The sequence below is a fragment of the Anoxybacillus sp. CHMUD genome, from assembly GCF_013096965.1.
In the GTDB taxonomy this organism is placed as follows: Bacteria; Bacillota; Bacilli; order Bacillales; family Anoxybacillaceae; genus Anoxybacillus; species Anoxybacillus kestanbolensis_A.
Map to the genome: position 1 here is coordinate 113,195 of NZ_SDLG01000004.1, position 57,671 is coordinate 170,865.

Sequence of the window (57,671 nt, forward strand, 5' to 3'; positions counted from 1 at the left end):
AAAAATGAAATGAAAAAAGGCAAACGAAATGCAAGCAGCGAGATCAGAGCACTAAATAAACCGATATTCCATGATACAAACCATCGCCATATTGTTCGAATGAATCGTTTCATCGTTTTCCGTTACAGAAAACTTACAAGACTTTATAAGAAACTTATAAAAGTCTATGTTTCCTTCCTTGTTCATCACGCCCGATTTCGCGAAACGCTACTCTCGTTTCTTTGGCGCTCCGAAGTCAAGTTTCTTGATGTTTTCCGTTTTTCTGTAACGGTATTCACCTCCCTCTGTTTCAACTTTATTCTTTTCGTACTTCCGCAACAGTCCTCGTCTTTTGCTTATTGTTGGGCAGAAGCATGACTTTGTACGTGCGAATCATCTTCTCCCAGCCCCTTTTTGACTTTTTTCACATAAAATGATCATCAGATTTTTATAAAATTTTTATAAATATTTATACATTTATCATGAACAGTCGAAAGCCTCCAATCGTCTATGTTCCTTTATTTTACTATGATTTTTTATGAAATGAAAATGATGACTATATTACGTACGAACGAGAAGATATGTTTCGACTTTGACAAAAAAAGACGCAACATGTCGTTGCATCTTTTAGTTCGAATCGAAACGAACGATACGAATCCGCTCTCCTCCAAAGAGCGATATTTGCTTCGTTTGTTCTCGTTCATCTGTCACCATTTTCACTTCATATAGGCCTGGAACATACTCTCCTACTTTCACTAACGATGCATTCGTTTCACCGACGTATGTGTCGTTAATCAAAATACGAGCCCCTTGCTCGTTCGTTTGCACATATACATGATACAGCGTCGGTTCAAATTTGTACGTTCCTTGCGACAATTTCATTAAAAAAATCGGCGGAGTTGACGTTAATCCTTTTATGTAAACTCGATCATCTTTTTGTTGCGCTAACTCTTTCCTTATTTGGTCATAACCCTCTGGATGTTTACGTAAATACGCAAAAAGTGGTAAAAGTGACGCCTTTTCTTCTAATGGAGCATCAATGAACTGTTTCAACGTATTCATATCTTCTTGACGTAACGCGGTGATGAATTGCTCAATTACTTTCTGTTCACTCGTCTCTTGTTTCGCCACTCCCCATGCACCGACGACACACGCGCTTACAACGAATAATAAACATACAAAAACAAATCGTTGTTTTCGTTTTCGTCGTTCGCTTCGTGTCATCGCTTCTTTTTGTAATCCCCCTTTTTCATTCACACGTATTTCCCCTCTTTTCTCATATTTACATCATCATATGTATGAGAAGAAAAGGGAAAATATGAGAAAGAGAAGGGGCTACACACCATATATGTACATCACGGTGTGCGCCTTGTCAACGATAACGTCACAACTTCCCAATATGCCTACTTTTTCTTGCTTGTGTACCATTTTACAAACAGGCTTTCCATGCCGAATGAGAATAATCATGCACGCTTTCCTTCCATCATTTGAAACATAACAGCATACAACCATGCGCTACATACGGCAAGTAACATTAAAATAAAAAACGTCCAATGATACGCAAAAGGAAGCGTCAAAGCGAGTGGAGCCATCATGCGCCCAAGCGTAAAACGTAGGCTCGCTGCAGCAAAATATTGTCCACGCATATGCTCGGGTGCCAATTTAGCAACAAACGTTTGTTGTAAACCGACTGTCATCAGTTCTGCTAGCGTAAATAAAGCAATTAAAAAGATCATCATCCATAGAGATGTGGTTTGACCAAAAAGAAAAATGGCGATTCCGTAAAAAAGTGAAGAAAAGACAAACACCCATTTTTCTTTATAGTTTTCCATCCACTTCGTCACAGCTACCGTAAATAAAGCAACAAGCAATCCGTTTTCCGCAATCAGAACACTAAACGCCTTCTCCCCGCTCAACGAAAGCGACCAATGTCCGACAGAAAATAACGTTTGTTTTGAAACGACTTCCTTTATGTAAACAGGAAGTAAAATGTCGAGTTGCATAAACGTTTGTGCCACAAGAATACCAGCAACAATAAATAAAAGAAACGTACGATCTTTTACGATGAGGCGATAATTGTTTAACTGCTCAATAAAAAACATATACCATGTTCCTGTTGTTTTTCTCCATATCGGTGCTGTTTCATCTAAATAAATAAAAAGAACAATCGCAACGATCGCACAAAACGTCCCTGCGATGAGAAGTAAGAAAAACTGGTGTTCAGGATAAAATACTCCTCCAAGGAGTGGACCGATGACAACCATGATGTTATTCATCGTATAAAATACAGCAAACACGCGACTTTGATCTTTTTCTGAAACAACATCTGCAACCATCGCCTGACTTGCAGGCCAATAAAGTGAGCCGCATACGCCTACGAGGGCAAAACAAATAAAACTCATCAACGGTGATGAGAATAACGGAGAATTGGATAGTGCAAATAAGAAAAAAGCAAGCGCTTGTCCACACGCTGCAAGCACCATCATCTTCTTTCTTCCAAATCGATCAGCAAAATACCCTCCAAGTAAATTAGCAATTACCGAAAATAATTGCGAAATAACAAGCAATACACCTGTTTTTTCTCGACCGAATATGCCAGAAAAATAAATAGCGATAAAAGGAAATATCATCCAAAAAGTAACTCCAACGAGTGATTCCCCAATTAAACGAATACGTAAGTTTCGATCCCAATCTCGTATTCGCATCGTATCCCCCCTCCCAAACAATTATTTTGTTATTATACCATTTTCGCACAAAAATTTCGCTAATAAAAAGATTGACAAAAATACAGAAAAGTAAAAAAATAAATTCAAAAGGAAGTGAGCACTGTGAAAATAGTGAAAAATGTTATCGTTTCATACGCGACGGTTGTGACCATTATTGCATTACTTCCTGCTTTTCTAGTCACAAATGATGTAAGTATTATTGATTCGTTTCTTTCCGCAATAAAAGACTAAATCTCCTGCCTAGGCAGGAGATTTTTTCAGCCATTTCCGCAATAACCCATGTTTTGGAGCGATCCATAATGAAACAAAGAAGATGACACCGGTCGATACAGCAATTGCTCCAGAAATAGAGACGTTGAATGCTGTCGCTCCCACGTAGCCGATCACCGATGCCAATACACCGATAAAAGCACTACATATAAGCATCGTGCTAAGTCGATCCGTCCATAAATAAGCTGTTGCACTCGGTACAATAAGCATCGCTACAACTAAAATGGCACCAACACTATCAAATGAGGCAACAGTCGTTAACGACAACATCCCCATTAATACGTAGTGAATCAGCACGACCGGAATTCCAAGCGTAATTGCCATTTCACTATCAAATGAGCTAATTTTTAATTCTTTGTAAGCAAAAACAATAACGAATATATTGATCGCTAAAACAAATCCAAGCAACCAAACGGCTTTCGGTCCAATACTTCGTCCGCCAACTTCCAGCACATCCCACGGCACAAATGCAATTTCACCCATCAGCGCATGTTCGACATCTAAATGAACACGATCTGCGAATAAGGAAATGAGGGCAACCCCGATCGCAAACAAGCATGTAAACACAACCCCGATGGCTGCGTCACTTTGCACCCCCTTTTGATGCAACAATTGGACGAGAAATGTTGTTAGCAATCCGACAAGCAAAGCGCCGATGAGCATAGACACCCCTTGCAGTTGATGGCTTACCATATACGCCCCCACAATTCCTAGCAATACGCTATGACTGATCGCATCAGAAAGCATCGACATTTTCCGTAATACAAGAAATGTACCGACTAATCCACAGTTAATCCCGACAAGAGTTGCAGTAAGCAAAATCCAAATCGTATAACTCATAACTGCTCCCCTCGCTCATACATTAGTTGTTTCACGCGCAATTTTTTTCTTTCTACATGTCGACGAATGATTTTGCTACATAAACCACGTTTCGGGGCGAATAAAAACGAGAAAAGAAACAGAGCCGTCGCAAAAATAATAACGAGTGGACCGGTAGGCACATAAGCAATCAAACTCACATATGCTCCAGCAACTCCAGATAAAGCACCAAATACGCCAGCTAACAATGTCATCCATCCGAGTCTTTCAGTCCAATATCTTGCAGCTAACGCCGGCGTAATGAGTAGCGCAGACATTAACACAACGCCCACAGCCTGTAAACCAATCACAACAACCGAAACGATTAAAAACATAAGCACACCATTCAACAACGACACAGGTATACCGATTCCTTGCGCAAATGCTCGATCAAATGTAATGATTTTGAACTCTTTGAAAAAAAAGAGGATCGTTATAACCATTAGTACAGCCGTTATGGTTAAAACGTTCACATCATTTCCAGTTAACGATGCTGCTTTTCCGAACAAAAAGTCATTGATCCCGCTCTGATTTCCACCTTCATGTTGATTAATCCATGTTAATAGCACAATGCCTAAACCAAAAAATACAGACAATACGATGCCAATGGCAGCATCTTCTTTAATGCGCGTATGTTTTACAATAAACTGAATAAATACTGTTGCCATATAACCTGAACAAGCAGCACCAATTAAAAAAACGAGAAGCGATTTTTGTCCATAGAAGAGAAAAGCGATACAAATGCCTGGTAACGCGGCATGTGCCATTGCATCCCCTATTAAACTTTGTTTCTTCAGCAAGGCAAACGTGCCAATCATCCCACTCGCCAATCCGAGCAAAGCCATGCTTGTAAATACCCATTGAACATTAACATCCATTTCGTTCACCCCACAATATGTGTGGTAGAGAGAAAAGTCACTTTTCCACCATACGTGTTTTGAATATGATCATACGTGAATGTGCGTTCTGTTTCACCAAACGCTATGACACATTTATTTAACAATAAAACATAATCGAAATAATCTCGCACCGTTTGCAAATCATGATGGACAACCAATACCGTTTTTCCACGCGTTTTTAGTTCATTTAACAGTTGAATGATCGCTTTTTCTGTTGCGGCATCCACTCCAACAAACGGTTCATCCATAAGATAAATAGAAGCATCTTGTGCGAGTGCACGCGCTAAAAACACACGCTGCTGCTGTCCACCAGATAGTTGGCTAATTTGCCGTTTCGCATAAGGCAACATGCCGACTTTATCTAAACATTGCATTGCAATCTCTACGTCTTCTTTTCGTGGTCGTTTCCATAGTCCGATATGACCATATCTCCCCATTAATACAACATCAAGCGCATTCGTTGGAAAATCCCAATCAACAGAATTTCGTTGCGGAACGTATCCGACAAGATGTCTTTGCTTCTCATACGGTTGACCATATACGAAAACATTCCCGTGCATACGCGGAATAAAATTTAACATCGCCTTCATTAATGTTGATTTTCCTGCTCCGTTTGGACCGATAATCCCTACTAACTTTCCTTCTGGAACAGAAAATGATACATCTTCTAATACAAGTTGCCGATCATACGCAACTGTCATTTGGTCAACAACTAGCGGATTCATCGTCCTTCCCCCTTCAATGCTTGTGCAATCGTTTTAACATTGTAACGATACATACCAATGAACGTCCCTTCTTCAGTCCCCTTTTTTCCGAGCGCATCTGAAAATAGTTCTCCACCAATCGAAACGTGATGGCCACGCTGTTTTGCTCCTTCAACAACCGCTTCAATTGCCTTTTTCGATACACTGCTTTCCACAAATACAGCTTGAATATTTCGGTCAACAATCATATCAACAAGTTCTTGAATATCTTTCAATCCGTATTCTGCATCTGTACTTAACCCTTGTAGGCCAACTACTTCGATATCATACGCACGACCGAAATAATGAAAAGCATCATGGGCTGTAATTAAAACACGCTGTTTTTTTAGAATGGCGTTCATCTCTTTTTTGGCTTCCTCTTTTAACTGCATGAGTTGAGATTCATATGCTTCTGCTCGTTTTTGATATATTTGTTTATGTTTCGGATCCACTACACTTAATTCGTCTCTTACCTTTTGCGTTGCATATCTCCACAAATCAAGATCAAACCATATGTGCGGATCATATACTCCGTCTATTTCAATTAACTTCTCTTTCGGAATCGTTTCACTTACTGCGACGACTTTTTTCGTTTTTGACATTTTTGTGAATATTTCTCCGAGTTTTCCTTCTAAATGAAGCCCGTTGTAAAAGATGATGTCTGCTTGACTTAACTTCTGAATGTCACCTTGTGTCGCTTTATACAAATGCGGATCTACCCCTGGCCCCATCAACGCTTCCACATGAACATACTCTCCCCCGACATGTTCAACTAAATCTGCAATTTGCCCCGTTGTAGCGACAACGTAAATAACGTCTTTTTTAGGTGCTTTCGTTTCACAACCGAACAACAATAATAAAACGGTCCATACAACCAACCATTTTTTCATATGCATCCTCCTTCAAAAGTTGTATAAGGATATAAAAGTTTCCTCAATGCAACATAAAGCCAAAAAAATTTGTTTGCCGCCCATTATATGCATGAACAAAAAACGTGTGACATGTGGAACAAGCAAACAATAATGATTAAGGTTAAAAAAGTTTCTTTAGACCAAATTTAATTTTATCTTATTCTTTTCTTTTCTCCCTGTCAATATTTTAATTTTCAAAAAAAGAAGTTTTCATTCATCTCATGCTATAATATCGATTGTCCGACACAAAAAAACAACTGTTTTTTAGAGGTGAACAACATGACGAAAACAGAATTGAAACAAAGCATCGGCTTTATTACAGCAACAGCCATCGTCGTTGGTACTGTGATAGGATCCGGTATCTTTATGAAACCCGCTGTTGTCATTGAAGCAACTGGAAATTCAACATTTGCTCTTCTCGCTTGGATTATCGGGGGAATCATTACGTTAGCTAGTGGGTTAACGATTGCAGAAGTGAGCTCAAAAATTCCTGAAACAGGTGGATTGTACGTATATATTGAAAAAGTTTACGGGAAGTTTTGGGGCTTTTTATGCGGATGGGTACAAATCATCATTTATGGGCCTGCCGTCATCGGTGCACTAGGGCTGTATTTTGGTACACTGTTTGCAGGTATTTTTTCTCTACCAAAAGAAAGCGAACTTTGGATCGGGATCATGGCAGTCTTGTTTTTGTCCGTTGTAAATATGCTTGGTTCTCAGTTTGGTGGAATCGTTCAAAGTGTGTTAACGGCAGCAAAACTATTGCCTATTTTTCTTATTATTGTCTTTGGTGTAGTGAAAGGAAATGTACCGATTTTCGGCATGGATAGCGGCTCTAGTCAAGCAATAAACTTCGGGGCGGCAGTTTTAGCAACATTGTGGGCGTACGATGGATGGATGAACGTTGGGTTTGTTGCTGGTGAGATGAAAAATCCGGCAAAGACGTTACCAAAAGCGATTATCACCGGTATTCTTATTGTCATGTTTGCCTATGTAGCTGTGAATGTAGCATTACTTCACGTGCTTCGCGCTGATGACATTGTTGCACTCGGTCCGAATGCAGCGAGTGAAGCTGCAACCATTTTATTCGGATCATTTGGTGGAAAATTGATCGCTATTGGCATTTTAATTTCTATTTTTGGTTGTTTAAATGGAAAAGTACTCACATTCCCTCGCATGCCATTGGCAATGGCAATAGATGGGCTATTTCCACTTGCTCGTTATTTTTCTCGCATCCATCCAAAGTGGCGCACACCTGTATTAGCAACGTTCATGCAAATTACTATTGCAATTATCATGATGTTACTTGGTAATGCAGATCGCTTAACGGATATTGCTATTTTTAGTGTCTTTTTATTTTACGGCTTTGCTTTTTATGCGGTATTTTTATTACGAAAATCATTACCATCTAACGAACAATTATATCGAGTGCCATTTTATCCTTTCACCCCGATTGTTGCTATTGTTGGCACAGCATATATTATTATAAGTACGGCACTCCATGCACCGCTCGATACATTTTTATCGATTGTTGTGACGATATCTGGCATTCCGGTGTATTATATCGTTACAAAAAAGCGACAAGGATAACCCTTTGTCGCTTCTTTTAATAATCTCTTCCTTTTCCTGAATCCGTCACGTCAAGTAACGGTTCTGGATAAGGTTGAAAATATCGTTGTTTCAACAAATATTCGTTTTGATAGCGAATGGCCCATGAACGAATGACGGCTGTTACACTACTTAGCGGCAGCTTGCCTGCCCGATATTTTTCTAACAGCTCATGGACATACCGTTTTTCCTCACCACTCAACTCATGTTTAAAATAACCGATCATATGTTGACAAACATTAATGTTCGAATTTCGACGGGATCGTCGTGCAGACAACTCATATAATGTTTGTTCATATCGCAAAAATACTTCTTCAATCGGCAAACGAACACGATTTGCAACAATATTTCCTAATTGCTTCAATTTCTGTTGATGATAAGCCATAAATAAATATTTATGCTCCGCATGAAATTCAACAAGTCGATGGTGCGAATTTGTCTGTTTTACCTCTCGAAATAAGGCAAGTGTAAATAACTTCGTCAAAAAATGCTCTCGAATAACGAAATTCGTTAATCGTCCCTCTTCTTCCACAGCTTTATGTGCAAACATTCGCAATACATGTTCTGCAAACATACCAGTTCCCTTGCCTAGCGCAGGTCCTTTTTTCTTACTGCTGTATATTTTGACGTCTTTTATCCCACATGAAGGTGACCGACTTTTTAAAATAAAGCCATCTACCTCTAATAGTTGTTTTAAAAATGAAACAGAAAACTCATTCATTTGCTCGGTGATGTCCGTTTCGGTTGATGGCTGAACAAGCCGAACATGTTCATCTTCTTTGACCAGCCGAATCGTCTCACGCGGTGTACCGAGACCGATGCGCATTTCTGGGCAAATCGGGATAAACTGCACGAACGGCGCTAGCTTATGTACGACTTCATCGTTTAGTTGATCACCGTTATAACGACACGGGGAAAAACCGAGACATTCACTTACAACAACGATTGGTTTTGCATAATGCCACACTACTCGTACCCCTTTCACACATATTTTCGCTTATCATATCGCATAAACAGAAAAAATACACGCATCAATGTGTTGAAAAAAACAAAAAATTTTGAATTTGAACGTTTATACAAAAAAATGATTGATTATATCGTCACTTTGTTTTATTATGCTTTATGTTGCCTATTTTACTATAACTTAATTATTATTTATTCGTATTTGTGTATTTGTATAATTTTATACTTTCATATTTATGCAGTCCTTATCGCTCATTTATATTTCTGAATCATTTTGCTATATTGACTATTTTCATTTTTATATTACGATAGTAGTAATGTTATGTATCCGTTTTCAAAACATAAAATGGAAGGTGGTTTTAGAAAATGAATGTCGTACAAAAAGAAAAACATACACAATCGCATCATCTCTCTGACATACTGAAATTTCTTATTCCTTCGCTTGTTGGGGTATTTTTATTTATGATCCCTGTTCCTTATAAAGGTGAGATGACGATCCCTGTAGCTATTTTAGCTAAATGGGTCGAAGGAAACTTTTCTTCAGTCATTCCGACAATTTCTGTTTTATTTATGTTTATCGCTACGGTTGGCACAATCGTTGCAAAAATTGCTTATCCTTCTTTCATCATGAACAGCTCATTTCTTCGGCGTTTATTCGATGTGAATGGTTTGTTCGTCGTTGCGCGCATCGTTGGAACAATTTTAGGAGCGATGACGTTGTGGAAAATCGGTCCGGAATGGGTATGGTCAGAAAATACAGGTGCTTTGCTGTTGTATAGTCTCATTCCCATTTTGTTTTCCGTCTTTTTATTTGCAGGCTTGTTTTTACCTTTACTATTAGATTTCGGATTACTTGAATTATGTGGCGCACTTTTAACAAAGATTATGCGTCCGGTATTTAAATTACCTGGTCGCTCGTCCATTGACTGTATTGCTTCTTGGTTAGGGGACGGAACGATCGGCGTATTGTTAACAAATAAACAATATGAAGACGGCTTTTATACGAAGCGAGAAGCAGCGGTGATTGGAACAACTTTTTCCGTTGTATCGATTACATTTAGCATCGTTGTCATCACGTATATGAAACTTGAACATATGTTTGGCGCATACTATCTTACGATCGTCGTTGCTGGTCTTGTAGCCGCGATCATTATGCCGCGTATCCCTCCATTATCAAAAAAGCCAGACACATATTATCATGAACATCACGCTCCCGTTGATGAAACAGTACCAGCTGGCTATACTCCTTTTCAATGGGGATTAAAACAGGCAACAGAAGTGGCACAGCGCAATAGCGACATGGGGAAATTATTGAAAAACGGTGTACAAACCGTGATCGATATGTGGTTAGGCGTATTACCTGTCGTTATGGCCATTGGAACGGTCGCATTAATTATCGCCGAAACAACACCGGTATTTGAATGGCTCGGTAAACCGTTTGTACCGATCTTGACGCTCCTACAAGTGCCAGAAGCGTCAGCCGCTGCACAAACGATGGTTGTCGGCTTTGCGGACATGTTTTTACCTGCCATTATCGGTAGCGGCATTGAAAGTGAATTTACTCGCTTTGTTATCGCTTGTGTTTCTGTAACACAATTGATTTACATGTCCGAAGTAGGCGGATTGCTACTTGCGTCAAAACTACCAATTACGTTTAAGGATCTCGTTGTCATTTTCCTTCTTCGCACATTTATTACGTTACCAATTATCGTTTTTATTGCACATTTCATTTTTTAACGCAAAAGGGCAGTCATCTCGCCCTTTTTTTATTTCACTTTTATTTGTCCATCCCAATGGCGCGTTTGATTCATAGTATGAAGAGGGGTGACGTATATGCTTAAACAACATATCGGAAAAACAATCGGCTTATTTGTTAGCCAACTTGTATTGTTACCAGAAATAATGGCTATGAACGGTACAATTGATTTAACACAACTCCATGGAACAGAATTATATGTTGTCATTGGTTTTTACGTGTTTCAGACGATTATCGGCATTTATTTTGGTAATCGATATGATCGAAAAGCTTGTGTAAAAGATCTAATATATCAGCTAAAAAGCAAAGACTTTGCTGCGAGTACATTCGAAAAAATCGCAGCGCTCGTTGATCGCGACCCAGATAGTCGTTTAACAATCTATTTGCTCCAAACGAAAAAAGACAGTCATCCCCAACAACAAACTGCCTTCGAACAGCTGTTAGTCGAGACAACGCGAAAAAGTGATATCGTAGCCAAATGGTCAAATGACCAGTATTTAATTATCGCTGTCGAAAATAACGCAAAACCTTCGACACTGATTGAGAGAATTAAACAAAATAGCCCGATATCTTTTCTCGTCGGCTATGCGACATATCCAATCGAAGGGGAACAATTACAACAGTTATTACAAGTGGCGAAAGAACGAATGTATGCTACACGTACGACAAAATAAGCGATTCAAACATATATATAAAAATAGTTTGTCCATTTCGACAAATTATGATAAGATGACGGCGAAGGCATTTCATCAAACTCCTCTTCATATTTCCCACTAGAAATGCCGTATACCTTTAGGATGAAAGGTAGGTGAATCAGGCGTGCAAGAACAACTTCTCCTCCAGCTCGTTAACCTCGTCCAAAACTTATCCGAAGACATGCAATGGATGAAGCAAGAAATACAAACAATGAAGCAAGAGATGCAAACAATGAAGCAAGAAATGCAAACAATGAAGCAAGAAATGCAAACAATGAAGCAAGAAATGCAAACAATGAAGCAAGAAATGCACGAATTAAAAACAAAAGTGCATAAGCAGGAAGAAGATATTCATTGGTTAAAAGAGCAAATGAAAGAAAATACAGCAATGATCAAGGCTATTCGAGACAATCAATTAGAACAACGTAGCCTTCAAGATGCTATGCGTCATGAAATTGCCCACATTCGTGAGGAAATGGCTACAAAGCAGGACATTGCCTATATCCACGAACGACTTGACTATCAGCTCGGCCGTATTGCACGCGCAGAGGAAGAGTTGCACATGCTCAAAAAAGCAAACTAAAAGCAAAGCCGTCGCTCCTCTCTTGGAACGACGGTTTGTCTTTTATTTTTGCACTTTTTCTAGAAATGCTAACATATGCTTAATATATTCCTCTTCATACATCGCAAAACTTTTCACATGTTTGGCTTTGTCCGTGAGCCAAAGTTCAAACGCTTCTGGATGTTTGTTGTACATCACCACACTTTCTTCATATGGAATAGATGGATCGGCTTTGCTATGAATAAATAAAATCGGCCGTGGAGCAATTGCATCAACCGCTTTGATCGGCACCGACTCGGCTGGATCTAAATCAGTAATCATCGGAATAAGGGTAATGATTAAATACGTAAACGGAACGTTCGGTAAATGCGTCCATACAGGCATATATGTGCGCAAATATCCTTCTAAATCGCTAAACGGGCTGTCGGCAATAACCGCTTTTACCTCTTTATCCATTCCTGCTGCTAAAATCGACGTTGCTGCTCCCATCGATACTCCATACAGAACAATCGGTTCGACATAATGTTGTTTTGCATAATCAATGACACCAAGCAAATCATGTTTTTCTTTTGCGCCAATCGTTGTCATGTCTCCTTCCGATTCGCCGCTTGCGCGAAAATCAAACATAATGACGCGATATCCTTCGTCTGTTAGTGCTTTAGCAATTGGCAAAAACGGGACGTTTGGTTCGTAGCGATTGCCGCCATATCCATGCGAAAAAATAACGGTCATTTTCGCTTGTTTCATTGGCTCAATCACCCACCCTTTCAGCTTTAGTCCGCCGTCTTTACTTGTAAATGTCACATCTTGATAAGCCATTTCATAAGCCTTCGGCGTTTCGACGACTGCTTTTCGCTCTTTATGTGTCAAATTCCAACCGACGTAAATGGAAATGGCGACACACGCAATCGCCGCAAGTAACAACACACCAATAAACGATGGTACAAGCCATTTTTTTGTCTTTCGTTGCCTTTCTACCTGTATTTGCATCGTCCTCACCTCTCTTTTTTCCATTATGTCGCGAACGAAAACAACAATGCACAAAAATGTATATCGATGTGGTACAATAAACAAAATGTCTTTCAATGAAAGGAATGAGACTATTGGCTTTTACCCATACGTTTACGAAAGAAGAAGAAATCGTGCATGCGATTACTCATGGCATCGGTGCGGTGTTTAGTATCGCGGCGCTCGTTATTTTGACGGTCATGGCTGCGATGTACGGAAATGCATGGCACGTTGTTAGTTTTACGTTGTTTGGAAGCACGATGCTTATTTTGTATTTGTCATCAACGATTGTGCACGCGTTGCCGGAAGGGCGCTGGAAGCGATTGTTTGAAATTTTCGACCATTCGGCGATTTACTTTTTTATTGCAGGCACGTATACGCCGTTTCTGTTTTTAGCGGTGAGAGGAGCGATCGGTTGGACATTGTTTGGCATCGTCTGGGGGCTTGCACTCTTCGGTACCGTATTTAAATGCTTTTTCGTCGATCGGTTTTTATATACATCGACGATTATATATATCATCATGGGCTGGTTGATTGTATTTGCATGGAAACCGCTCGTTTCCAGCCTTTCGCCAAACGGTGTGTTATATTTAGTCATCGGCGGAATTTTGTACACAGTCGGCGCTGTTTTTTACGTATGGCGCGGCTTTAAATTTCATCATGCCGTCTGGCACTTGTTTGTATTAGGCGGGTCTGTGGCTCATTTTTTGGCGGTGTTTGTTTTACTATAAGGCAAGGAACCGACTTGGTCCCTTGCCTTCTTATACTTCTACCTCTTTCGTTTCATTCATCACTAAATCAAAATGACGAACCGATAACATCTCGGCATCGAATAAATCGCATCCCCAAATATGCTGTAAGAAAAGGCGGGCGATAATTTGTTTTCGTTCGTTTTCTTCCGCTTCTTTTAACGCTATGACGCTCAAATACAAGTCGCAAAGGCGATTGGCGATTTTTTTGGCGTGATACGTTTGCACGTCTTCTGGCTGTCCGTGAAGTTGTTTTAGAGACTGTATGAGTTCATGCAACCCGCTTTCGACCGGTTTAGCAAATGCGCGTATTCCCACAGGAAGTGCAGCTAGTTGTTCGTTTATTGTTTGAATAAACGTTTCATGGACGCGATATTTACGGATGAGGCGCAACACCTCAAGTCCTAAAATGTTTGCTGTTCCTTCCCATACGGTCAATACTTGGGCATCGCGAAGCAAGCGCGGGGTGACGAAATCTTCGATGTAGCCGTTGCCGCCATGCATTTCAATCGCTTCATGGGCAAATGCAATCGCTTCTTCGGCTGTTCGCATTTTTAAAAGCGCAATTAATAAGCGATTCCACGCTTTTTCTTGCTCAGACGCTTGGTCCGGCGTGCGCATCACACGGTCAAAAAAGGAAATGAGCTCAAAACAAGCGCTCGTTTGCACTTCTTGACGCGCCGTTAAGTTGGCTAACGTTTCTTTCACCATCGGATATGATGTAAGTGTATGTCCAAACGCTTGACGATTGACTGCGTATTGCTTTGCCTCTTCTAGCGCCCGTTTCATAATGCCAATCGAAGCGACGGCGTTGCAGACGCGCGATAAATTGAGCGCTTCCATCATATAGTAAAACCCTTTTTTCGCATCGCCAATTAAATAAGCTTTTGCCCCTTCAAATACGACTTCCGCTGACGGCACAGCGCGAACACCAAGTTTATCTTTTAAACGCCGAATGTGAATGCCGTTTAATGCCCCGTCCTCATTGCGCCACGGCACTAAAAATAAACTAAGCCCTTTCGTCCCCGCCTCGCTTCCGTCGATGCGCGCAAGCACTAAAGCAACTCCGCACATGCCAGCGTTGCTCGCAAAATATTTTTCTCCGTAAATTTCATAATGATCCCCGCATAAAACAGCGCGCACTTCATTGGCACCGACGTCCGAACCGCCTTGCCGCTCGGTTAAAAACGTCGCGCCTTCATACAGCTCGACTTCGCCCGTCGAAATGACGTGCGGCAAATATTTCGCTTTAATTTTTTCGTCAGCAAAATGCTCTAATACGTACGCCGTTGCCATCGTGAGCGTCACCGGGCAATAAAACCCTGGCTCGACTTGTGATAACAAATATCCTTGCGCGTACGAATAGACGTAATTGCCAACACGACCAAGCGCAGGAATCGGTTTATGGACATAACCGACAATTCCTGTTTCATACGTTTCCTTCACTGTTTGTTTATATCCTTCGTTCACCCATATTTCAGAAACATCATTGCCAAAACGGTCATATTTGAGGAGTCGCGGCTGTCCTTCGCGGTCTGTATGTACCGCGCGCCGGTCGATATCGGTCATGCAAAGCTTCCAAAACTTCTCTAACTCTTCTTCGGCGTACGCATAAAACTCTTCGTCTAAATATTTTTTTAAATTGGCAAATAAGTTCGGATCAACTTCGCGTAGCTGTTTCATTGTGTATCCCCCTCAACACCTGTTTTAATATTTTTCCTGTTGCGTTGCGCGGTAGTTCAGGAATGGCTTCATATAGCTTTGGAATTTTATAGTCTGCAAGTTTATCCGAAAGAAAACGTTTACATTCTTCCGCAAGCTGCTCGATCGGTTCTTTTGTGACAACAAACGCTTTCACCGTTTCTCCCCATTCTGGATGCGGCACGCCAACAACCGCCACATCAACAATCGCTGGGTGCAACTTTAGCGCGTCTTCCACTTCTTTCGGGTAAACGTTCACTCCCCCAGAGATGATCATATCTTTTTTTCGATCGACAATCCAAATGTAGCCATCTTCATCACGGCGCGCTAAATCACCTGTATATAGCCAACCGTTTTTCACCGTTTCCGCTGTTTTTTTCTCGTCTTTGTAATAACCTTTCATTGTGCCTTCACCAGCTAAGATGATTTCACCAATTTCACCTGGTGGAACGTCATTGCCGCGTTCATCGACGATTTTTACTTCGCAATGAAGGGCGGCATCTTTGCCAACGCTCCCTGCCTTTGTCGCATGTTCTTCCGGTGATAAATACGTTCCGTTTGGTCCAGCTTCCGTTAGTCCGTACAAACACATGAGCCGATTCGTGCGAAACTGTTTGGCGACAAATTGCACTTCATTTGCCAATAACGGTGCTCCCCCATACGTCCAATATTGGACAGACGATAAATCGTATTCGTGAAGGCGTGGGTGTTTTGCCGTGAGTAAATAGGCGACTGGTGCTCCGAAAAAGTGGGTAATTTGATGTTTTGTGACAAGTTCTAACAATGCTTCTGGGGAAAACGTTGGTGATAACACATGGGTGGCCCCGACGTACATCCCGCCGACAAAAAATAAATGAAGCGGTGCGGAATGGCTAAGCGGCATCATATGCAACAGGCGGCTATGTTTATCCATTTTCGTCTCTAGCGCCATCATCGTTGCGACAGCGAAAATATTGCGCGCTGTAAACAATACTCCTTTTGGTTTACCAGTCGTTCCAGATGTGTATAAAATCGTCGTTTCGTCCTCTTCGCTCAGCGGACAAACAATTGGGGAAGAATCGCCGCTAGCAATGAGCTGCGATAACGAACGCCAACCTTCTATTGCTTCCCCTGTTTTCACCCAAATGACGTCAACCTTATGAACAAGCGAGGCAAGTTCTTGATAAATCCAATCATGTGCGATGACCGCTTTTGCTTCGCTATGGTCAATAATGTATTGCACTTCTTGGGCAGTTAGCCGCGCGTTAATTGGTACGATGATGGCACCAAGACGCAAGACGGCAAAATACGCATATACAAATTCTTTCACATTTGGCATATACAACACGACTTTATCGCCTCGTTTGATGCCGAGCGAAGCAAGCGAAGAAGCGAGCCGATTGACCGTATCATCTACTTCTCGATAAGAAAGCGACACGTCGCCATCAATGAGTGCTATTTTGTTCGGAAACTTTCGCGCATTGCGCGCTAACAACTCGGAAATGTTCATTCGATCCCCTCCAACTTTTGTAATCGTTCGCGAAAATCTGCTAAAATCGACTCCATCTCTTGTTTTAACTGCATTAAATCCTCAATCCGCTCCGTCACCTCCTTTAATTTTTGTTCGCCGTATGCGATTGTTTTTTCCAGTTGTTTTCGGCCAGTGCGATCGTTGTCAAACAAGCTAATCATTTCGTGAATTTCTTCTAACGAAAAACCGAATCGTTTCCCGCGCAAAATGAGTTTTAACACCGCTCGATCTTTTTTCGTATACAGCCGCTGGCCTGACTCGGTGCGAATGGGTGAAATGAGCCCGCGTTCCTCATAATAGCGAATCGTTCGCGTGCTAATATCAAACTGCTCGGCCAGTTGGGAGATTGTATAGTAATTCATTGCTTCCACCTTTATTTTTAATTTTCTGAATTTTATTTTAGTTTACGTTTACGTAAAAGTCAATAAGAAAAGCAGCGCACACCACTAAGGCTGTTACCAAACGGCAACAGCCTTGCTTATACATTCGAATGCTCCCATTGTTTCGCCAGCTCAATAAAGAAGGAAAGCGATTCAGGGTTCGCCATCGAGCCAACGTTTACCGCTTTTTCGAGCGGGAAGCCTAATAAAAGTTTACGAATCGGGATTTCCATTTTCTTTCCGTTTAACGTTTTTGGGATTTGGTCGACTTGGTAAATCGCATCCGGAATAAAGCGTGGCGATACGTGCGCTTTAATGGCATCTTTCACTCGTTGTTTTAATACGTCATCTAGCTCTACCCCTGGCTGAAGAACGACAAACAGCGGCATAAACGATTTTCTTCCCATCACTTCTAAGTCAATAACTAAACTGTCGAGAATGCCATCGACTGTTTCCACCGCCCGATAAATTTCGCTCGTGCCCATGCGCACGCCCGCGCGGTTAATCGTCGAATCCGAACGACCGTAAATGACGCAGCTTCCTTCAGCATCAATTTTAATCCAATCCCCATGTTTCCACACGCCTGGATACGTATCAAAATAGCTTTCGAGGTAGCGACGGTCGTTTTCATCGTTCCAGAAAAAGAGTGGCATCGACGGCATCGGTTCCGTGATGACTAATTCCCCGACTTCATTGATCAGCGAATGTCCATGTTCATCAAATGCCTGTACGTTTGCCCCGAGCGAACGGCATTGCAGCATGCCTGCACGAACCGGCAAAATGGGCGACCCGCCGACAAACGCGGTGCATACATCCGTTCCGCCACTGCATGAGACGAGCCAAACGTCTTTCACATGTTCATACACCCAAAGAAACCCTTCGGTCGTCAGTGGGGATCCTGTCGAGAGAACCGCTTGCAAGTGTGAAAAATCGTAAGTGTCTTTCGGACGAATGCCTTGTTTCATACAAACGTTAATAAACGCTGCGCTTGTGCCAAAATGCGTAATTTTTGCTTTTTCGGCAAGCTCCCATAAGACGTTCGCATCTGGAAACGTTGGGCTTCCGTCATATAACACAACTGTTGCCCCAACTAACAGCCCACCAATTAAAAAGTTCCACATCATCCAACCCGTCGTCGTAAACCAGAAAAATGTGCTATCACGCGCAATATTGCATTCAATCGATAAAATTTTTAAATGCTCTAATAAAATGCCCCCATGCCCTTGTACAATTGGCTTTGGCAATCCGGTCGTTCCAGAAGAATATAAAATCCATAACGGATGATCGAACGGAACTTGTTCATAATAAAGTTCACTTCGTTCTTTCACGAGATCCGTCCATAATAAAACGGAATCGTCCCATGCGCGTACATCGTCACGTAAATACGGAACGACAATCGTCTTTTTTAGCGACGGAAGTTTTTCTTGCAGTTCTTTCACAACTGGTACTTTATCAAACGTTTTCCCGTTATATTGACAACCATCTACCGCAAACAACACCGTCGGCTCAATTTGTTGGAAGCGGTCGATGACGCTGTTGGCGCCAAAATCGGGAGAACAACTAGACCAGATCGCGCCAATGCTCGCGCACGCCAAAAACGCAACGACGGTTTCCGGAATGTTTGGCATATAAGCAACGACGCGATCTCCTTGCTTGACCCCCAGTTTTTTCAGCGCCGAAGCGACGGCTGCCGTTTGTTGTTTTAACTCTTTCCACGTCACTTCACGCACCGAAACGTGTTCGGAACGGAACAAAAGCGCTGGCTTCTCCTGCATGTTGCGAAAAATATGTTCCACATAGTTTAGCCGTGCCCCTGGAAACCAGTTTGCCCGTGGCATTTTTCGTTCTTCTAACACACTGGTATACGGTGCAGACGACTGAACGCTGCAATATTCCCACACCGTTTCCCAAAATTGCTCAAGATTCTCGACCGACCATTTCCATAACGCCGCATGCGAATCAAACGTAAGCCCTTTTTTTGCTTCTAGCCAATTCACATACTTTTTCACGCTTGATTGTTCGATTTGTTCTTTCGTTGGCGTCCATAAAATATCCCCATCCGTAATCGCTTTCATTTTCTAGCCCCCTTCTTCAAAAAGAAAGAAAATTAAGAACATTTACATTATACTATATGATTATCCGAAAAATATACAAAAAGACGCATCGGCTTTGTTGGCCATGCGTCTTTTTTATCCAAATACAATTTCTTGACGTTCGTCGTCCCATTTCATTTCAACGTGTTTTTTCTCTTCATAAAATGTATACGTCTTTTTACCAAATTGTACAACTGTTCCTTCCCATGCGTGTTCAATATAGATCGTCTCCCCTTTTGGAACAGCTAATACAGTCTTAATCCCGAGCGAAGAGCCAACTTCTTTAATTTTCATCCCTTTTTGCGCATACGCTTCACCACCGCGTAACACTCCGTGAACAGTCAATGTGCCTCCAGCATAAATGTTACAATTGTAACACCCTTTTCCCGTTACAACGACATCTCCACTTCCGTGAATGACGCTATTTAAAGCATAAGAAAGTTCAATCACATCGTTTTCTTCGCGATCATATTGCCCAATAAATGTATTAAGTTCTCGAAGCAAATTCGCCATGCCTTCTAAACAATGAAAATGATTCGGACGATCAGCGAGCAAGCAACCATCCAACTGTGAGCCAATATCGAACCATTGTTCACCAATTTGTTCGCGCTTTTGCTCACACATCGTTTTATACTGTTTCATCGCTTCCATCGTCGTTTGAAACTTGCTTTCAAGCAATCTCTTCGTCAGCGGATAAATATCTTGTTCGCGAATTTTAGACATGACCATTAGTTGTTGAATCGCAACAATCATTCGCTCAAGTGAGTGGCGAATTTGTTGTAATAAACCGATAAGCTTGGTCACAATCATTTTGTTTTCTCCTGATGTCACCGTACCGCTAATGACGTTTTGTTGAATAAAAATCGATTGTTGCGCACGAATTTTTGCGCGATTGACATTTTGTAAAATCATAATGCTACCGAGCGCTTCCACAACCATTTCATCTTGAACGTTTCCTGTAATTTCAACATCGCCTTTAAAATGAATGTTTCCTACTGATAAATCGACATCGCCTTGATGAACAAGCTTTGGAAGGATGGAGACGACAACCATCTTTCCCTTTTTCGCAATTTGCGGTCGCCCGCCTGTTGTTGCTAAAATGCGGTTTCCATCCATCGTTACTCCCTTACCAAGTTTAATCATCACCGGATGTACTTCACGTACAGGTATCACGTCATTTGTGATGGTTAATCCTGTTTTACCTGGCAGCGGTGGATGAACAATCGCAATCAAGTCACCTTCACCAACGGTCGCAATCATTTCTATTTCACGATAATCAACGGTTCCGTCTTCACGAACTTTCGGTGTTCTTTTCCCCTCGCCTACTTTTACCTCTACCCATCCGTCCTTTCCTTCTGTTGGCTCAATTCCTTTTGCGATGACGACGGTTACTTTTTTCTCGGAATGCAGTGCTTCACGAATCGCTTCCTCATTCACTCCATACACAATCCCTAATTCTTGCAGTTTCGTCATCACTTGCTCGTATGACACATCATAAATAAGCTCTGTCTCCATTTTTGCATGTATATACAATTTACTAGATGGTTGTTTATCTTCCAATATATATCGACGTCGCACCCCAGGGGCGAACGTTAATGTTGCTTCTAACTTTCTAACATCTACATCAATTCTCCAAACGGATTGAGCGATGCTTTCTTCTTTTGGATAAATGCGGACGTCGTCGCCTTCTTGTAACGTGATGCTTCCTTCGACTTGTTGACCATTATGTAAACAGATGACACCTTCACCGATTACGATCGTTGGGCTTACGTCCAAACATTCGTAATACAACGTACCATCTTGAATCCATGCTTTTCCTTCAACTTGTTGAATCATTTGGTTTGCTTGCTGTTTCTTCGTTAGTCGAACAACGGCAGGTTGCGAGACGACTCCAAACAACTTTTTGCGCTCTTGTTGCACAACTTCGATGATTACTTCTTCGCGCGTTGCTTGAAGCTGTTTGAGCCCCTCTTCAATCGCTTCTTCCACCGTTTTTCCTTTTACTTCGATGCAATCCATTTTTCCCCCGCCTTTTTCCTTACCATTTACTATTGTTTTTATTATAATAGTAAAGAGATAAAAGAAATAGTGAAAAAAGTCGGAACCCTTTATCATTTTAGAAAAAGGATGGTTGAGATGAGAAAACGATTGATGCTTAACGCAATGATCTCTACTAGTTTATTGCTTAGTGGTTGTGTACAACAAGAAGAAAAACATACTGCAGAACACGAAACGGGTGATATACGGGAAGAAACAAACTCGATTCGCGATCTCCCATCATTTTTGGCTTCCTATAATGAATCGATGTCTCATTTATATGAACAGGCTGCGACACATCAAAAGTTGTTAGAAAACATACCTTGTTATTGTGGTTGCGGTGAATCAGTCGGTCATGAGAACAATTATGATTGTTTTGTACATGAAAATAAAAGCAACGGTGCAATCGTTTGGGACGATCACGCAACAAAATGCGGAGTTTGTTTAGAGATCGCCGCTATTTCTATTGAACAATATGAAAAAGGAATGTCGATCAAAGATATTCGTCACCTTATTGATGAAACATATAAAGAAGGCTATGCGAAGCCGACACCGACAAAGCCGATGTAAAAACCGAGCTGTTTGCTCGGTTTTTCATTTTTTCGTTAATTGCCATGCCCGTTTGAGATCTTTCCATGAAGACGCTTGATTGTACATGAGCACGCCCCCGCGATATATTTTTGAACCAAACACAAATAAAAAAGCGATTGTCCCAATGAGCAAAGCAATGCTAAGAGCGATTTCCCAAACTGGAACGTTTAGCATTCCGATTCGTAAAAACATAATCATTGGAGCAAAAAATGGAACAAACGACATTGCTGCAATAAACGGAGATTCCGGTGCATTCAAGCCAAACATCGCCATAATAAACGCAGCGACAACTAACATTGTGACAGGTCCAGCCATTTGTTGCACTTCTTCTACTCGACTGACAATCGAGCCAAGTACCGCAAATAACATCGCGTACAACAAATAACCGAGCAAGAAAAAGATAATGCCGTACGTAATTAAAGAAAGCGGGAGTTCATTCATACCAAGCAACTGACGCAATATATCGCTTTGTTTCATCGAGACATAGCCAACTGAAAAAATAAACATAAACTGCGTCAAACTTAACAAAGCAACTCCTAAAATTTTTCCGAACAATTGTTGAACAGGTGAGATACTTGAAATTAAAATTTCCATAATACGTGATGATTTTTCCGTTGCTACTTCCATCATAATCATACTTCCGTACATTAACACGAACATATACATCGCAAACAATAGCACATATACGATCGCTCTTGCTTGATTTAATTGTTCTTCTGTTTTTGCATGTTCTTCAAGCGCTACTTTTTCTATGGCAATTGGAGCATATAATGCGTTTATTTGTTCATACGTTAATCCAATTTGTTTTGCCATCATCGCAATTTTAACTTGTTGCAACGCCTGCTCAATGCCATGAATGACATCACTATCTGCAATATTTTTTGCATAATATGTCACTTTCGGCTGACCGTTTTGTACATCAAGTACAATATACGCATACCACTTTTCTGTTTGGACAAGTTCTTTTGCCTGTTCCTCACTTTTATCATGGCGAACAAGTTTTATTTCTTTATTCGATTGCAATTGCGATTGCAATGCTTCGTACCACCCATTTGTTTCATCAATAACACCAATTGTTTTTTGACCATTATCGCTAAACGCTTCAATGATACGATCTAACTGACTAATACCAAATACAATAAAAGCAGTAATGATCGTTGAAATGAAAAAAGACTTTGATTTTAATTTCGTTACGTACGTGTGAAGAAAAACGATCCAAAACTTATTGTTCATACGCTGCACCTACTTTCTCGATAAAAATGTCATTGAGCGATGGTTCTTCTAGCGAAAACGTACGAATAAATCCTTTTGCATAAATATGTTCAAGAATGCGCTGGGATACACTTTCATCTGCTATTTGTAAGCGAACTCCTTCAACCGTTTTCTCCATTTTTAATACGCCAGGAACGTTTGTTAATGTTTCAAACGGAAGTTCTCCGTGAATAATGACATTTTTCTTGCCGAAAGATTGCTTAATTTCTTTAATTGATCCATGAACAATAGGTCTTCCTTTATGCATAATGCATATATGTTCACATAATTGTTCAACATGTTCCATCCGATGACTTGAAAAGACAATCGTTGTTCCTTGTTGTTGTAAATCTATTACTGCCTTTTTCAACATTTCAACATTTACCGGATCTAATCCGCTGAATGGTTCATCTAAAATCAGCAATTGCGGACGATGTAACACCGCAGCGATAAATTGAATTTTTTGTTGATTACCTTTCGATAACTGTTCTACTTTTTGATTTTCATATTGTGGGATTTTAAAACGCTCCAGCCAATTGTGCATTTCTTTCACAATTTCTTCTTTATGTAATCCTCGCAATCTTCCTAAATAAATGAGTTGTTCTTTTACTTTTAACTTTGGATACAATCCTCTTTCTTCCGGCAAATATCCGATGAGATGACTATGTTTATACGTAATATGCTCACCGTTCCATGTAATCTCCCCTTTCGTTGGCTCAAGCAATCCTAAGATCATTCGAAATGTTGTCGTTTTTCCTGCTCCGTTCGCCCCCAGAAATCCAAATATACCCTTTTCCGGAATAGACAACGTCACATCATCTACTGCTGTAAACGAGCCAAACTGTTTTGTTACATGTTGCAACACTAATCCCATGTTTTCCACTCCTTTCCCTTTTATTCCATTATAACGTATGATGTTAGGTAAAAGTTTCATCTATTTACTTTTTATGATCGGAAAATGATGAGAAACATACTTCTTTCTTGTCCGTCATTCATTTATAATGAAAAATAAAAGGGGGGTGAATCAAAGTGGACAGGGAAACAATTGTAAAAGAAATTGTGAAAGCGCTCGAACTATTCTCAAACAAAATTCATTACGAAATGAAGGAAATGAACAATCAGCTCCGGACGGAAATGCAAGAGATGGGCAACCAGCTTCGTTCGGAAATGCAAGAAATGGGACAACAGCTTCGCTCGGAAATTCGAGGTGTAGAAAGCAACTTAGAAACGAGAATTGACGCTCTTAAACAAGAAATGGACAAACAGTTCGAGCAGCTAAACGAAAAAGTTGATCTACTACGCGATGAATTAACCGACACGCAAGAAACCGTTGATCTGCTTTCTTCCAAAACACTCCAACATGAGCGAAAACTTCGTCTTTTATCCAAACAGTTGTAAAATCCATTGACATCTTCGCTTTTTTGTTTCATAATTCTAAAAAATATAATAAGTGAAAAAGGCACGGGACGAGTAAACCGATGGAACGTGCAAGAGAGTGGAACCCATAGGCTGGAAGGTTCCTCACGGAAAGTCGGTTGAACCTACCCTATACGGCCGCTTATGCAAACATAAGCCGTTTTCTCCTACGTTACAGGGCAAGAGGTGGGCGCGATTTGCGCCAAAAAAGGTGGTACCGCGGAAACGACGCTTTTCCGTCCTTTTCTATAAGGGCGGAAGAGCGTTTTTTATTTTGTAGTAAAGGAGTGAAATAGTGAAAAAAAAACGAATCGTTATAAAAATTGGCAGTAGCTCATTAACAGAAACAAACGGCACACTCTCGGAGCAAAAGATTCGTGAACATGTCGAAGCACTGGCGTATATGAAACAACTTGGACACGATGTCATTCTCATTTCTTCTGGAGCGGTCGCCGCTGGGTTTGGATTGCTCGGGTATCGCTCGCGACCAAAAACAATCGCAGGAAAACAAGCAGCTGCCGCAGTCGGGCAAGGTGTGCTCATGCAAAGCTACATTTCTGCTTTTCGTTCGTTTGGTATCGTTACCGGGCAATTGTTGTTAACACGCGCAGATTTTTACGATCGCGAGCGATTTCGCAATTTGTTTGCGACGATTTCGACGCTGCTCGACCGCGGAGTGCTTCCGATTATTAATGAAAACGACTCTGTCTCTGTTGAAGAGTTAACGTTTGGGGATAACGATTTATTGTCCGCCTTGGTGAGCGGTTTTTTGCATGCCGATGCCTTAATCATTTTAACGGATATTAACGGGCTGTATGACCAACACCCGAGCCATCTGGAAGCGAAAAAATATCATTTTCTTTCGGAAATTACTGACGAACTGATGGAACAAGCAGGCGGAAGCGGATCAACGGTTGGCACAGGAGGTATGAAATCGAAGCTACTTGCCGCGCAAAAGGCGCTTTCCTTCGGTGTCAGCGTCTTTATCGGTACAGGAACAGGAAAAGAAAAACTGAAGCATATTTTAGAAGGAAAAGGCGATGGGACGTATATCGGCTCCCCTTTTCAAGAACATATGCAAATGCGCAAACAATGGATTGCATACCATTCCGAAGTCACCGGAGCAATCGAAATCGATGAAGGAGCAGAAACAGCCATTTTGCATAAAGGAAAAAGTTTATTACCTGCTGGTGTGACGAATGTATTCGGTTCGTTTCAAGCGCTAGATGTCGTCAATGTCGTCAATCAAAAAGGCGATGTGATCGCTAGAGGGCAAGTATATTATGCGGCAAGCGATTTAGCGAAGGTAAAAGGGCTTTCAAGTGAAAAAGCAAAACGATACTCTTTCCATCATCGTCCAGAAGTCATTCATCGCGACAACTTAGTATGTTTAAAAAGGATATCTGTTTGTTGAAAACGAAAGGAGCGAAAAGGAATGAGCGAACTAATCGCCAAAGCGAAAAAATTAAAGCAAGCTGCCAAGCAATTAGGGATATTGTCAACAGAAGAAAAAAATGAGGCGCTTTCGATGATCGCAGAAGCGTTAATTGCGCAAATGCCATATCTTTTACAAGAAAATGAAAAAGATATGGCGAACGGGAAAGAAAACGGTCTCTCCCCTTCCCTACTTGATCGTTTGCAATTAACAGAAGAACGCATCAAGCAAATCGCCAATGGCGTCCAACAAGTCATCGACCTACCAGATCCGATTGGCGAAACGATCGAACAATGGACGCGACCAAATGGGCTATTCTTAAAACAAATTCGTGTGCCGCTTGGCGTCGTCGGCATGGTGTATGAAGCACGACCAAATGTCACCGTCGATGCGGCTAGCCTTTGCTTAAAAACAGGAAATGCTGTCTTGTTGCGCGGCAGTTCTTCCGCCATTTACTCAAACAAAGCGCTCGTTTCGGTCATGCAAGAGGCGCTAAAACGTTCGTCGGTTCCAACCGATACGATTCAACTACTAGAAGATACGAGTCGCGAAACGGCACAACATATGTTTCGTTTAAAGGAATATGTAGACGTACTCATCCCGCGCGGCGGCGCTGGCCTTATTCAATCGGTCGTCGAAAACGCCACGATTCCTGTGTTAGAAACAGGTGTCGGCAATTGCCATATTTTCATTGACGACTCTGCCGAAAAAGAAATGGCGATTGATATTGTCATAAACGCCAAACTGCAGCGCCCGTCCGTTTGCAATGCAGTTGAAACGGTCATCATTCATCAAAAATGGCCATATATAAACGAGTTGCTTGAAACGTTGCACGAAAAAGGGATCGAATTGCGTGCCGACAAACAGCTTGCGGCTACATATCCGTTCGTCCGTGAAGCGACAGAAGAAGATTGGGCAACCGAATTTTTAGCCCCGATTCTAGCGGTGAAGCTCGTTGAAACAGTCGATGAAGCGATAGAGCATATTGAGCGCTACGGCACAAAACATTCCGAAGCAATTATTTCTGAATGTAAGGAACACGTGGAGCAATTTTTCGCTCGCGTCGATGCCGCTGTATTGTATCATAACGCCTCTACCCGCTTCACCGATGGCGAACAGTTCGGATACGGTGCGGAAATCGGCATTAGCACACAAAAACTGCACGCTCGCGGTCCAATGGGTTTGCGTGCCATCACGACAACAAAAACGCTCGTGTACGGGAACGGGCAAGTGCGGACATAAAAACCAGCCTCTATATGGGGCTGGGTTTTTCGTCTTACCGAATCGCTTCTAATACTTCCGCAAACCACTTACGCTCATCATCCCATCTCGCCTCTTCCAATCGCAACGAAATTGGGATATCGCAATGAATGGCTGCCAGTTTGCGCGACAAATGAAGCAAGTCGAGATGTTCGGTTATTTTTTGTTGCTGTGCGTTTGTTAAGTTCGCTAAGTTTTCCAAGATTCCTTCAATCGAACCGTATCGTTGAATGAGTTTAAACGCTTGTTTTTCCCCGATGCCGCGCACGCCTGGATAATTGTCGCTCGGATCACCCATAAGCGCCTTCACATCAATAAGCTGATGAGGCTGAATCCCTTTTTCTTGAGTAAAGCGTTCGAGCGTATACGCCTCATAGTTGCCAATGCCTTTTGCCAACAAATAAACAGTGACATGTTCCGAAAGAAGCTGAAATAAATCGCGGTCTCCTGTCATAATAGAAATTTGCATATGTTCGCGATATTGCTTGACGAGCGAGCCGATGCAATCATCCGCCTCCGCACCGAGCACGCCGATATTCGGAATGCCAAGCATCGCAACCACTTCTTTCGCTAAATCAAACTGCGGAATTAATTCATGCGGCGGCTCGCCACGATTTGCCTTATAGTCTGGAAACCATTCGGTGCGAAACGTCGTACTTCCCATATCCCAACAACAAACGACATGCGTTGGTTGAAGTACATTTGTAGCCGCTTCGATTTGTTTCACTACCCCATATACCGCATTCGTCGGCACCCCACGGCTATTCATCATCCAACGTGGTGCTGTCGCATAAAACGACCGAAACAATAACGCCATTCCATCAATTAATAACAAATGTCCTCGTTCCATCTTCGTTGTCCTTTCTATGTATCGATGCAACAAGTATAACAAAAAACCACCCCATATGGGATGGTGGAAATGATGAAGCTAACCGTTCGCAAATAATCTTCTTCCGATATTGTATCTAACTGCTCCAACATCAAGACAAAAGCAACCGACGGGTAAAATGGCATCGATACAAGCGTTGCGACTACACCTTCTGTCACTGCACAAACAAGCAAAATGAGCAACAACGAAAACAGAAAATGCAAAAAAAAACATGAGCTTAATAGTGAAACCAACAAAAACAACAACGCAGTCGATAGGAATGCCTTCTTCAAAATTTTTTCATACTATCTTCACAATCGGGATAACAGAAAAAGAAAAATGAAAATACACGTGTAAAACAGTATCTTTTCTCGCGGTTTTCCTTTTCGTTCAATAAGCACATACAACAAAAACGTAATAATAAGTGAGCATAACAGTTGAAAGAACATAAAATCCACCTTATTCTCATCTTTACCGCTTTCTAATTCCAATTATAAACCCATATGTTCCTTCCATACAGCTATTTTCTAAAATAAATTGTATATAAAAACCACCCTACGATAAAGGGTGGCTCACATGAGAAGAAACGCGAATTGTTTGTTTTTTTGTTAGCTCTTCATCGACTTTTAACAGTTCTTTTTTCTCCCAGCTGACGAAGTAGTCTTCCCATAAGACGTGGCAACGATCGGCAGTCACTTCTAACACAATTCCTCTCGTTCCATCCGTATAGACGACGCAATCTCCGATGTGAAACATAGCGATCACCCTAAACGGAAGACGATGCCATAACCGCCGCGTGGATATTCCCAGCGAATATTTTCGTGCGGACAGCCGATGCGACAGCTGCCGCACTCATGACACCCTTCATAGCCGACGTGCATGCGAATATCTTCCCATTTATAGACAGACGCTGGGCAAAAAATTGTGCAAATTTTATCGGGGCATTTCGTTAAACAAATGTTGTCATCAAGCACGTGAAGATGCGATTTCGTATCCGCATTAAAGCGGACTAAATATTGCTTTTCTTCAATCGTTTGCGCTTTCATTATTTCATCACCTTCCATGCTTTCATCATATCGCGTGCCAGCTTAAACTTCTGTTTCGCCGAGCCGAGGTCACGCCAAATTTTTTTCTGTTTTTCCCATTTCGATGCGCCGTCGACGGTAAACATTTGGCTTGCGGCGCGGTTCATCATTGGGATATATTGCTCAAAATATTGTGGGAATCGCTCAAAATGATGCGTCGCATCTTTATATTTTTTCAAATCTTGCCCGATAAAGCTTTCCATCAGTTTCATTCGGTACTGGTCAAGCATGCTTTCGGAAAAGTCGTTTTGCTCTTTTGCCATGATAATGGTTTCTGCTGCTAGTCGGCCAGATGTCATCGCCATATTCGATCCTTCGCGATGAATCGCATTGACAAGTTGCGCTGCATCGCCAACGACAAGCACTCCGTGACCTGCGACTTTCGGAATCGAATGATAGCCGCCTTCTGGGATCAAGTGCGCTAAATATTCGACAGGTTCACTCCCTTGAATGTATGGACGAATCATCGGATGATTTTTCACATACTCAAGTAGCTCATACGGCTTGATTTTATGTTTAATTAATCCAGATAAAAGCGTTCCGACACCAATGCTAAGCGTATCTTTATTCGTATATAAAAAGCCCGTACCAACAATTCCTTTCGTCGCATCGCCAAAAATCTCGATCGTACAGCCTTGGTTTGGCTCGAGATTAAAGCGGTCTTCAATAATGCTTTTATCTAGTTTTAAAATTTCCATCGTTGCCAAAGCGACTTCATCTGGCCGCCATTCACGATGGAAGCCGAGCTGTTTTGCTAAAAGGGAGTTGACGCCATCAGCCAATACGACGACATCGGCATAAATATCGCCATCTGGCCGATCCGTCCGAACGCCAACGACGCGCCCGTTTTCGACAATACATTCGACCGCTACGGTCTCACAAACGAGAAGCGCCCCTTGTTCCACTGCTTTTTCGGCAAACCATTGGTCAAATTTCGCACGCAATACGGTAAAATTGTTGTACGGCTCACGTCCCCACTCTAACCCTTTATAGCTAAACGTGACAGCCGATTCTTTATCCATCATCATAAACCGCTGCTCGACGATTGGACGTTCTAGCGGTGCTTCTTTATAAAACTCCGGAATGATGTCTTCCATCATTTTACGGTACAATACGCCGCCCATAACGTTTTTCGCCCCTGGATATTCACCGCGCTCTAAAAGCAGCACGTTGACCCCTGCTTTTGCTAGTTCATACGCACAGGCTGTTCCAGCTGGACCTGCGCCAACGACGATACAGTCAAATTTTTCAGGCATGGCGAATCTCCTCCTTTACATCGGCAGCTGCTTTTAGCTTCGGAATTTCTTCTTTGAACCGTTCGATTAATAGCGGAATGATTTCGAACGCATCGCCGACAATGCCGTAGTGGCATGATTGGAAAATCGGTGCGTTCGGGTCTTTATTGATCGCAATAATGAGTTCAGAGTTTTGCATGCCGACGACGTGCTGGATCGCGCCAGAAATGCCGATCGCAAAATAAATTTTTGGCGTCACCGTCACACCCGTTTGTCCGACTTGGTGATGATGGTCAATCCATCCTGCTTCGACGACATCACGGCTCGCCCCAACCGCACCGCCAAGCACTTCGGCTAGCTGATGAATGAGTTGAAATCCTTCTTTGCTTCCCATGCCTTTTCCGCCAGCAACAACAATATCTGCTTCATCAATGCGCACTTTTTTTGTCGTTTCTCTGACAATCTCTAATACTTTTGTTCGCATTTCTTCTTCGTGTAATTCAATATGCTCCTCGACCACTCGACCTGTGCGCGACGGATCTGGTGGTAGCGCTTTCATCACTTTTGGACGCACCGTTGCCATTTGTGGACGATATTTTTTACATAAAATCGTCGCCATAATATTTCCACCAAACGCAGGACGGCTCGCCAATAACAATCCGGTATCTTCTTCAATATCGAGGATCGTTGTATCGGCTGTTAATCCTGTCGGTAAATCGGTGGCGATGGCGCTTGCTAAGTCTTTTCCAGACGGTGTTGCTCCATATAAAATAACTTCAGGTTTATGTTTATGACAGCAATCTAATAAGGCACGCATATATGGCTCTGTTCGATAATGTTCAAAAATCGGGTCGTCGTATACATATACAACATCCGCACCGTATTGAAAAAGCGTTGGTGCAACTGTTTTTACACCGCTACCAATTAAAACGCCGGCAAGTTCAGTTTTCCGTTTATCCGCAAGTGCACGCCCTGCCCCCAATAATTCTAACGACACAGGGGCGACTTGCCCGTCTTTCACTTCAACATATATCCATATCCCCCGATAATCATCGAAATTCATTGCTACTCCCCCTATGAAAAAAGCTCTTTTTTCTCAAGTAAAATAGATAAAAGTTCGTCCACTTGTTGTTCTTTTGTTCCTGTCAGTATTTTTCCACCTTCTGGCTTGGGTGGCGCCCATACTTTTGATACAATCGTTGGAGATCCTTTTAGTCCTAGCTGTTTGCGGTCTACATTTTCTAAGTCGTCTGCTGTCCAAATGGTTGGCTGGTATCGTGCGGCTTTAATCATGTTTGGCAAAGGTGCAAAGGAGATGTCATTGATGTCTTTCTCAACGGTGAACAAGCAGGGCAATTGCGATTTCACTACTTCATATCCATCTTCTAATTTGCGATGAACGATCGCATACCCTTTTTCTTTATTTACTTCAACAACTTTGTTTACACCAGTGAGAGGAGGAATGTTTAAACGTCGTGCAATACCCGGTCCGACTTGCCCCGTATCCCCGTCAATCGTCATTTTTCCACAAATGATAAGGTCAATCGGACGTTGCTTCGCGATTTTTTCAAGCGCTTTTGTAAGTGCATAACTTGTCGCAAGCGTGTCAGCTCCGGCAAATGCTCGGTCTGAAATCATATACCCTTCATCTGCTCCAAGCTCTATACATTTTTTGATCGCTTTTACTGCTGGTGGAGGACCCATCGTTAAAACCGATACAGTACCACCGTATTTCTTTTTCAACCGTGCAGCTTCTTCAACCGCATGAGCATCGTACGGGTTTAAAATCGCCGGGGCACTTGCACGGTCCATCGTATTCGTTTTCGGATTCATTTTAATAATTTTTGTATCTGGCACTTGCTTAATACAGGCTACAATATGTAGCATATGTTCACCTCCAAATCTATTCGATGTATACATATTTTAGCATAATGAACAAATCACTCGTCATAATAATCAGAAAATTTACCGTTTTGTTCACAATTTTAATGCATAGTCGCTCGAATAACGACACCACGGCGAATCATTTCTTCAATATAGCGATCACCCGGTACAATTTGTTCGGGCGGATACGCCCCACGCTTTTGAATCGTTCCGTCACCAATCATTTGTGCAACGACAGAAACGGTATATGCGGTAGAACGTGCCATCGCTGTCACATTTTTTTGGCGATCTTTATGTGTTACCATTTCATATTCGTACGTTCTTTCTTTTCCATCCTTTTCTCCCGCTACAATGACACGTAATAACACAACATCGTCCTTTTCTTTTAACTCTAAAAGAGGAGTTAGCACTTTTAACAAAACATCACGCGGCCGTACGGCTACCCCGTTGACTTCTACTTCATAGTCTCGACGCGTCAATTGTAAATCGACAAGAAGCTGAAATTTTTCCGCGTGCCCCGGATAGCGAATAGTTTTATATTCCAAACATTTTACATTCGGATAAGAACGCGGCAATGTTGATGTTCCTCCGGATGTATGAAACGCTTCAAGCGGCCCGAAACGTTCAAAATAAATCGTTTCAATTTCAGATAAAGATGGGACTTGTTGTTTTTGCCCATCGCGAATAATAAACGAAGGATCGGTGTAATGATCGAGTAAGCCTTCAAGAGAAAAGACGTGATTGTATCCAAGTGGTGGCTCTGGACGAAGCGGAATACCACCGACATATAATTTAATGGTGTGAACGCGATCAAGTTGACTTGCCCCGTACCCTGTTAAAATGTTAATCATCCCCGGAGCAACGCCTAAATCTGGAATTAATGTCACTCCCGCTCGTTTTGCTTGTTCATGTAAAGCAAGAACTCGATCCGTCACATGTCCGATATGTCCACCTAAGTCTACAGCGTGTACACCCGTTTCAATAGCCGCTTTCGCTACGTTTTCGTTAAATGTATAAAAGAGAGCATTAATGGCTACATCATGTCCTCGCATAACAGCCTGTAGTTCTTGATCATTTGTTGCATTTACTCGCTTCACTTTGATCTTTTCTGATGGCAACGAACGTTGAACCGCCTTTGCTTTTTCTTCATCGACATCAGCGAGCGTCACCGATAATACCGCTTGTTGTTCAATTAAGTCACGCACAGCTTCTTTCCCCATTAAACCTGCGCCAAGTACAATGACATTCATCTCTCATCCCCCTCACACGTCAATTTGTGCACGTTGTAATTTACCGCTATAGTCAACATAAATACTTTTCCATTCTGTAAACACATCAAGTGCCGCTACACCTGAATCACGATGTCCGTTTCCTGTTCCTTTCGTTCCACCAAAAGGCAAATGAATTTCAGCCCCTGTCGTTCCAGCGTTAATATATACAATTCCTGTGTCCAAATCACGCATGGCTGTAAACGCTCGGTGAATATCGCGTGTGAAAATGGCGCTAGAAAGCCCGTAATCGACGCTGTTATTTACTTCAATCGCTTCTTCTAAACTGTGAACAGATATAATCGATGTGACTGGACCGAAAATTTCTTCACGTGCAATGGTCATTTCTGGCGTAACGTTTGTAAACAATGTTGGGGCATAATAAAATCCGCCTTTGTATTGCTCATCTTGCAACATATATCCGCCTGCAAGTAGTGTAGCTCCTTCGTTTTTCCCGATTTGAACGTAATGATGAATTTTTTGTAACGCTCCTTGATTAATGACTGGTCCAACTTTCACTCCTTCCTCTAGCCCATTTCCCACCGTTAATGTGTTCATCGCTGCAAGTAAACGTTCTTCCAGCTGTTGTCTCACACGTTCATGAACGATAATTCGGCTGCATGCCGTACAACGTTGTCCAGATGTACCAAAAGCGCTCCAGATGATCGCTTCCACAGCAAGGTCGATATCCGCATCATCCATGACGATAACGGCATTTTTTCCCCCCATTTCAAGCGATACTTTTTTCAAATGACGACCGCACGTTTCCGCAATTCGTCTTCCGACCTCATTAGATCCTGTGAACGAAATAACTTTTACATCACGATGTTCAACAAACGATTCACCAACAACAGAGCCGCGTCCATGTACAACGTTAAATACACCGTTTGGCAATCCGGCCTGCTCGAATATTTGCGCGAGTTGCTGTGCCATAATCGGTGTTTCGAGCGCAGGTTTCCAAACGACCGCATTGCCAGCAACGATCGCAGGGAATGATTTCCACGTAGCAATCGCAATCGGAAAGTTCCATGGAGTAATTAAGCCGACGACACCAATTGGCGCCCGAACGCTCATCGCAAATTTATTCGGTAACTCTGACGGAGTCGTATCTCCAAATAAGCGTCTTCCTTCTCCTGCCATGTAAAATGCCATATCGATTCCTTCTTGCACTTCACCACGCGCTTCTTCAATGACCTTTCCCATTTCCATCGTCAATAGGCGTGCGATTTGTTCTTTTCGCTCTTGCAACAACATGCCAACTTTATAAAGTACTTCAGCGCGTTTCGGTGCAGGGACGAGTGCCCATGCTTTTTGCGCTCGTTTTGCCGCCGATACCGCCTGTTCTACATCTTGTTCATTCGATACGGTCACTTCTCCGATACTTTGACCGTTCGCTGGGTTAATAATCGGAACAAATTGCTCGCTTACGGACGGCATCCATCGTCCATCGATATAGTTTAATACTTTCATTGTTTTCCTCCTCTCGCTTGTTCAACTGTTAAAAACGGAGATAATACATGCGGATCCGTCATCACTTCAATGACAGTCGGCTTATTGTTTTGAAGTGCGGCGGTGAACGCATGTGAAAATTGTTTTTCTGTCTCTACACGCACACCGTCGGCCCCAAGACTATGCGCCATGTGTGCGAATGATATATCGCTTAAGTCGGTCCCGATGACGCGTTTTGGATAGCGAAGCTCTTGGTACATGCGAATCGTTCCGTACATTTGATTGTTAAACACAATACTAATGATTGGAATTTTGTAACGAACTGCCGTTTCGAGTTCTTGCATCGTCATCATAAACCCACCGTCTCCACTTAATGAAACGACCGAACGATGCGGATGAGCCAATTTTGCCCCAATAGCCGCGGGTAGCCCATACCCCATCGCTCCTGACGTTGGCCCAATATATGTATGTTGCTGAAATCGAAAAAATGAATGAAGCCAACTTGCAAAATTCCCAGCATCATTTGTAATGATCGATTCTGGAGGAAGAAGGTGTTGAAGGGTGTCGATGACAATCTCATTGATGTTCCGTTTCACAGGCGGTAGGGATGATGCTTGCTCATACGCTTCCCGCCGTTTTTTTGTCCACGCCGTCCATGTTGGTTGAAGTTCAATAGCAAGTAGTCTCTTTAACGCCTCTTTCGCATCAGCAACAACACCGATATGGGGGGAGTATGTCACGCCGATCACATCATAATCAATATCGATATGAATGAGCTGTTGCGTTGATAATAGCTTATAATCTTGCGTCGTCACTTCTGACAAACGGGTGCCGATCGCTAACACCACATCTGCTTGTTCAACTGTTTCAATAATTGCTCGTTGTGTGCCTAAACCGAGATGACCAACATAGAGCTGATGATCGTTTGGAAATACGTCATGTCGACGAAAAGATGCCATGACAGGAAGCGACCATTTTTCCGCAAATAGCCGAAGAACATCGGTAGCTTTTGAACGTATAACCCCTCCGCCAGCAATAATGACTGGACGGTTCGCTGACTGTAACAATTGCTCGATACGCTGGATGTCTTCTTCGCTTGGTGCTGGTTTTGGAACAATTGTTTTCGAAAAGATTACGTGATCGATCTGTTCATGAAGAACATCTTCCGGAAGCGAAACGACAACTGGACCAGGTCTTCCCGTTTGTGCAATTCGAAACGCCCTCGTTAGCAATTCTGGTAACCTTTTTGCGTCATCAATTTCTATCGCCCATTTCGCGAGCGGACGAAAAAATGCCTCAACATCTACCTCTTGAAATCCTTCACGTCCCCGAAATGTTCGCGCAACTTGTCCTAACAATACAACCATTGGTGTTGAATCTTGCTTAGCTGTATGAATACCGATAGCAGCGTTTGTAGCTCCTACTGCTCTTGTTGCCATCACAACACCAACTTTTCCGCTTGCCTTCGCATACCCTTCTGCCATGAAGGCAGCTCCACCTTCGTGGCGAGCGGAAATGAGCTGGATCGTCTTCTCAGAAAAAAGGGCATCAAGGATAGGTAAATAACTTTCCCCTGGTACACAAAAAACGTGAGAAATGTCCTCACTTTTTAAACATTGAACGATCGCCTCTGCTGCATTCACTACAAGCCCTCCTTTCTTTTTGTATCATGTATACACAAATGAAATCGTTTTATGACCTTATAAAATAATAAAGAGGAGCGTATTGCCCCCCTACATTCGATGTACATGTTCTGTTTGTTCCATCGTTTTTTTCTTTATTCGCCCGATAAAAAATGCACCAATGACCCACCATCCAATAAATATGAGCCACTCATACGGCCAAACGAGCTGTGATGGCATGCCTGGCATGTATAACAAAATAAATCCAATCGACAACACAAGAGCAATCCAACCAACAGCTGATGATTGACCGACTTGAAACGGTCTTGGCATATTCGGTTCTTTTTTGCGTAATGCAATAAATGACCAAGCAACAAGGAAATAAGCGATAATGATGGAGAACCCTCCTGCATCGACAAGCCAAACGAGCATTGGTCTGCCTAGTAGAGGAGCGAATGTGGCGAGCGTTCCAATAAATAAAATCGCGTTTGATGGCGTTTTGTATACAGGATGGATGTGGGCAAACCATTGTGGCAGAAACTCCTCTTTCGCCATCGCATAGAGTACGCGGCTACCTCCGATAATAAATGCGTTCCAACTTGTTAAAATACCAGCTAATCCCCCGATAATAAGCACTTTCGAAAAAAATGAACTGCCTAACGCAGCAGCCATCGCATCTGCTGTTGGAAGCGATGAGTTTGTTAACACATCGTCTGGTAAAATGTAAGATACCGCAAACACAACGGCGACATAAAACAAAACAGCTAGAGCGACAGATAAAATAAGAATTTTTCCAATAGAACGTTGCGGGATTTTCATTTCCTCTGCCGTTTGAGGAATGACGTCAAAACCAACGAACATAAACGGCGTCATGACTAGTACAGCGAGCAAACCAGCTGAACCATCTTTAAATAATGGCTGTAAATTTGCTACTTCTCCGTTTACAAGCGAACCACCTAAAAGTGCCATGCCGACAAGAAAAATGACAAACGTTAATACAACTTGTAGAAAGGCGGCACTTTTTACGCCACGATAGTTAATCCACGTAATGATGATGGAACCGAGCATACCAATCATTACCCAGGAAGCGTTTACATCCCACCCGACAATCGTCCAAAGATAACCAAATTTAAATGTTGGAAATAAATACTCAATGACGGTTGGAAGCGCAACAGCTTCAAACGCAACAACCGATAAATAACCAAGGGCTATTGCCCAAGCAGCGATAAATGAAGCCTTTGGTCCGAGGGCACGTAAAACGAAATAATGTTCCCCTCCTACTTTCGGCATGGCTGATGACAACTCCGCATACGTTAAACCGACAAAAATAACAAGAATTCCTCCAATTAAAAAGGCGATGATTGCACCAAACGCCCCTGCACTTGTGATCCACGTACCTGAGAGTACAACCCATCCCCAACCGATCATCGCACCAAATGCTAATAACAACACATCGAGTTTCGTTAGTACTTTATGAAACTGTTGATCCATCACATATCCCCTCACATATTTGGATGTGGTCGAATAGAAATCGTTTGATATGCTGTAAAAAACTCAATGGCCGCTTGCCCTTGTTCGCGCGTACCTGAACTTGATTGCTTCATCCCGCCAAAAGGTGCTTGTGGTTCTGCCCCACCTGTTTCACTGTTTACTTGCACCATGCCTGCTTCGATATGTTCAATAAAGTAAAGTGCTTTCGATAAGTTGTTTGTAAACAATGACGCACTTAAGCCATAAATGCTGTCGTTTGCCATTTCAATCGCTTCATCAATAGATGCAGCTTCAATTATCGATAGCACAGGCCCAAATATTTCTTCCCTAGCAATAACAGCTTGATGGGAAACAGAGTCAAATACCGTCGGTTCAATATACCACCCCACATCACTACTAGCACCTCCCCCAACAATTAGTCGCCCTTCTTGTTTTCCAATATGGATATAGCGTTGGACCGTTTCAAATTGCCCTTTTGACACAACCGGCCCCATCGTCACTTGTTCATCCATTCCATTGCCGACACGAATGCGCTTCACATGTTCAGTGACACGTTCTCGAAATACGTCCATGACTTCTTTTTCAACGAATACACGACTCGTTGCTGTACAACGTTGTCCCGTTTGCTTCATCGCTCCTTCTACAACAAGTCGAGCAGCAAAATCGACATCGGCGTCACTTAAAACGATCGCTGGATTTTTTCCGCCGAGCTCAAGTTGATATTTTGCTCCACGAGCCGCTGCTTTTTTCGCAATTCCACTACCAATCGCATTCGAACCAGTAAATGTAATGGCATCGACTTTATTGTGTTCAACAATGGCGTCGCCAATCGTACTCCCACGACCAACAACTAAGTTCAAAACACCTGGAGGTAGCCCCGCTTCAACAAACAGTTCAACGATGCGCGCACCCGTAGCACTTGCCTCTAACGCGGGCTTAAATACGACCGTATTGCCGTAAACGAGAGCGGGTGCGATTTTCCATATCGGAATAGCGAGCGGGAAGTTCCATGGAGCGATCACTGCCACGACACCAACTGGAACACGTTTTGTAAAAAATAAGTTTTTCGAATCAAACGACGGTAGTACTTCACCAATTTTTCGCAATCCTTCGCCCGCATAGTAACGTAAAATGGCTGCGCTACGATGTACCTCCCCTCTCGTTTCAGCAAAACGTTTCCCCATTTCCTTCGTAGCCAATTCTGCCAACTCATCCGCATATTTCTCAAATAAATAAGCTACTTTTTGTAAATACGCACCACGCTCTGGGGCGGCCGTTTGTGCCCATTTTTTCTTTGCTTTCACCGCCGCAAACACCGCCTCATCTACATCATGAACAGATGAACCAGCAACGACCGCGACAAGTTCTTTTTGATCGGCTGGGTTGTAACGTTCAATCGTTTCATGTTTCCCTTGGATCCACTCGCCACCAATATAATTTTTCACTTCACGCATCATTTCACCACCTTTTGTTGTACTTCTGCTAGTAAGTCACGCAAAACTGAAAATCCGCGCTCTAGTTGTTCATCGGTCATCACAAGTGGCGGTAAAAAGCGTACAACATTACTGTACAGTCCTGCGCTTAAAAAGATGGCTCCACGTTTCCACGCATTAGAAACAATATATGCCGTTTGTTCTTTCGCCGGCGTTTTTTTCTCGCGATCTGTCACAAGCTCAATCGCGCACATCGCTCCGAGCCCACGTACGTCACCGATAATGTCAAACTGTTGCTTCATTTCGGTTAAAAGTGTCATCATTTTTTCACCTAAATGACGCGCACGCACAACTAATTGTTCTTCTTCGATCACATCTAAAACAGCTAAAGCAGCTGCACATGCAAGCGGACTTCCAGAGAACGTACCGCCAAGCTGGCCGACTTCTGGTGCATCCATCATTTCGCGTCGACCGACGACTGCACTAATTGGCACCCCCGCTCCCATCGACTTTGATAACGTCATCAAATCAGGCGCTACACCAAAGTGCTCCATCGCAAACAGGCGTCCTGTTCGCGCAAAACCTGTTTGAATTTCATCAGCAATCATGACGATGCCGTATTCATCACAAATGCGACGAATCGCTTGCATAAATTTCGCCGACGGAACGACAAATCCCCCTTCTCCTTGTACTGGTTCAATTATGATTGCTGCTACGTGATCAGGGGCTACTTCCGCAACGAAAAACTGTTTCAATGATTCAATGAGTTGGTTATCTACTTCATCTATAGTTTGCTCGTTTGCACGGTAATAGTATGGATACGGAAATTTATACACTTCAGGAGCAAACGGACCAAATCCTTTTTTATATGGCATGACTTTGCTTGTCAGCGACATCGTCAATAACGTTCGACCGTGATACCCCCCTGTAAACGACACAATCGCAGGACGACCGGTGTACTTTCTTGCAATTTTCACCGCATTTTCAACTGCTTCTGCGCCACTATTTAAAAAGATCGTTTTTTTCGGAAAATCACCCGGTGTTAACTCATTTAATTTTTCTGCTAATAACACATACGATTCATAAGGTGTCACATGAAAACAAGGATGAATAAATGTTGCTGCTTGTTGCTGAATGGCAGCGACGACTTTCGGATGACAGTGTCCAACGTTTTGTACACCAATTCCTCCGGCAAAGTCGATATATTCGCGATCATTTATATCTCGAATGATCGCTCCTTTTGCTTCTTTAATAAAAATTTCTGTCACGTTGTACGGCGCTCTTGCAACCGCTTCTTTTCTTCGTTCCATCCAATTCGACATCATCTCTCCTCCTTCGACAAATAAAAAGCCAGTTTAATCATCGTGATGGCACAATGACTAAACTGGCTGGTGCTTATGCGTTGCTCGCCGATCAGACGAGTAAAATAAGCTCCACAGTTTTTGCTTATTTGCTTTTATTTTAAGACAATATTTTTTGTTTTGTCAAACTATTTTTAAAATAAAAAATATTTACAAAAATAATGTGTTGTTTTATACTAAAAGTAGCTACCCCACTAAACAACGAATCGTTTGGCTTCGGGTAGCAACGTAACGACTTCTTAAAGAACTGTTCCGATTCGACCGACTTTCTTTTCGAAAGGCACGCTCGGATCGTTTATGCCAGTTCCTTTCCTGTACGTTTGAGGGAGGGACTGGCTTTTTTATTACAAAAATATGGAGGTGAACAAATGGTAGGGGCTCTAAATGGTATTCGAGTTGTCGACCTTACACGCGTTCTTGCCGGTCCGTACGCCACGATGATTTTGGGTGATCTTGGAGCGGATGTCATGAAAATTGAAGCACCTGGCGGATCGGATGATACACGATTTTGGGGACCACCGTTCCAAAACGGCATGAGCGCTTACTATGCAGCGGTCAATCGAAATAAGCGGAGCATGACTGTCAACTTAAAAGAAGAAAGCGGAAAAGAAACGATTCGTCAACTCGTTAAAACAGCCGACGTCATTATACACAATTTTAAAACCGGGACAATGGAACGGCTCGGGCTTGGATATGATGATCTTTCTGCCATCAATCCGAAACTCATTTACTGTTCCATTACCGGATTTGGTGAAACGGGACCGTATCGCCATTTAGCTGGCTACGATTATATTATTCAAGCGATGAGCGGTTGGATGAGTATTAACGGTACGGAACAATCTGGACCATTAAAAGTCGGTGTCGCTGTCACAGATATTTTTACAGGTTTATATGCCGCCATTGCCGTGCAAGCAGCGCTTATTGCCCGAGAAAAAACAGGAAGCGGTCAAAAAATTGATTTAAGTTTATTTGACTGTGCCATTAGCGCCCTTGTGAACGTCGCTTCAAATTATTTAATATCTGGCGAAGTGCCAAAACCGTTGGGAAACGATCATCCGAACATCGTTCCATATTCAACGTATGAAGCAAGCGATGGTTTGTTTGTTGTTGCTGTCGGAAACGACCGACAATTTCAAGCACTTTGTGAACTATTAGAAGATCAAACGATCGGTGCGGATGAACGGTTTCAAACAAATGCCGGTCGAGTCACCTATCGTCATGAACTCAATCAACGACTAAACGATGAATTAAAAAAGAAATCGCGTGCAGAATGGCAACGATTATTTGAACAAAAAGGCATTCCTTGTGGTCCTGTGCATACGCTCGATCAAGTGTTTCAGCATCCACAAACGCTCGCACGAAATATGATTATTCGCATGGGTCACCCAGATGTCGGTGAGTTGAAACTTGTCGGAACACCGCTAAAGTTTTCACATACACCGGTCACATATCGATTGGCACCCCCGCTCGCAGGAGAACACAACTACTTATTTGAAGGAGGAAATAAACATGATGAACTTTGATTTCACGCAAGAACAAGACATGTTGCGACAAACGGTAAGAAAATTTGTCGATAAAGAAATTTTACCTCACATAAAAGAATGGGATGAACGAGGCTATTTTGATCCAAACATTTTGAAGCGCTTAGCGGAATTAAATTTAATGGGTGTATGTATCCCAGAACAATACGGCGGAATGGGAATGGATTATAATTCATTAGCTATTGTTTGTGAAGAATTAGAACGTGGGGATACAGCGTTTCGCACCGCTGTTTCTGTCCATATCGGACTTAATAGTTTAACACTTCTTCAATGGGGAACAGAGGAACAAAAACAAAAATATCTCGTACCACAAGCAAAAGGAGAAAAAATTGGTGCGTTCGGACTTACAGAACCAAACGCTGGCTCAGATGTTGCTGCTATTTCTACAACAGCTGTACGCGACGGGGATGACTACATTTTAAACGGACAAAAAACGTGGATTTCTCTTTGCGACATCGCTGACCATTTCATCGTTTTTGCTTATACAGACAAATCGAAAAAACATCGTGGTATTTCTGCTTTTATTGTTGAACGGACGATGCCCGGTTTTTCATCGCGCGCCATTAAAGGAAAACTCGGCATTCGCGCAGGCAATACAGGTGAGCTGTTTTTCGACAACGTGCGCGTCCCGAAAGAAAACTTACTTGGAGAAGAAGGAGAAGGATTTAAAATTGCGATGTCCGCACTCGATAACGGACGATTTACTGTTGCTGCTGGAGCATGCGGTTTAATTATGGCTTGCTTAGAAGCAAGCGTGAAATATTGTCACGAACGAAAAACGTTCGGAAAAGAAATCGGTCGTCATCAACTTGTACAACAAATGATCGCAAATATGGAGGCAGGCTTACAAATGAGCCGCTTGCTCGTATATAAAGCCGGCTTTTTAAAAAATAAAGGAAGACGAAATACACGTGAAACATCGCTAGCGAAATGGATGGCGTGCGACTTTGCCAACAAAGCGGCTGATGATGCCGTACAAATTCACGGGGCATACGGTTATTCAAATGAATATCCAGTCGAACGATATTTACGTAACTCTAAAGCCCCAGTTATTTACGAAGGAACGCGTGAAATTCATACAATTATGCAAGCAGAGTACGTCCTTGGCTATCGTCAAGACAAACCGCTCCGAAAAATGCTTCCAGCTTGGGAAGAAAAATAGAAGGTGGCTCGTGTCACCTTCTATTTTTCTGCATGCATTTTTTCTTCGAGTTTACAATATTGTTTATACAAATCTTTTAATGCTGCACATAAAGCTTGATTTGCCTTTCCTAAATATCCTTCATGTAATTGAGCAAGCGGTTCGTCGATTCCGTCTTTTAATGAATGACCTTTTAACAACCGTGCCACATAATCACGACCGTGCTCTGTTGCTAACGTACAAGAAGCATCAACGATGACGCCGTACTTTTTATCTACTTCTGCCGTAATCGTCAACGTATCAAATACGCTTTTTGCCGCCATTCCTGAAGGCAATCGCGCATGACCGGCAATAAATTGCGTATTCATCTCCCTCACTCCCATTATCGCTTTACTTCTTTCATTATAACGGAAGCTTGTTTTGGATTTATGAACAACCTTTCGACAAATTTTTTAAATTTTCATAATTCCGCCGGTACTTGCCGATGTGACAAGTTTTGAATAGCGAGCTAAATAACCTGTCTTCACTTTTGGTTCGAATCCTTTCCAGTTTGCTTTTCGTTTTTCCCATTCTTCTTCTGGAACGTGAACATCAATCGTTCGTTTCACAACGTCAATAACAATATGGTCCCCATTTTGCACAAAAGCGATCGGCCCCCCTTCAGCTGCCTCTGGCGATACGTGTCCGATCGATAAGCCGCGAGAAGCGCCAGAGAAACGACCGTCTGTAATGAGCGCTACTTTCGTACCCAATCCCATCCCAACAATTTGCGATGTCGGGGCTAACATTTCTGGCATACCTGGCCCACCTTTTGGTCCTTCGTAACGAATGATGACGACATGCCCAGGTTGTACTTTTCCTGCCGCAATGCCTTCAAGCGCCTCTTCTTGAGAATCAAATACGATCGCCGGTCCTTCATGGCGTGTAATGCCACCTTGAATGCCACCTGTTTTAATAATGGCACCATCTGGCGCTAAATTACCGAACAGTACAGCCAGTCCACCTGTTTCTGAGTACGGATTGTCAATTGGACGAATGACTTCATAGTTTTTTACTTCGCATCCTGCAATGTTTTCACCAAGTGTTTTGCCTGACACCGTCAATGCATCTAAATGAAGGGTGCCTTCTTTTTTCGACAGTTCGTGCAATACTGCAGATACACCACCCGCTTCGTGCAAATCTTCAATATGCATATCTGATGCTGGTGCCAATTTTGCTAGATGCGGCACGCGAGATGCGACCTCGTTAATACGCTCAAGCGGATAGTTAATGCCTGCTTCATTCGCAATCGCTAACGTATGTAGTACTGTGTTCGTCGAACCACCGAGCGCCATATCAAGTGCGAATGCATTGTCAATTGCTTTTTCGGTGACGATGTCGCGCGGTTTAATATCATGCTCGATTAGATACATTAACTGCTGAGCTGAACGTCGTACAAATTCTTTTCGTGCCGGATCAATCGCTAAAATCGTACCGTTACCCGGAAGAGCTAAGCCAAGCGCTTCGGCTAAACAGTTCATCGAATTTGCTGTAAACATTCCTGAACAAGAACCGCATGTCGGGCAACCGTACTGCTCAAGCTCTTGTAGTCCTTTTTCGTCGATTTTCCCTGCCTGATATGCACCAACGCCTTCAAATACAGAGGAAAGCGAGATTTTTTTTCCATCGCTTGTGACACCCGCCTTCATCGGTCCGCCGCTAACAAAAATGGTTGGGATGTTTAAACGCATTGCTGCCATCATCATACCAGGGGTAATTTTATCGCAGTTTGGAATACATACCATCCCGTCAAACCAGTGTGCAGAAACGACTGTTTCGACAGAGTCTGCTATAATTTCGCGGCTCGGCAATGAATAGCGCATACCAATATGTCCCATTGCAATGCCATCGTCTACTCCGATTGTATTCATTTCAAATGGTACTCCGCCCGCTTCTCGAATAGCTTCTTTGACAATTTTTCCAAACTCTTGTAAATGAACATGTCCTGGGATAATATCAATATACGAGTTGACAACCGCAATAAACGGTTTATTGAAATCTTCTTCTTTTACTCCTGCTGCGCGCAATAAACTACGATGTGGTGCGCGATCGAATCCTTTTTTAATCATATCGCTACGCAAAACAAATCCCTCCATCTTTTCTGAACTTGTTAAACATTGTAACACTTTTTGAAATAAAATGACAATTCTAAAAATAAAAAAACAATTCTAAAAATAAAAAACTCTTTTTCTACAAAAAACGCAGAAAAAGAGTTTTTCAAATATGGACTTTCGCAGATGTCCCCCTCTCAATCCCCCATAAGAAAATGATTCATTTCTTTCGCTGCTTCGCGTCCTTCATGAATCGCCCAAACAACAAGGCTTTGTCCACGTCTTGCATCACCTGCGACAAATACACCTTCGACATTCGTCTTGTATGCTTTACTAATTGTCTCGATTCCAAACTGTTGTAAAAGTTGCGGTTCTGGTCTTTCAAAACCAATAGCGATCAATACGAGATCACACGGCCATATTTTCTCTGTACCTGGAATTTCTTTAAATACAGCACGCCCTTGATCATCTATTATTTTTTCCATTTGGATCGTATGCAGTTCTTTTACTCTCCCTCTCTCATCACCAACGATTTTTTTCGTTTGAATACAATATTGACGCGGGTCATTGCCGAACTTCGCTTCCGCTTCTTCATATGCATAGTCAACTGTAAATACAAGCGGGTATTGCGGCCATGGATTATCGTTTGTACGCTCTTTTGGCAATGCCGGATGTTTGCCGAATTGCACAACGCTTTTACATTGTTGCCGCAATGCCGTTGCTACGCAGTCTGCCCCCGTATCGCCCCCGCCAATAACGATGACGTGTTTATGTTTTGCGTCAATAAACGTTTCATCTTTTTCACCATTCAACAACCATTTTGTTGTTACGGTCAAGTAATCCATTGCTAAATGAACGCCATCTAGTTCGCGTCCTTCTAAAACAAGATCACGTTGTTTTTGTGCTCCGATACAAAGCACAATTGCATCATATTGTTTGCGCAACTCATCCATCGTCAAATCTTTTCCGACTTCTATGTTTGTAACAAACGTAATTCCTTCTTTTTCAAGCAAGCGTACACGTCTCTCAACAACGTCTTTTCCAAGTTTCATATTCGGAATGCCGTACATCAACAAACCACCAATTCGATCCGCGCGCTCATACACAGTGACAAAATGACCAGCTTGATTTAGTTCATCTGCACAAGCTAAGCCTGCAGGACCAGAGCCAATGACGGCCACCTTTTTTCCGGTTCTCTTTTTCGGAATGCGCGGTTGAACCCACCCTTCCTCAAACGCTTTGTCAATAATCGCTCGTTCAATTCCTTTAATCGCTACTGCCGGATCAGAAATCGCTACTGTACACGATCCTTCGCACGGCGCTGGGCAAACGCGTCCTGTAAATTCCGGGAAATTATTTGTCTTCACTAACCGTTCAAACGCCTCTTTCCATCTTCCACGATACACAAGGTCGTTCCATTCTGGGATGAGATTATGAATCGGACAGCCAGATGTCAAGCCTTGAAGCTCTATGCCCATATGACAAAACGGCGTACCGCAATCCATACATCGCGCACCTTGTCTCGCTAACGTGTCGGTTGAAAATGGAAACGTATATTCATTCCAATCATGTAAACGGGAAAGCGGATCGCGCTTTTTTTCTTCCTCCCGTACATATTCCATAAATCCCGTTGCTTTCCCCATCATTCTCCCCCTTTCACCTATTCGGAAGCGTTCGCCTATTTCGCGACCGCTTCCACCACTTTCACACCTTTTTTGTTTACAACCGTTTCAAACGCCTCAAATACCGCTTCATCGTGTGATAAACCACGCTGCTTCATCGCCTCGATTGTTTCAATCATCAATTTATAGTTTTTCGGGATCACTTTGACGATCCGTTTGACTACATCGTCCCAATTCGCAAGCACATATGCTGCCTTTGGACTTTCTGTATATTTGTAATGTTTCACAATCATTTCGCGCACATCGCTTCTTTCTTTTTCATCGACTAAGGACTCAAATAAAACGAGTTCACAGTTCGCGTTTTTTTGCCACGTATCATCGTAAGCGAATACGTAAGCTACACCACCAGACATTCCAGCAGCAAAATTTTTTCCAACAGAGCCGAGGATAACAACACGTCCTCCTGTCATATACTCACAGCCGTGATCACCAACTCCTTCAACAACCGCATGAACGCCACTATTTCGGACGCAAAAACGCTCCCCAGCACGACCACGAATATACGCTTCTCCACTTGTCGCACCGTAAAATGCAACATTTCCAATAATGACTTGATCACTGCACGCAAACGAAGCTTCGTGTGGTGGACGAACGATCACTTTTCCACCTGATAAACCTTTGCCAACATAGTCGTTCGCATCACCGACTAATGTCATCGTCATTCCTTTTGGCACGAACGCTGCGAAGCTTTGCCCCGCTGAGCCTTGAAAATATAGTTGAATCGTATCTTCTGGAAGACCTTCTTCACCAAATCGTTTTGATACTTCGCTACCTACTATCGTGCCGACTGTTCGCTGTACGTTGTTAATGCGTACGTGCAATTGCACAGGCTTTTTCTCCTCTATTGCTTGCTGGACAGCTGGCAAAATCGTTTGGTAATCAAGCGTTTGTTCGAGACGGTGATCGTGCGATTTAGAAAACGTGCGCGATCCTTCCACTTGATGCAACAAACGTGACAACTTAAGATGTTTCGCTTTCCAATGTCGTTTTACCCGTTCACTTATTTTTAATACGTCCACGCGTCCGACCATTTCCTCGATCGTACGGAAGCCAAGTTGCGCCATGATTTCACGCACCTCTTGAGCAATAAAATACATGAAATTAACGATATGTTCTGGCTTTCCAGTAAATTTTGCCCGCAATTTTGGATTTTGTGTTGCTACACCGACCGGACATGTGTCTAAATGGCAAACGCGCATCATCACGCAACCTAAAACGACAAGTGGAGCGGTCGCAAAACCAAATTCCTCAGCGCCAAATAACGCCGCCATGACGACATCGCGACCAGTCATCAATTTTCCGTCTGTTTCTAATACAACGCGATCACGCAACCCATTTAACATAAGCGTTTGATGCGTTTCAGCTAAACCAAGTTCCCACGGAAGCCCCGCATGTTTAATGCTTGTTTTTGGTGAAGCACCTGTCCCTCCGTCATATCCGCTAATGACGATCACATCTGCCCCGCCTTTAGCCACACCTGCAGCGATCGTGCCAACACCAGATTTTGCAACGAGTTTTACACTAATGCGCGCATCGCGATTTGCATTTTTCAAATCATAAATAAGCTGTGCTAAATCTTCAATGGAATAAATGTCATGATGCGGTGGTGGCGAAATAAGTTCCACACCTGGCGTAGACCCACGCACTTTTCCGATCCACGGATATACTTTATTCGCAGGCAGTTGACCACCTTCTCCAGGCTTTGCTCCTTGCGCCATTTTAATTTGTAGCTCATCGGCATGAACTAAATAATGGCTTTTCACTCCGAAACGGCCAGATGCGATTTGCTTAATTGCACTGCGACGGAAATCGCCATTTTCATCTCTTGTATAGCGACTAGGATCTTCACCACCTTCTCCACTATTACTTTTTCCACCGATGCGATTCATCGCAATCGCAAGCGCTTCATGTGCTTCTTGGCTCAATGAACCGTACGACATCGCCCCCGTTTTAAAGCGACGAACAATCGCCTCTATCGGTTCAACTTCTTCAATCGGAATAGGTGTACGTGTGTCGTCAAACTCAAATAAATTACGTAAAAATGTAAGCTGCTCTTCATTCGCCATCGCAGAATATTGTTTAAACAGCGCATAGTCATTTTTTCGACATGCCCATTGTAACGTATGAATCGTTTTCGGATTAAACGCATGATGTTCCCCGTTTTTCCGCCATTGCAATTCACTTCCAGAATCTAATGTTTCATCATAAGACGTGAAAAACGCTTGCATATGGCGCATTTTTGCTTCTTGGGCAATTTCATTCAAACCGATTCCGCCAATTTGCGACGCTGTTCCGGTGAAATATTGATCGATAACATCATCCCCGATGCCGATCGCTTCAAAAATTTGCGCGCCACGATAACTTTGCACGGTTGAAATACCCATTTTTGACATCACTTTCACAACGCCATCTGTCGCCGCTTTTTTATATGTTTCGACTGCCTTTTCGTATGTCGATTGAAGCACTCCTTTTTCAATCGCTTCTCGAATGGTCGCAAATGCCAAATACGGATTGACTGCATCCGCTCCATATCCGATTAACGCTGCGAAATGATGCACCTCACGCGCTTCTCCACTTTCCACAATTAAACTGACTTTCGTACGTGTCCCTTTTCGAACAAGATGTTGATGTACCGCGCTAACCGCAAGAAGTGTCGGAATCGCTACACGTTGTTCGTTTATGCAACGGTCAGATAAAATAAGTAGCGTTGCACCAGAAGCAATCGCTTCATCCGCCGCTTGACATAATTCATCTAACGCTTCTTTTAAGTTATGTGTAAAAACTGTTGACAATGTCACACTAGCAAATTCACGATACGGACTCATTCGAATGGCGTTTAATTGTTTGTTCGTGATTATTGGTGACTCTAATCGAATGCGACGAGCACAAGATGCATCCGGATTCAACAAATCTCCTTCTTTTCCAAGCAACGTCACTGTTGATGTGACGATGTATTCACGAATCGCATCGATCGGTGGATTTGTTACTTGTGCAAATAGCTGCTTAAAATAATTGAATAAACTTTGCGGTCGATCTGATAAGACGGCTAAAGGTGTATCGTTTCCCATCGCCCCTGTTGGATCTTTTCCTTCCGTTGCCATCGGAATGATTGTTTTTTCCACGTCTTCATACGTATATCCAAACGCTTTTTGCCACGTCAAAAGGTTGTTAAACGGTTGTTCCTGCTCATCTTCGGCATATTCGTCAATAGAAATCATTTGTTCATTCACCCATTGACGATATGGTCGTTCATTGGCAATTTGTTTTTTTATTTCTTCATCAGAAACGATGCGTCCTTGTTCAAAATCAATAAAAAGCATTTTTCCAGGACTTAATCGTTCTTTGTATAAAATATTGTTCGGCTCTACATCGATCACACCTACTTCTGATGAAAAAATAATATAGTCGTCTTTTGTCACATAGTAACGTGCTGGACGAAGGCCATTGCGATCTAAAATCCCTCCAATTTGTTTTCCATTCGTGAACACGATGGCCGTTGGTCCGTCCCACGGCTCCATAAGACAACTATAATATTCATAAAACGCTTTTTTATCATCATCCATCTCTTCATCCCAATACCATGGCTCTGGAATGAGCATCATTGCCGTTTCAGCGAGCGACCTTCCAGCTAGCACAAAAAACTCAAACGCATTATCAAGCATGGAAGAATCGCTTCCGTTCGTATCTAAAATCGGAAGTACTTTTTGTAAATCATCACCAAACATAGGCGATGAAAATTGTTTTTCTCGCGCCATCATCCAATGAATATTGCCTCGTAGCGTATTAATTTCCCCATTATGAATTAAATAACGATTCGGATGTGCCCGCTCCCAGCTCGGAAACGTGTTTGTGCTAAAACGCGAGTGAACGAGCGCAAACGCGGAGCGAAATCGTTCATCTTGTAAATCAATATAAAAAGCATCCAGTTGCTCAGGGGTGACTAGCCCTTTGTAAACGATCGTTCGACTGGATAAACTCGCAAAATAGTACTCATTGTTTTTTACTAACTTTTCTGCTCGTTTACGAATGACATATAACTTTCGCTCAAAATGTTGTTCATCTGTTATATCGTCGCTCGCTGCGATAAAAAGCTGACGAATAAACGGACGACTTTTTTTAGCCAATGTTCCGAGTTTTCCGGCATTAACAGGTACATCTCGCCATCCGAGCAACGTTTGTCCTTCCTCGCAGATGATGTCATTGATTTTCTGTTCTAAAATGCCCCTCTTTTGTTCGTCATGCTCAAAAAAGAAGACCATCCCGACTCCGTAACGCCCTTTTGCAGGAAGTGAAAACGAACAAACGGATCGAAAATAATCATCAGGAATTTGCACCATGATTCCAGCACCGTCACCTGTTTGCGGGTCGCTCCCTTGACCTCCGCGATGCTCTAATTGACGCAACATATGAAGACCTTGCTTGACAATATGATGAGACGCTTCCCCTTTTAAGTGGGCGTATAACCCGATCCCACATGCATCATGTTCAAATTGTGGACAGTACAACCCTTGCGCCTTTGGTAGTCCTCTCATGTGAATCCCCCATTCCGTTATCTTGTATGTATAATTGTAGGTTTCAATAATTATATAAACAATATATAATTTAGATAATATTCATCTCATTTCGAGAACGATAGAAAGAGGTGGAAAAAATGGAATTAAGACAATTAGTTTATTTCACAGAAGTTGCCAAACGGGAACATGTGTCAGAAGCTGCTGAAGCGTTGCATGTCGCTCAATCTGCTGTTAGTCGTCAAATTGCAAATTTAGAGGATGAACTCGGGGTCAAGCTATTCGAACGTGAAGGAAGAAACGTAAAATTAACACCGATCGGCCGCCACTTTTTACAACATATTGAATCGGCATTAAAAGCGATTGACTATGCGAAGCAACAAATTGAAGAATATTTAGATCCAGAGCGCGGAACAATTAAAATTGGTTTTCCAACAAGTCTCGCAAGCTATACGATGCCAATGGTCATTTCCACATTTAAACAAAAACATCCGCACATTTCTTTCCATTTGCGTCAAGGGTCATATAAGTTTTTGATTGATGCAGTGAAAAGGCGAGAAATTGATGTGGCTTTCTTAGGTCCCGTGCCAACTGAAGAAAAGGGCATTCAAGGGGATATTTTATTTACCGAGTCGTTCGCCGCACTCATTCCGACAGATCACCCACTTAGTCAAAACCGAAGCATCACTTTAAGTGAATTACGACATGAGCCATTTGTCATGTTTCCAGAAGGATTTATTTTACGAAAAATAGTAGAAGATGCTTGTAAGCAAGCCGGCTTTTCTCCGATCATTTCATCAGAAGGAGAAGATTTAGATGCAATTAAAGGACTCGTCTCAGCAGGAATTGGAGTGACTTTGCTCCCTGAAAGTACATTTTACGGAACGACACTTCGTTATACAGCGAAAGTCCCGATCGAATTTCCGCTCGTTCGTCGCAACGTCGGAATCATTTTACCAAAATGTGATCTTGCACCTTCTGTCAACGTATTTTATCAGTTCGTAAAACAATTTTTTGCTACGTTAAATCAATACCAGTAAGCCAGCTGATAAGCGCAACTGGCTTACTGTGTGACTACATAGACAAATCGATGCCGACAACTCCAACTACTTGACCTTTTTGGACAATTGGCGCTGAAATGGTCAAACATGGACGCTTTGTCAGCGCTGATGTATATATAGAGGAAACGTACACATTACCTTTAGCGGCCTCAACGAACCACGGTCTCGCTTTCGCATTGACAAGACCGGCTGGAGGATTTGAGTAAATGAACGTCCCATCAATGCGATTTGACCAAACAGCTTCCACATTGTCATTCGTCCGCAAAAACTCATTTAAACATTTCTCATGTTCTCTCACATCTAAACAGTCGAGTGGATAAGCATGTAAAAATGATGTGAGTTTTCCTTTCATCCGTTCAATCACATGTAAATCCACAGAAAACATTTGCTCTTGTTCATCTTTTTTTATAATTGTTTGTAACTCGTTTGATGTTTTTTCAATCGCTTCGTTAACCCGTAACATTTGCTCGACATTTCCATGCTGTATTTCCATATGTTTCGCAACCTCATGCGCGTGGTCTTTATTTTCTAACGCGAGTGAAGAAATATATGCAAGCAAAGCGGAAATTTCTTGCATGCTTCCCGTTTGTTCTTCGACTGATTGCGATGAATCATACGCCATAGCCGTCATATGATGAAGCCTTTCTTTAAAATCAGTCAGAAGAGAAAGGACGTTATTCATTTCGCTTGATCCGTTTTCAATTTGTTCTGTCTCTGTTTTCACCATGTGCATTGTCGATGCAATCTCTGATTGAATCGACGACAAAATGTCACGAGTTTGTTCCACAGCAACCGATGTTTGATTAGCTAATTTTCCAACTTCATTGGCGACAACAGAAAATCCCTTCCCATGTTCACCCGCACGCGCTGATTCAATATTTGCATTTAATGCTAAAATACTCGTCCGTTGCGAAATAGAGGCGATCGTTGAAAGAATGTGATGAATTTCCTGTGAACGCTCTACTAACATTTCCATTTGACGAAGTAATGCATAATGCCCTGCCCGCAGATCGTTCATTTCACGTTGAAGATTTTCTAATGAACGTAATGACCGAATAAGTTCATTGCAAGATGCTTCGCTGTCTGCATGAATACGCTGGGAAACATCTGAAATTTTCAACGCCGACTGTTCAATCATCTTCGTCTTTTCTTCTACTTGCATCGTATAAATTACTGTTTTTTCTAAACGATCGATCAGCTGTACAGTGCTTTGTTGTGTAGCACTCGATGTTCGATCAAGTGAATCGGCAGCTAATTTCATTTGCTCTACAACTGCTTTTAGTTGGTCAGCCGCCACTTCAATTTGACTTAGTATCCCACTCGACTTCTCTCCACTAGATTCTTGTACATTCAACCTCTTCTTTAACAAAAACATACACACGCCCCCTTATGTTATATTTAATAACATTAATATAACATAAAAAGTGAATAAAACAAACATTTTTTCTTAATATTTAAAAATATATGTCACTTTTCTTTACAACACATTTTTTCAGAAAACACCCACATACGACTTCCGATCCAGTTGATCGCCATTCCGCTTATCGTCGCTATCATTTTGTTTAAAACAATCGGAAACATTTCTCTGAAACCGTGTAGCATCATGATCGTCACGATGAGAGAACAAAGGTTTACGGCAAGAAAACGAACGAATTGTTTTTTCCCCCCTCCTACTGATCGAAACGTCCACGCCCGATTCCATATGTAGCTATTGATCACACCTGCACTATAGCCAAACATTTGTGCCCACATATATGGCACATGAAGTGCTATGAGGGAGAAAAATAACAAAAAATCCACAAATGTATTACTCACTCCAACAACAATAAAACGAAACAACGTAACGATGTTATTCAATGTCATGCAACACCTTCTTAAAAAATTTACAAATTCATATTGGATTTTTATGTTAATATAAAAAGGTGAGGAATTTCAACTCATACAAAAATATCCATATCAATAAAAGGAGCTATCAAACATGGAGCACAAAATTGAGACGATTCCATTTGAATTAACCATTGTAGGAAAAGGGTACCGCGTGAAAACAGACGAAGCATTCCAAATGATTCCTTCGCTTTGGGCTCATGCCGAACAAGATGGATTTATGCAAAAACTGATCGATCTCTCATGGGAGCATCCAAAATGCACACTTGAAGGGCTGTTGGGTGTTTGTGGGGAAGAAGCTAAAATAACAGACGAACAGTTTACTTATTTTATGGGAATACGTTATGATGGGGAAGTTCCGAGCGATATGCAATATATGACGATCAAACATGACACGTGGGTGGTGATTTCAAACGTAACTGAGGCGTGGAATCAATTATATGAATGGCTTCCTTTTCCTCAATATGAACTTGCTGATGCTCCGTGTATTGAATGTTATTATGCACCGGATCATCTTCCTGAAAATGAATTATGGGTTCCTGTTATACGTAAATAACCGAACAAACATAGCCAAAGGAGCGGGAGCAGAGCACTCCTTTGGCATGCAAGTTAAAAAGTTTTGAAAAATCGTTACGACTATTTGGATCGACAAACCTAGCGGCTCTTGGCGAAAAATAAGTTGACTGACTGGGATACCAAAATTACCAGATTACCGATTCCGATTAAAGATAATCAGCTTTAATTCTGTCATTTCTTCGATTGCATATCGAATACCTTCGCGCCCAAATCCGCTTTCTTTTACCCCACCATACGGCATATGATCGACACGAAACGTTGGAATATCGTTAATAATCACCCCTCCGACATGCAGTTTCTCCGCTGCTTCCCAAGCAGTATGAACGTTGTCTGTATAGATGCCGGCTTGTAACCCGTAGCGTGAATCGTTGACAAGATCAATCGCTTCGTCGACGGAAGACACTTGATTAATCAAAACAATTGGCGCAAATACTTCTTGGCACGATACTTTCATCGTTGGCGCCGCATCTAAAATGACCGTTGGCAACAAAATATTTCCTTGTCTCTCCCCACCAATGGCAACAACAGCACCACCTCGTTTCGCTTCTTCAATCCACTCTAGCGAACGCTCGACATCTTTTTCAGAAATAAGAGCCGAAATGTCTGTCTTCGGATCAAGCGGGTCACCAACTTTCAACTGCTTCACCGCTGCCACAAACTTTTCGACGAATTCTTTATACCGTTTTTCATGCACGTAAATACGTTGCAACGAAATGCACACTTGCCCTTGGAACGAGAAAGCACCGACAACGCACCGCGGAATGATTCGTTCGATATCGACTTGTTCATCGATAATAACCGCTGAGTTTGACCCTAACTCTAGCGTGACGCGTTTTAAGCCAGCTTTGTTACGAATAGCAATCCCTACTTCTGGACTTCCTGTAAATGTGATCATGCGAACACGTGAATCTGTCACAATTTGATCGCCAACTGTTTTTCCGCTTCCGGTCACGACATTAAGCGCTCCGTTTGGCAGTCCTGCCTGCTCAAATAATTCGGCAATAAAGTAGGCAGAAAGCGGCGTTTGGCTCGCAGGTTTCAATACAACGGTGTTTCCTGCTGCAATCGCAGGACCTAGTTTATGTGCTACTAAATTCATCGGAAAATTAAACGGCGTAATCGCCCCAATCACCCCAATCGGTTCTCTGACCGTAAAAGCGACACGATGTTCCCCGCCCGGCGCAGCATCGAGCGGAATCGTCTCCCCATGAATTCGCTTCGCCTCTTCCGCCGCAAATTTATACGTTTGAATTGTCCGAGCTACTTCCGCTTTAGCGGTCGTGATCGGTTTTGCAGCTTCTTTCGCAATGATCGTAGCCGCTTCGTTTGCGCGTTGTTGCAATAAAGCTACCACTTTCTCTAAAATCGCCGCCCGCTCGTGTGCCGGCATTTTCGCCATCACTTGCCGCGCTTCATACGCAGCCGCAATCGCCTGCTTGACATCACGTTCTGTCGCAAGCGGAATCTCCGCTAACACTTCACTAGAATACGGGGATAAAAGCTTAGTGTACATCTTTGCTTCGACCCATTCGCCGTTAATATAAAACTTCTTTCTTTCGATTGCTGTTCTCATCCCATTTTCCTCCATTCCTTTTGATGACATACGTCCGACATCGATGATAGTTATTTCTATTCTTTTTTCTTGTTTTATAATCCTTCACAAAATTGATTGACTAATGACGAAAAAGATAAAAGCCCACTTCATCAAGCAGGCTTTTATACTCACTCATTCATCCGAAACAACGCAATCGCACGTTGACGTTGCAGTTGATGATCGACAGTTGGCGCAGGGTAATCGGTTTTGATATTGCTTTTCCATGGCTCGTCAACTACCCCCACTTAGCTAACGCTTGAAGTGGGGGCTTGCAACTCCCCAGAAGTGCGAGCGGACTTGGTCCTCCTTCCTTGACTTGGGGTTGCATCAGGGGCAGGTTGACAACTGCCCAACGACGCAGGTCATGCCTGTGTCGTTCCTTCAACGATGTACTCTATTCCTTTTCGTTGAAGGTTCATGGCACCAATGCGGTCATCGTTTGAGGTGTATCCGCATGTTCGGCAACAAAAGGTGTGTGTACGCTTGTTTCGATT

At 42.4% G+C, this 57,671-nt stretch carries 50 protein-coding genes and 1 pseudogene (2 of these 51 running past the window's edge); 14 read left to right on the forward strand and 37 right to left on the reverse strand.

Features of this window, described 5'->3' with window-relative positions:
• The 3 genes from ETB99_RS04300 to ETB99_RS04310 form a co-directional block, all read right to left on the reverse strand.
• On the reverse strand, positions 1-113 hold the start of the coding sequence (locus ETB99_RS04300; protein WP_171700001.1) for a 5-bromo-4-chloroindolyl phosphate hydrolysis family protein. 547 nt of this gene lie to the left of the window's left edge; the window shows 113 of its 660 coding nt (coding positions 1-113); it begins with the start codon at positions 111-113; its stop codon lies off the left edge, out of view.
• A gap of 493 nt (positions 114-606) precedes the next feature.
• Positions 607-1,236 carry a PEGA domain-containing protein gene (locus tag ETB99_RS04305; protein ID WP_004890179.1) on the reverse strand — a complete coding sequence of 210 codons (630 nt, stop codon included), beginning with the start codon at positions 1,234-1,236 and terminating at the stop codon, positions 607-609.
• Between the two features lie 206 nt (positions 1,237-1,442).
• A complete protein-coding gene (locus ETB99_RS04310) occupies positions 1,443-2,684 on the reverse strand; it encodes an MDR family MFS transporter (protein WP_077428472.1) in 1,242 nt (413 codons plus the stop codon).
• A 123-nt stretch (positions 2,685-2,807) separates the two neighbouring features.
• On the opposite strand from ETB99_RS04310, the gene ETB99_RS15170 reads away from it, so the two are divergent.
• Positions 2,808-2,936, forward strand: coding sequence for a hypothetical protein (locus ETB99_RS15170; protein ID WP_006323191.1), 129 nt, complete (start codon positions 2,808-2,810; stop codon positions 2,934-2,936).
• A 9-nt stretch (positions 2,937-2,945) separates the two neighbouring features.
• On the opposite strand, the gene ETB99_RS04315 is transcribed toward ETB99_RS15170, so the two are convergent.
• Genes ETB99_RS04315 through ETB99_RS04330 form a run of 4 tightly spaced genes read right to left on the reverse strand, consistent with a single transcriptional unit; the run spans position 2,946 to position 6,365 of the window.
• Positions 2,946-3,815 carry a metal ABC transporter permease gene (locus ETB99_RS04315; protein WP_077428473.1) on the reverse strand — a complete coding sequence of 290 codons (870 nt, stop codon included), beginning with the start codon at positions 3,813-3,815 and terminating at the stop codon, positions 2,946-2,948.
• Positions 3,812-4,711, reverse strand: coding sequence for a metal ABC transporter permease (locus tag ETB99_RS04320; RefSeq protein ID WP_064221371.1), 900 nt, complete (start codon positions 4,709-4,711; stop codon positions 3,812-3,814). Before ETB99_RS04320 ends, ETB99_RS04315 begins: the two co-directional genes overlap by 4 nt.
• Before the next feature lie 5 nt (positions 4,712-4,716).
• Entirely contained in the window at positions 4,717-5,457 is a 741-nt protein-coding gene (locus ETB99_RS04325; protein WP_064221370.1) for a metal ABC transporter ATP-binding protein, read from the reverse strand.
• Complete coding sequence (locus ETB99_RS04330) at positions 5,454-6,365, reverse strand: metal ABC transporter solute-binding protein, Zn/Mn family (protein WP_077428474.1); 912 nt, start codon at positions 6,363-6,365, stop codon at positions 5,454-5,456. Before ETB99_RS04330 ends, ETB99_RS04325 begins: the two co-directional genes overlap by 4 nt.
• A 300-nt stretch (positions 6,366-6,665) precedes the next feature.
• Here ETB99_RS04330 and ETB99_RS04335 point away from each other — a divergent pair, with 300 nt between their 5' ends.
• A complete protein-coding gene (locus ETB99_RS04335; protein ID WP_171700002.1) occupies positions 6,666-7,976 on the forward strand; it encodes an APC family permease in 1,311 nt (436 codons plus the stop codon).
• 16 nt (positions 7,977-7,992) lie between these two features.
• On the opposite strand, the gene ETB99_RS04340 is transcribed toward ETB99_RS04335, so the two are convergent.
• Positions 7,993-8,961, reverse strand: coding sequence for a DUF1722 domain-containing protein (locus ETB99_RS04340; RefSeq protein ID WP_171700003.1), 969 nt, complete (start codon positions 8,959-8,961; stop codon positions 7,993-7,995).
• Positions 8,962-9,323: 362 nt separating this feature from the next.
• On the opposite strand from ETB99_RS04340, the gene ETB99_RS04345 reads away from it, so the two are divergent.
• From ETB99_RS04345 to ETB99_RS04355, 3 genes are all read left to right on the forward strand, one after another.
• Positions 9,324-10,694, forward strand: coding sequence for a YjiH family protein (locus tag ETB99_RS04345; protein WP_171700004.1), 1,371 nt, complete (start codon positions 9,324-9,326; stop codon positions 10,692-10,694).
• A gap of 96 nt (positions 10,695-10,790) precedes the next feature.
• Positions 10,791-11,387 (forward strand): nucleotidyl cyclase domain-containing protein, encoded by a 597-nt coding sequence (locus tag ETB99_RS04350; RefSeq protein ID WP_035020991.1) that lies wholly within the window; start codon positions 10,791-10,793, stop codon positions 11,385-11,387.
• Between the two features lie 145 nt (positions 11,388-11,532).
• A complete protein-coding gene (locus tag ETB99_RS04355; protein ID WP_129000338.1) occupies positions 11,533-11,991 on the forward strand; it encodes a hypothetical protein in 459 nt (152 codons plus the stop codon).
• A gap of 42 nt (positions 11,992-12,033) precedes the next feature.
• Here ETB99_RS04355 and ETB99_RS04360 read toward each other — a convergent pair whose 3' ends face one another.
• Entirely contained in the window at positions 12,034-12,960 is a 927-nt protein-coding gene (locus tag ETB99_RS04360; protein WP_171700005.1) for an alpha/beta hydrolase, read from the reverse strand.
• A 95-nt stretch (positions 12,961-13,055) separates the two neighbouring features.
• Between ETB99_RS04360 and trhA the strand changes: the two genes are divergently transcribed.
• Positions 13,056-13,709, forward strand: a complete 654-nt coding sequence (trhA, locus tag ETB99_RS04365) for a PAQR family membrane homeostasis protein TrhA (protein ID WP_035018625.1) — start codon at positions 13,056-13,058, stop codon at positions 13,707-13,709.
• Positions 13,710-13,739: 30 nt separating this feature from the next.
• Here trhA and ETB99_RS04370 read toward each other — a convergent pair whose 3' ends face one another.
• The 5 genes from ETB99_RS04370 to ETB99_RS04390 form a co-directional block, all read right to left on the reverse strand.
• On the reverse strand, positions 13,740-15,410 hold the full coding sequence (locus ETB99_RS04370) for an acyl-CoA dehydrogenase family protein (RefSeq protein WP_077428479.1): 1,671 nt from the start codon (positions 15,408-15,410) through the stop codon (positions 13,740-13,742).
• Positions 15,388-16,917 (reverse strand): class I adenylate-forming enzyme family protein, encoded by a 1,530-nt coding sequence (locus ETB99_RS04375; protein WP_077428480.1) that lies wholly within the window; start codon positions 16,915-16,917, stop codon positions 15,388-15,390. The genes ETB99_RS04370 and ETB99_RS04375 overlap by 23 nt, the downstream gene beginning before the upstream one ends.
• Positions 16,914-17,300, reverse strand: a complete 387-nt coding sequence (locus ETB99_RS04380; protein WP_041638323.1) for a MerR family transcriptional regulator — start codon at positions 17,298-17,300, stop codon at positions 16,914-16,916. Before ETB99_RS04380 ends, ETB99_RS04375 begins: the two co-directional genes overlap by 4 nt.
• Before the next feature lie 116 nt (positions 17,301-17,416).
• Positions 17,417-19,393, reverse strand: coding sequence for an acetoacetate--CoA ligase (locus ETB99_RS04385; RefSeq protein WP_171700006.1), 1,977 nt, complete (start codon positions 19,391-19,393; stop codon positions 17,417-17,419).
• Positions 19,394-19,507: 114 nt separating this feature from the next.
• Complete coding sequence (locus ETB99_RS04390; RefSeq protein WP_129000342.1) at positions 19,508-21,430, reverse strand: FapA family protein; 1,923 nt, start codon at positions 21,428-21,430, stop codon at positions 19,508-19,510.
• 117 nt (positions 21,431-21,547) lie between these two features.
• Here ETB99_RS04390 and ETB99_RS04395 point away from each other — a divergent pair, with 117 nt between their 5' ends.
• On the forward strand, positions 21,548-22,018 hold the full coding sequence (locus ETB99_RS04395) for a PCYCGC motif-containing (lipo)protein (RefSeq protein WP_129000343.1): 471 nt from the start codon (positions 21,548-21,550) through the stop codon (positions 22,016-22,018).
• A 24-nt stretch (positions 22,019-22,042) separates the two neighbouring features.
• On the opposite strand, the gene ETB99_RS04400 is transcribed toward ETB99_RS04395, so the two are convergent.
• Both ETB99_RS04400 and ETB99_RS04405 read right to left on the reverse strand, forming a co-directional pair.
• Positions 22,043-23,272 carry an ABC transporter permease gene (locus ETB99_RS04400; protein ID WP_077428484.1) on the reverse strand — a complete coding sequence of 410 codons (1,230 nt, stop codon included), beginning with the start codon at positions 23,270-23,272 and terminating at the stop codon, positions 22,043-22,045.
• The gene (locus ETB99_RS04405) at positions 23,262-24,164 is read right to left on the reverse strand and encodes an ABC transporter ATP-binding protein (protein WP_004890140.1); all 903 of its coding nucleotides are present in this window, start codon (positions 24,162-24,164) and stop codon (positions 23,262-23,264) included. The genes ETB99_RS04400 and ETB99_RS04405 overlap by 11 nt, the downstream gene beginning before the upstream one ends.
• 155 nt (positions 24,165-24,319) lie before the next feature.
• Between ETB99_RS04405 and ETB99_RS04410 the strand changes: the two genes are divergently transcribed.
• From ETB99_RS04410 to ETB99_RS04420, 3 genes are all read left to right on the forward strand, one after another.
• The gene (locus ETB99_RS04410) at positions 24,320-24,688 is read left to right on the forward strand and encodes a DUF1640 domain-containing protein (protein WP_171700007.1); all 369 of its coding nucleotides are present in this window, start codon (positions 24,320-24,322) and stop codon (positions 24,686-24,688) included.
• Between the two features lie 313 nt (positions 24,689-25,001).
• On the forward strand, positions 25,002-26,120 hold the full coding sequence (proB, locus tag ETB99_RS04415; protein ID WP_129000346.1) for a glutamate 5-kinase: 1,119 nt from the start codon (positions 25,002-25,004) through the stop codon (positions 26,118-26,120).
• A 21-nt stretch (positions 26,121-26,141) separates the two neighbouring features.
• On the forward strand, positions 26,142-27,383 hold the full coding sequence (locus ETB99_RS04420; protein ID WP_077428487.1) for a glutamate-5-semialdehyde dehydrogenase: 1,242 nt from the start codon (positions 26,142-26,144) through the stop codon (positions 27,381-27,383).
• Positions 27,384-27,417: 34 nt separating this feature from the next.
• Here ETB99_RS04420 and ETB99_RS04425 read toward each other — a convergent pair whose 3' ends face one another.
• From ETB99_RS04425 to gabT, 12 genes are all read right to left on the reverse strand, one after another.
• Positions 27,418-28,251, reverse strand: a complete 834-nt coding sequence (locus ETB99_RS04425; protein WP_129000348.1) for a 5'-3' exonuclease — start codon at positions 28,249-28,251, stop codon at positions 27,418-27,420.
• 573 nt (positions 28,252-28,824) lie between these two features.
• Positions 28,825-29,025: a hypothetical protein gene (locus tag ETB99_RS04430; RefSeq protein WP_025948821.1), complete on the reverse strand. Its 201-nt coding sequence runs from the start codon at positions 29,023-29,025 to the stop codon at positions 28,825-28,827.
• A 5-nt stretch (positions 29,026-29,030) separates the two neighbouring features.
• Positions 29,031-29,333 (reverse strand): ferredoxin family protein, encoded by a 303-nt coding sequence (locus ETB99_RS04435; protein WP_077428497.1) that lies wholly within the window; start codon positions 29,331-29,333, stop codon positions 29,031-29,033.
• Positions 29,315-30,610 carry an FAD-dependent oxidoreductase gene (locus ETB99_RS04440; protein ID WP_171700008.1) on the reverse strand — a complete coding sequence of 432 codons (1,296 nt, stop codon included), beginning with the start codon at positions 30,608-30,610 and terminating at the stop codon, positions 29,315-29,317. Before ETB99_RS04440 ends, ETB99_RS04435 begins: the two co-directional genes overlap by 19 nt.
• Positions 30,603-31,652, reverse strand: a complete 1,050-nt coding sequence (locus ETB99_RS04445) for an electron transfer flavoprotein subunit alpha/FixB family protein (protein ID WP_171700009.1) — start codon at positions 31,650-31,652, stop codon at positions 30,603-30,605. The genes ETB99_RS04440 and ETB99_RS04445 overlap by 8 nt, the downstream gene beginning before the upstream one ends.
• An 11-nt stretch (positions 31,653-31,663) precedes the next feature.
• Positions 31,664-32,476, reverse strand: a complete 813-nt coding sequence (locus ETB99_RS04450) for an electron transfer flavoprotein subunit beta/FixA family protein (protein ID WP_171700010.1) — start codon at positions 32,474-32,476, stop codon at positions 31,664-31,666.
• Between the two features lie 98 nt (positions 32,477-32,574).
• The gene (locus ETB99_RS04455; RefSeq protein ID WP_171700011.1) at positions 32,575-33,723 is read right to left on the reverse strand and encodes a saccharopine dehydrogenase family protein; all 1,149 of its coding nucleotides are present in this window, start codon (positions 33,721-33,723) and stop codon (positions 32,575-32,577) included.
• A gap of 12 nt (positions 33,724-33,735) precedes the next feature.
• Positions 33,736-35,211, reverse strand: coding sequence for an aldehyde dehydrogenase family protein (locus ETB99_RS04460; RefSeq protein WP_171700012.1), 1,476 nt, complete (start codon positions 35,209-35,211; stop codon positions 33,736-33,738).
• Entirely contained in the window at positions 35,208-36,833 is a 1,626-nt protein-coding gene (locus ETB99_RS04465) for a thiamine pyrophosphate-binding protein (protein ID WP_171700013.1), read from the reverse strand. The genes ETB99_RS04460 and ETB99_RS04465 overlap by 4 nt, the downstream gene beginning before the upstream one ends.
• A gap of 90 nt (positions 36,834-36,923) precedes the next feature.
• Positions 36,924-38,303: an APC family permease gene (locus ETB99_RS04470; RefSeq protein ID WP_077428504.1), complete on the reverse strand. Its 1,380-nt coding sequence runs from the start codon at positions 38,301-38,303 to the stop codon at positions 36,924-36,926.
• An 11-nt stretch (positions 38,304-38,314) separates the two neighbouring features.
• Positions 38,315-39,757: an aldehyde dehydrogenase family protein gene (locus tag ETB99_RS04475; RefSeq protein ID WP_171700014.1), complete on the reverse strand. Its 1,443-nt coding sequence runs from the start codon at positions 39,755-39,757 to the stop codon at positions 38,315-38,317.
• Positions 39,757-41,058: a 4-aminobutyrate--2-oxoglutarate transaminase gene (gene gabT, locus ETB99_RS04480; protein WP_077428506.1), complete on the reverse strand. Its 1,302-nt coding sequence runs from the start codon at positions 41,056-41,058 to the stop codon at positions 39,757-39,759. The genes ETB99_RS04475 and gabT overlap by 1 nt, the downstream gene beginning before the upstream one ends.
• A 407-nt stretch (positions 41,059-41,465) precedes the next feature.
• On the opposite strand from gabT, the gene ETB99_RS04485 reads away from it, so the two are divergent.
• Both ETB99_RS04485 and ETB99_RS04490 read left to right on the forward strand, forming a co-directional pair.
• Positions 41,466-42,620: a CaiB/BaiF CoA transferase family protein gene (locus ETB99_RS04485; RefSeq protein ID WP_129000350.1), complete on the forward strand. Its 1,155-nt coding sequence runs from the start codon at positions 41,466-41,468 to the stop codon at positions 42,618-42,620.
• On the forward strand, positions 42,607-43,800 hold the full coding sequence (locus tag ETB99_RS04490; RefSeq protein WP_171700015.1) for an acyl-CoA dehydrogenase family protein: 1,194 nt from the start codon (positions 42,607-42,609) through the stop codon (positions 43,798-43,800). The genes ETB99_RS04485 and ETB99_RS04490 overlap by 14 nt, the downstream gene beginning before the upstream one ends.
• A gap of 20 nt (positions 43,801-43,820) precedes the next feature.
• Here ETB99_RS04490 and ETB99_RS04495 read toward each other — a convergent pair whose 3' ends face one another.
• The 4 genes from ETB99_RS04495 to gltB form a co-directional block, all read right to left on the reverse strand.
• A complete protein-coding gene (locus ETB99_RS04495) occupies positions 43,821-44,147 on the reverse strand; it encodes a DUF3870 domain-containing protein (RefSeq protein ID WP_003395822.1) in 327 nt (108 codons plus the stop codon).
• An 84-nt stretch (positions 44,148-44,231) separates the two neighbouring features.
• Positions 44,232-45,914, reverse strand: a complete 1,683-nt coding sequence (gene ilvD, locus ETB99_RS04500) for a dihydroxy-acid dehydratase (protein WP_129000351.1) — start codon at positions 45,912-45,914, stop codon at positions 44,232-44,234.
• Between the two features lie 152 nt (positions 45,915-46,066).
• A complete protein-coding gene (locus ETB99_RS04505) occupies positions 46,067-47,512 on the reverse strand; it encodes a glutamate synthase subunit beta (protein ID WP_171700016.1) in 1,446 nt (481 codons plus the stop codon).
• A gap of 35 nt (positions 47,513-47,547) precedes the next feature.
• Complete coding sequence (gltB, locus tag ETB99_RS04510; protein WP_216366061.1) at positions 47,548-52,083, reverse strand: glutamate synthase large subunit; 4,536 nt, start codon at positions 52,081-52,083, stop codon at positions 47,548-47,550.
• Between the two features lie 119 nt (positions 52,084-52,202).
• Here gltB and gltC point away from each other — a divergent pair, with 119 nt between their 5' ends.
• Positions 52,203-53,102: a glutamate biosynthesis transcriptional regulator GltC gene (gltC, locus tag ETB99_RS04515; protein WP_077428511.1), complete on the forward strand. Its 900-nt coding sequence runs from the start codon at positions 52,203-52,205 to the stop codon at positions 53,100-53,102.
• A 34-nt stretch (positions 53,103-53,136) separates the two neighbouring features.
• On the opposite strand, the gene ETB99_RS04520 is transcribed toward gltC, so the two are convergent.
• Complete coding sequence (locus tag ETB99_RS04520; protein ID WP_129000353.1) at positions 53,137-54,498, reverse strand: methyl-accepting chemotaxis protein; 1,362 nt, start codon at positions 54,496-54,498, stop codon at positions 53,137-53,139.
• 92 nt (positions 54,499-54,590) lie between these two features.
• Positions 54,591-54,986 (reverse strand): GtrA family protein, encoded by a 396-nt coding sequence (locus ETB99_RS04525; RefSeq protein WP_077428513.1) that lies wholly within the window; start codon positions 54,984-54,986, stop codon positions 54,591-54,593.
• Positions 54,987-55,101: 115 nt separating this feature from the next.
• Between ETB99_RS04525 and ETB99_RS04530 the strand changes: the two genes are divergently transcribed.
• The gene (locus ETB99_RS04530) at positions 55,102-55,563 is read left to right on the forward strand and encodes a GyrI-like domain-containing protein (protein ID WP_171700017.1); all 462 of its coding nucleotides are present in this window, start codon (positions 55,102-55,104) and stop codon (positions 55,561-55,563) included.
• A 51-nt stretch (positions 55,564-55,614) separates the two neighbouring features.
• On the opposite strand, the pseudogene ETB99_RS14950 reads toward ETB99_RS04530, so the two are convergent.
• The 3 genes and pseudogenes from ETB99_RS14950 to ETB99_RS04545 all read right to left on the reverse strand — a co-directional run.
• A pseudogene (locus tag ETB99_RS14950) lies at positions 55,615-55,716 on the reverse strand (AEC family transporter); the annotation flags it as partial.
• Entirely contained in the window at positions 55,717-57,156 is a 1,440-nt protein-coding gene (locus ETB99_RS04535) for an aldehyde dehydrogenase family protein (protein ID WP_129000356.1), read from the reverse strand.
• A 383-nt stretch (positions 57,157-57,539) separates the two neighbouring features.
• Positions 57,540-57,671, reverse strand: the final stretch of a protein-coding gene (locus ETB99_RS04545) for an RNA-guided endonuclease InsQ/TnpB family protein (protein ID WP_171700018.1). Its footprint extends 987 nt past the window's final position; only the last 132 of its 1,119 coding nucleotides appear in the window; the start codon falls outside the window, past its right edge; it ends in the stop codon at positions 57,540-57,542.

Bases quoted from the DNA above. Each gene is read 5' to 3' on its own strand.
- ETB99_RS04455 (WP_171700011.1), bottom strand. From the start codon at position 33,723: ATGAATGTCATTGTACTTGGCGCAGGTTTAATGGGGAAAGAAGCTGTG.
- ETB99_RS04485 (WP_129000350.1), top strand. From the start codon at position 41,466: ATGGTAGGGGCTCTAAATGGTATTCGAGTTGTCGACCTTACACGCGTT.
- ETB99_RS04490 (WP_171700015.1), top strand. From the start codon at position 42,607: ATGATGAACTTTGATTTCACGCAAGAACAAGACATGTTGCGACAAACG.
- ETB99_RS04475 (WP_171700014.1), bottom strand. From the start codon at position 39,757: ATGCGTGAAGTGAAAAATTATATTGGTGGCGAGTGGATCCAAGGGAAA.
- ETB99_RS04390 (WP_129000342.1), bottom strand. From the start codon at position 21,430: ATGGATTGCATCGAAGTAAAAGGAAAAACGGTGGAAGAAGCGATTGAA.
- ETB99_RS04470 (WP_077428504.1), bottom strand. From the start codon at position 38,303: ATGGATCAACAGTTTCATAAAGTACTAACGAAACTCGATGTGTTGTTA.
- ETB99_RS04525 (WP_077428513.1), bottom strand. From the start codon at position 54,986: ATGACATTGAATAACATCGTTACGTTGTTTCGTTTTATTGTTGTTGGA.
- ETB99_RS04380 (WP_041638323.1), bottom strand. From the start codon at position 17,300: ATGAATTACTATACAATCTCCCAACTGGCCGAGCAGTTTGATATTAGC.
- ETB99_RS04425 (WP_129000348.1), bottom strand. From the start codon at position 28,251: ATGGAACGAGGACATTTGTTATTAATTGATGGAATGGCGTTATTGTTT.
- ETB99_RS04505 (WP_171700016.1), bottom strand. From the start codon at position 47,512: ATGGGGAAAGCAACGGGATTTATGGAATATGTACGGGAGGAAGAAAAA.
- ilvD (WP_129000351.1), bottom strand. From the start codon at position 45,914: ATGGAGGGATTTGTTTTGCGTAGCGATATGATTAAAAAAGGATTCGAT.
- ETB99_RS04420 (WP_077428487.1), top strand. From the start codon at position 26,142: ATGAGCGAACTAATCGCCAAAGCGAAAAAATTAAAGCAAGCTGCCAAG.
- ETB99_RS04395 (WP_129000343.1), top strand. From the start codon at position 21,548: ATGAGAAAACGATTGATGCTTAACGCAATGATCTCTACTAGTTTATTG.
- trhA (WP_035018625.1), top strand. From the start codon at position 13,056: ATGAAAGGAATGAGACTATTGGCTTTTACCCATACGTTTACGAAAGAA.
- ETB99_RS04530 (WP_171700017.1), top strand. From the start codon at position 55,102: ATGGAGCACAAAATTGAGACGATTCCATTTGAATTAACCATTGTAGGA.
- ETB99_RS04360 (WP_171700005.1), bottom strand. From the start codon at position 12,960: ATGCAAATACAGGTAGAAAGGCAACGAAAGACAAAAAAATGGCTTGTA.
- ETB99_RS04450 (WP_171700010.1), bottom strand. From the start codon at position 32,476: ATGCTACATATTGTAGCCTGTATTAAGCAAGTGCCAGATACAAAAATT.
- ETB99_RS04460 (WP_171700012.1), bottom strand. From the start codon at position 35,211: ATGAAAGTATTAAACTATATCGATGGACGATGGATGCCGTCCGTAAGC.
- ETB99_RS04495 (WP_003395822.1), bottom strand. From the start codon at position 44,147: ATGAATACGCAATTTATTGCCGGTCATGCGCGATTGCCTTCAGGAATG.
- gltC (WP_077428511.1), top strand. From the start codon at position 52,203: ATGGAATTAAGACAATTAGTTTATTTCACAGAAGTTGCCAAACGGGAA.
- ETB99_RS04400 (WP_077428484.1), bottom strand. From the start codon at position 23,272: ATGAACAATAAGTTTTGGATCGTTTTTCTTCACACGTACGTAACGAAA.
- ETB99_RS04330 (WP_077428474.1), bottom strand. From the start codon at position 6,365: ATGAAAAAATGGTTGGTTGTATGGACCGTTTTATTATTGTTGTTCGGT.
- ETB99_RS04335 (WP_171700002.1), top strand. From the start codon at position 6,666: ATGACGAAAACAGAATTGAAACAAAGCATCGGCTTTATTACAGCAACA.
- ETB99_RS04320 (WP_064221371.1), bottom strand. From the start codon at position 4,711: ATGGATGTTAATGTTCAATGGGTATTTACAAGCATGGCTTTGCTCGGA.
- ETB99_RS04520 (WP_129000353.1), bottom strand. From the start codon at position 54,498: ATGTTTTTGTTAAAGAAGAGGTTGAATGTACAAGAATCTAGTGGAGAG.
- ETB99_RS04315 (WP_077428473.1), bottom strand. From the start codon at position 3,815: ATGAGTTATACGATTTGGATTTTGCTTACTGCAACTCTTGTCGGGATT.
- ETB99_RS04385 (WP_171700006.1), bottom strand. From the start codon at position 19,393: ATGAAAGCGATTACGGATGGGGATATTTTATGGACGCCAACGAAAGAA.
- ETB99_RS04440 (WP_171700008.1), bottom strand. From the start codon at position 30,610: ATGCCTGAAAAATTTGACTGTATCGTCGTTGGCGCAGGTCCAGCTGGA.
- ETB99_RS04535 (WP_129000356.1), bottom strand. From the start codon at position 57,156: ATGAGAACAGCAATCGAAAGAAAGAAGTTTTATATTAACGGCGAATGG.
- ETB99_RS04445 (WP_171700009.1), bottom strand. From the start codon at position 31,652: ATGAATTTCGATGATTATCGGGGGATATGGATATATGTTGAAGTGAAA.
- ETB99_RS04325 (WP_064221370.1), bottom strand. From the start codon at position 5,457: ATGAATCCGCTAGTTGTTGACCAAATGACAGTTGCGTATGATCGGCAA.
- ETB99_RS04310 (WP_077428472.1), bottom strand. From the start codon at position 2,684: ATGCGAATACGAGATTGGGATCGAAACTTACGTATTCGTTTAATTGGG.
- ETB99_RS04435 (WP_077428497.1), bottom strand. From the start codon at position 29,333: ATGGAAGGTGATGAAATAATGAAAGCGCAAACGATTGAAGAAAAGCAA.
- ETB99_RS04405 (WP_004890140.1), bottom strand. From the start codon at position 24,164: ATGGGATTAGTGTTGCAACATGTAACAAAACAGTTTGGCTCGTTTACA.
- gltB (WP_216366061.1), bottom strand. From the start codon at position 52,083: ATGAGAGGACTACCAAAGGCGCAAGGGTTGTACTGTCCACAATTTGAA.
- ETB99_RS04345 (WP_171700004.1), top strand. From the start codon at position 9,324: ATGAATGTCGTACAAAAAGAAAAACATACACAATCGCATCATCTCTCT.
- ETB99_RS04430 (WP_025948821.1), bottom strand. From the start codon at position 29,025: ATGTTTCACATCGGAGATTGCGTCGTCTATACGGATGGAACGAGAGGA.
- gabT (WP_077428506.1), bottom strand. From the start codon at position 41,058: ATGTCGAATTGGATGGAACGAAGAAAAGAAGCGGTTGCAAGAGCGCCG.
- ETB99_RS04350 (WP_035020991.1), top strand. From the start codon at position 10,791: ATGCTTAAACAACATATCGGAAAAACAATCGGCTTATTTGTTAGCCAA.
- ETB99_RS04375 (WP_077428480.1), bottom strand. From the start codon at position 16,917: ATGAACATTTCCGAGTTGTTAGCGCGCAATGCGCGAAAGTTTCCGAAC.
- ETB99_RS04370 (WP_077428479.1), bottom strand. From the start codon at position 15,410: ATGAAACAGCTACGCGAAGTTGATCCGAACTTATTTGCCAATTTAAAA.